At 71.8% G+C, this 57,671-nt stretch carries 47 protein-coding genes and 4 pseudogenes (2 of these 51 running past the window's edge); 18 read left to right on the plus strand and 33 right to left on the minus strand.

All coding sequences use genetic code 11. The features are described from left to right. The 7 genes from ACFHW1_RS08500 to ACFHW1_RS08530 all read right to left on the minus strand — a co-directional run. A protein-coding gene (locus tag ACFHW1_RS08500) for an FAD-dependent oxidoreductase (RefSeq protein ID WP_416553322.1) crosses the window boundary here: on the minus strand, positions 1 to 1,440 show its 5' portion. Its footprint begins 183 nt before the window's first position; only the first 1,440 of its 1,623 coding nucleotides appear in the window; the start codon lies at positions 1,438 to 1,440; its stop codon lies beyond the left edge, outside the window. Between the two features lie 19 nt (positions 1,441 to 1,459). Further along, positions 1,460 to 2,203, minus strand: coding sequence for a hypothetical protein (locus ACFHW1_RS08505; RefSeq protein ID WP_416553324.1), 744 nt, complete (start codon positions 2,201 to 2,203; stop codon positions 1,460 to 1,462). Next, positions 2,196 to 2,435, minus strand: a complete 240-nt coding sequence (locus ACFHW1_RS08510; RefSeq protein WP_123602230.1) for a 4Fe-4S dicluster domain-containing protein — start codon at positions 2,433 to 2,435, stop codon at positions 2,196 to 2,198. The genes ACFHW1_RS08505 and ACFHW1_RS08510 overlap by 8 nt, the downstream gene beginning before the upstream one ends. Before the next feature lie 2 nt (positions 2,436 to 2,437). Beyond that, complete coding sequence (locus ACFHW1_RS08515) at positions 2,438 to 4,201, minus strand: FAD-dependent oxidoreductase (RefSeq protein WP_416615193.1); 1,764 nt, start codon at positions 4,199 to 4,201, stop codon at positions 2,438 to 2,440. 102 nt (positions 4,202 to 4,303) lie between these two features. Beyond that, positions 4,304 to 5,098, minus strand: a complete 795-nt coding sequence (locus ACFHW1_RS08520) for a maleylpyruvate isomerase N-terminal domain-containing protein (protein ID WP_416553328.1) — start codon at positions 5,096 to 5,098, stop codon at positions 4,304 to 4,306. Continuing rightward, complete coding sequence (locus ACFHW1_RS08525; protein WP_416553330.1) at positions 5,095 to 5,925, minus strand: fumarylacetoacetate hydrolase family protein; 831 nt, start codon at positions 5,923 to 5,925, stop codon at positions 5,095 to 5,097. The genes ACFHW1_RS08520 and ACFHW1_RS08525 overlap by 4 nt, the downstream gene beginning before the upstream one ends. After that, entirely contained in the window at positions 5,922 to 7,013 is a 1,092-nt protein-coding gene (locus ACFHW1_RS08530) for a cupin domain-containing protein (protein ID WP_416553332.1), read from the minus strand. The genes ACFHW1_RS08525 and ACFHW1_RS08530 overlap by 4 nt, the downstream gene beginning before the upstream one ends. Positions 7,014 to 7,070: 57 nt before the next feature. On the opposite strand from ACFHW1_RS08530, the gene ACFHW1_RS08535 reads away from it, so the two are divergent. Both ACFHW1_RS08535 and ACFHW1_RS08540 read left to right on the plus strand, forming a co-directional pair. Beyond that, a complete protein-coding gene (locus tag ACFHW1_RS08535) occupies positions 7,071 to 7,835 on the plus strand; it encodes an IclR family transcriptional regulator (RefSeq protein WP_416553334.1) in 765 nt (254 codons plus the stop codon). Positions 7,836 to 8,007: 172 nt separating this feature from the next. Continuing rightward, entirely contained in the window at positions 8,008 to 9,618 is a 1,611-nt protein-coding gene (locus ACFHW1_RS08540) for an ABC transporter substrate-binding protein (protein ID WP_416567689.1), read from the plus strand. Positions 9,619 to 9,777: 159 nt separating this feature from the next. On the opposite strand, the gene ACFHW1_RS08545 is transcribed toward ACFHW1_RS08540, so the two are convergent. Further along, positions 9,778 to 10,605 carry an alpha/beta hydrolase fold domain-containing protein gene (locus tag ACFHW1_RS08545; protein ID WP_416615194.1) on the minus strand — a complete coding sequence of 276 codons (828 nt, stop codon included), beginning with the start codon at positions 10,603 to 10,605 and terminating at the stop codon, positions 9,778 to 9,780. Positions 10,606 to 10,701: 96 nt separating this feature from the next. Here ACFHW1_RS08545 and ACFHW1_RS08550 point away from each other — a divergent pair, with 96 nt between their 5' ends. The 3 genes from ACFHW1_RS08550 to ACFHW1_RS08560 are packed head-to-tail and all read left to right on the plus strand — an operon-like array spanning position 10,702 to position 14,668. Continuing rightward, positions 10,702 to 11,646 (plus strand): ABC transporter permease, encoded by a 945-nt coding sequence (locus tag ACFHW1_RS08550; RefSeq protein WP_416553340.1) that lies wholly within the window; start codon positions 10,702 to 10,704, stop codon positions 11,644 to 11,646. Continuing rightward, positions 11,643 to 12,587, plus strand: a complete 945-nt coding sequence (locus tag ACFHW1_RS08555; protein WP_416567690.1) for an ABC transporter permease — start codon at positions 11,643 to 11,645, stop codon at positions 12,585 to 12,587. The genes ACFHW1_RS08550 and ACFHW1_RS08555 overlap by 4 nt, the downstream gene beginning before the upstream one ends. Beyond that, positions 12,584 to 14,668 carry a dipeptide ABC transporter ATP-binding protein gene (locus ACFHW1_RS08560; protein ID WP_416567691.1) on the plus strand — a complete coding sequence of 695 codons (2,085 nt, stop codon included), beginning with the start codon at positions 12,584 to 12,586 and terminating at the stop codon, positions 14,666 to 14,668. Before ACFHW1_RS08555 ends, ACFHW1_RS08560 begins: the two co-directional genes overlap by 4 nt. Before the next feature lie 334 nt (positions 14,669 to 15,002). Here ACFHW1_RS08560 and ACFHW1_RS08565 read toward each other — a convergent pair whose 3' ends face one another. From ACFHW1_RS08565 to ACFHW1_RS08630, 14 genes are all read right to left on the minus strand, one after another. After that, complete coding sequence (locus ACFHW1_RS08565; protein WP_416553346.1) at positions 15,003 to 17,093, minus strand: FAD-dependent oxidoreductase; 2,091 nt, start codon at positions 17,091 to 17,093, stop codon at positions 15,003 to 15,005. Further along, the gene (locus ACFHW1_RS08570; RefSeq protein ID WP_416553348.1) at positions 17,090 to 17,857 is read right to left on the minus strand and encodes an SDR family NAD(P)-dependent oxidoreductase; all 768 of its coding nucleotides are present in this window, start codon (positions 17,855 to 17,857) and stop codon (positions 17,090 to 17,092) included. The genes ACFHW1_RS08565 and ACFHW1_RS08570 overlap by 4 nt, the downstream gene beginning before the upstream one ends. 43 nt (positions 17,858 to 17,900) lie before the next feature. Further along, entirely contained in the window at positions 17,901 to 19,373 is a 1,473-nt protein-coding gene (locus tag ACFHW1_RS08575) for an aldehyde dehydrogenase family protein (protein WP_416553350.1), read from the minus strand. 117 nt (positions 19,374 to 19,490) lie between these two features. Further along, entirely contained in the window at positions 19,491 to 20,516 is a 1,026-nt protein-coding gene (locus ACFHW1_RS08580; RefSeq protein ID WP_416553352.1) for an MBL fold metallo-hydrolase, read from the minus strand. A 118-nt stretch (positions 20,517 to 20,634) separates the two neighbouring features. Next, on the minus strand, positions 20,635 to 22,242 hold the full coding sequence (locus tag ACFHW1_RS08585) for a polyamine aminopropyltransferase (RefSeq protein ID WP_416615196.1): 1,608 nt from the start codon (positions 22,240 to 22,242) through the stop codon (positions 20,635 to 20,637). 33 nt (positions 22,243 to 22,275) lie between these two features. Then, on the minus strand, positions 22,276 to 22,701 hold the full coding sequence (locus ACFHW1_RS08590; RefSeq protein ID WP_416553356.1) for a DUF350 domain-containing protein: 426 nt from the start codon (positions 22,699 to 22,701) through the stop codon (positions 22,276 to 22,278). A 30-nt stretch (positions 22,702 to 22,731) separates the two neighbouring features. Next, positions 22,732 to 23,157 (minus strand): DUF4247 domain-containing protein, encoded by a 426-nt coding sequence (locus ACFHW1_RS08595; protein ID WP_416553358.1) that lies wholly within the window; start codon positions 23,155 to 23,157, stop codon positions 22,732 to 22,734. Then, entirely contained in the window at positions 23,154 to 23,699 is a 546-nt protein-coding gene (locus ACFHW1_RS08600) for a DUF2617 family protein (RefSeq protein WP_416553360.1), read from the minus strand. The genes ACFHW1_RS08595 and ACFHW1_RS08600 overlap by 4 nt, the downstream gene beginning before the upstream one ends. Before the next feature lies 1 nt (position 23,700). Next, entirely contained in the window at positions 23,701 to 24,366 is a 666-nt protein-coding gene (locus ACFHW1_RS08605) for a DUF4178 domain-containing protein (RefSeq protein WP_416553455.1), read from the minus strand. 111 nt (positions 24,367 to 24,477) lie between these two features. Beyond that, entirely contained in the window at positions 24,478 to 25,125 is a 648-nt protein-coding gene (locus ACFHW1_RS08610) for a dienelactone hydrolase family protein (RefSeq protein WP_416553362.1), read from the minus strand. Between the two features lie 98 nt (positions 25,126 to 25,223). Beyond that, positions 25,224 to 27,395 (minus strand): aminodeoxychorismate synthase component I, encoded by a 2,172-nt coding sequence (pabB, locus tag ACFHW1_RS08615; RefSeq protein WP_416553363.1) that lies wholly within the window; start codon positions 27,393 to 27,395, stop codon positions 25,224 to 25,226. 106 nt (positions 27,396 to 27,501) lie between these two features. After that, positions 27,502 to 27,756, minus strand: a complete 255-nt coding sequence (locus ACFHW1_RS08620; RefSeq protein ID WP_416615198.1) for a hypothetical protein — start codon at positions 27,754 to 27,756, stop codon at positions 27,502 to 27,504. Between the two features lie 160 nt (positions 27,757 to 27,916). Beyond that, a complete protein-coding gene (locus ACFHW1_RS08625; RefSeq protein WP_416615199.1) occupies positions 27,917 to 28,039 on the minus strand; it encodes a hypothetical protein in 123 nt (40 codons plus the stop codon). After that, positions 28,015 to 28,173, minus strand: a complete 159-nt coding sequence (locus tag ACFHW1_RS08630) for a hypothetical protein (protein WP_416615201.1) — start codon at positions 28,171 to 28,173, stop codon at positions 28,015 to 28,017. The genes ACFHW1_RS08625 and ACFHW1_RS08630 overlap by 25 nt, the downstream gene beginning before the upstream one ends. Before the next feature lie 110 nt (positions 28,174 to 28,283). On the opposite strand from ACFHW1_RS08630, the pseudogene ACFHW1_RS08635 reads away from it, so the two are divergent. Continuing rightward, a pseudogene (locus ACFHW1_RS08635) lies at positions 28,284 to 28,436 on the plus strand (low temperature requirement protein A); the annotation flags it as partial. Between the two features lie 138 nt (positions 28,437 to 28,574). Here ACFHW1_RS08635 and ACFHW1_RS08640 read toward each other — a convergent pair. Then, entirely contained in the window at positions 28,575 to 29,774 is a 1,200-nt protein-coding gene (locus tag ACFHW1_RS08640; RefSeq protein ID WP_416567693.1) for a helix-turn-helix domain-containing protein, read from the minus strand. A 203-nt stretch (positions 29,775 to 29,977) separates the two neighbouring features. Here ACFHW1_RS08640 and ACFHW1_RS08645 point away from each other — a divergent pair, with 203 nt between their 5' ends. From ACFHW1_RS08645 to ACFHW1_RS08660, 4 genes and pseudogenes are all read left to right on the plus strand, one after another. Further along, positions 29,978 to 32,242 carry an aminotransferase class III-fold pyridoxal phosphate-dependent enzyme gene (locus ACFHW1_RS08645; protein ID WP_416615203.1) on the plus strand — a complete coding sequence of 755 codons (2,265 nt, stop codon included), beginning with the start codon at positions 29,978 to 29,980 and terminating at the stop codon, positions 32,240 to 32,242. Positions 32,243 to 32,246: 4 nt separating this feature from the next. Next, the gene (locus ACFHW1_RS08650; RefSeq protein WP_416553375.1) at positions 32,247 to 33,863 is read left to right on the plus strand and encodes a xylulokinase; all 1,617 of its coding nucleotides are present in this window, start codon (positions 32,247 to 32,249) and stop codon (positions 33,861 to 33,863) included. 4 nt (positions 33,864 to 33,867) lie between these two features. Next, the gene (locus ACFHW1_RS08655; RefSeq protein ID WP_416615204.1) at positions 33,868 to 35,235 is read left to right on the plus strand and encodes an NAD(P)/FAD-dependent oxidoreductase; all 1,368 of its coding nucleotides are present in this window, start codon (positions 33,868 to 33,870) and stop codon (positions 35,233 to 35,235) included. A gap of 387 nt (positions 35,236 to 35,622) precedes the next feature. Further along, positions 35,623 to 36,045, plus strand: a pseudogene (locus tag ACFHW1_RS08660) (N-acetyltransferase); the annotation flags it as partial. 3 nt (positions 36,046 to 36,048) lie between these two features. On the opposite strand, the gene ACFHW1_RS08665 reads toward ACFHW1_RS08660, so the two are convergent. Next, positions 36,049 to 37,419 (minus strand): MFS transporter, encoded by a 1,371-nt coding sequence (locus ACFHW1_RS08665; RefSeq protein ID WP_416615205.1) that lies wholly within the window; start codon positions 37,417 to 37,419, stop codon positions 36,049 to 36,051. 259 nt (positions 37,420 to 37,678) lie between these two features. Here ACFHW1_RS08665 and ACFHW1_RS08670 point away from each other — a divergent pair, with 259 nt between their 5' ends. From ACFHW1_RS08670 to ACFHW1_RS08695, 6 genes and pseudogenes are all read left to right on the plus strand, one after another. After that, positions 37,679 to 39,193: a pyridoxal phosphate-dependent decarboxylase family protein gene (locus ACFHW1_RS08670; RefSeq protein ID WP_416553381.1), complete on the plus strand. Its 1,515-nt coding sequence runs from the start codon at positions 37,679 to 37,681 to the stop codon at positions 39,191 to 39,193. Then, a complete protein-coding gene (locus ACFHW1_RS08675; RefSeq protein ID WP_416553383.1) occupies positions 39,180 to 40,541 on the plus strand; it encodes a lysine N(6)-hydroxylase/L-ornithine N(5)-oxygenase family protein in 1,362 nt (453 codons plus the stop codon). The genes ACFHW1_RS08670 and ACFHW1_RS08675 overlap by 14 nt, the downstream gene beginning before the upstream one ends. 47 nt (positions 40,542 to 40,588) lie before the next feature. After that, entirely contained in the window at positions 40,589 to 42,970 is a 2,382-nt protein-coding gene (locus tag ACFHW1_RS08680) for a GNAT family N-acetyltransferase (RefSeq protein ID WP_416567704.1), read from the plus strand. A gap of 59 nt (positions 42,971 to 43,029) precedes the next feature. Then, positions 43,030 to 45,027: pseudogene (locus ACFHW1_RS08685) on the plus strand (penicillin acylase family protein); the annotation flags it as partial. Between the two features lie 15 nt (positions 45,028 to 45,042). Beyond that, positions 45,043 to 45,657, plus strand: a complete 615-nt coding sequence (locus ACFHW1_RS08690) for a GNAT family N-acetyltransferase (RefSeq protein WP_416553459.1) — start codon at positions 45,043 to 45,045, stop codon at positions 45,655 to 45,657. Next, a complete protein-coding gene (locus ACFHW1_RS08695; RefSeq protein WP_416553385.1) occupies positions 45,654 to 46,457 on the plus strand; it encodes an FkbM family methyltransferase in 804 nt (267 codons plus the stop codon). Before ACFHW1_RS08690 ends, ACFHW1_RS08695 begins: the two co-directional genes overlap by 4 nt. On the opposite strand, the gene ACFHW1_RS08700 is transcribed toward ACFHW1_RS08695, so the two are convergent. The 3 genes from ACFHW1_RS08700 to ctaD all read right to left on the minus strand — a co-directional run bounded on the left by ACFHW1_RS08700 (position 46,446) and on the right by ctaD (position 49,964). After that, complete coding sequence (locus ACFHW1_RS08700) at positions 46,446 to 47,192, minus strand: CDP-alcohol phosphatidyltransferase family protein (protein WP_416553387.1); 747 nt, start codon at positions 47,190 to 47,192, stop codon at positions 46,446 to 46,448. The two genes, ACFHW1_RS08695 and ACFHW1_RS08700, sit on opposite strands and share 12 nt — an antisense overlap. A 160-nt stretch (positions 47,193 to 47,352) precedes the next feature. Next, positions 47,353 to 47,859 (minus strand): hypothetical protein, encoded by a 507-nt coding sequence (locus ACFHW1_RS08705; RefSeq protein ID WP_416553389.1) that lies wholly within the window; start codon positions 47,857 to 47,859, stop codon positions 47,353 to 47,355. Positions 47,860 to 47,987: 128 nt separating this feature from the next. Beyond that, positions 47,988 to 49,964, minus strand: coding sequence for a cytochrome c oxidase subunit I (gene ctaD / locus ACFHW1_RS08710; RefSeq protein WP_416567706.1), 1,977 nt, complete (start codon positions 49,962 to 49,964; stop codon positions 47,988 to 47,990). Between the two features lie 238 nt (positions 49,965 to 50,202). On the opposite strand from ctaD, the gene ACFHW1_RS08715 reads away from it, so the two are divergent. Together ACFHW1_RS08715 and ACFHW1_RS08720 are read left to right on the plus strand one after the other, a co-directional pair. After that, a complete protein-coding gene (locus tag ACFHW1_RS08715; RefSeq protein ID WP_416553391.1) occupies positions 50,203 to 50,652 on the plus strand; it encodes an amidohydrolase family protein in 450 nt (149 codons plus the stop codon). Between the two features lie 15 nt (positions 50,653 to 50,667). Further along, a pseudogene (locus ACFHW1_RS08720) lies at positions 50,668 to 51,090 on the plus strand (amidohydrolase family protein); the annotation flags it as partial. Positions 51,091 to 51,139: 49 nt separating this feature from the next. On the opposite strand, the gene ACFHW1_RS08725 reads toward ACFHW1_RS08720, so the two are convergent. The 6 genes in view from ACFHW1_RS08725 to ACFHW1_RS08750 are tightly spaced (at most 50 nt apart) and all read right to left on the minus strand, a layout consistent with a single transcriptional unit that may run on beyond the window. Further along, the gene (locus tag ACFHW1_RS08725) at positions 51,140 to 51,997 is read right to left on the minus strand and encodes an ABC transporter permease (RefSeq protein WP_416553395.1); all 858 of its coding nucleotides are present in this window, start codon (positions 51,995 to 51,997) and stop codon (positions 51,140 to 51,142) included. After that, a complete protein-coding gene (locus tag ACFHW1_RS08730) occupies positions 51,994 to 53,244 on the minus strand; it encodes an ABC transporter ATP-binding protein (protein WP_416553397.1) in 1,251 nt (416 codons plus the stop codon). The genes ACFHW1_RS08725 and ACFHW1_RS08730 overlap by 4 nt, the downstream gene beginning before the upstream one ends. An 11-nt stretch (positions 53,245 to 53,255) precedes the next feature. Beyond that, positions 53,256 to 54,263, minus strand: a complete 1,008-nt coding sequence (locus tag ACFHW1_RS08735; RefSeq protein WP_416553399.1) for an alpha/beta hydrolase family esterase — start codon at positions 54,261 to 54,263, stop codon at positions 53,256 to 53,258. A 16-nt stretch (positions 54,264 to 54,279) separates the two neighbouring features. Continuing rightward, a complete protein-coding gene (locus ACFHW1_RS08740; RefSeq protein WP_416615206.1) occupies positions 54,280 to 56,163 on the minus strand; it encodes a hypothetical protein in 1,884 nt (627 codons plus the stop codon). A 50-nt stretch (positions 56,164 to 56,213) separates the two neighbouring features. After that, entirely contained in the window at positions 56,214 to 57,176 is a 963-nt protein-coding gene (locus ACFHW1_RS08745; protein ID WP_416553402.1) for a sulfotransferase domain-containing protein, read from the minus strand. Positions 57,177 to 57,202: 26 nt separating this feature from the next. Further along, a protein-coding gene (locus ACFHW1_RS08750; protein WP_416553463.1) for an alpha/beta fold hydrolase crosses the window boundary here: on the minus strand, positions 57,203 to 57,671 show its 3' portion. 431 nt of this gene lie beyond the right edge of the window; 469 of the gene's 900 nt are visible here — the last part of the coding sequence; its start codon lies off the right edge, out of view; it ends in the stop codon at positions 57,203 to 57,205.

The raw sequence follows: 57,671 nt of genomic DNA on the forward strand, positions 1-57,671 counted from the left end.
GCCCTTGGTACCCAGACAGCCCAGGTGCAGCCGTACCGCATAATAGGGACCGTCACCGAGCGGACGCAGATTGCGGTGCGGGGTCACCGTCGGATCGCCCCGGTACCGGTCGTACACGGTCGCGCCCCGACCGAACTGCGGATCCCGGCCCTGCGCGGCGTGCCGATTGAACTCGGCGACCTGCTCGGCCAACCCGTCCGGATCGATGCCGACCGCGCCGGCCAGCTCCGCCAAGGTAGGTGCCGTCGCCATCCAACCCGGGGTCGGCGCGTCCGGGGTCGCCGTGGCGACCGAGTACGACGACCGGAACCGGTCGTCGAACACCAGCCAGCAGGGCAGGTTGGCGTACTCGTAGCGGATCGGGTCGAAGGTGGCCATCGCCTTGCCGAGGTCGTTGTAGTTCATCGCCTCGTTAGAGAACCGCCGGCCGTGCCGGTTGACGATGATCCCGCCGGGCAGCGCCCGCAGACCCGATGTGGGCCGGAACAGCGGCGCGCCGTCGTAGGTGTCGCCGGCCGCGTACACCATCGGTCCCCACCATGCCTCGTTCATGTTGCCGAGCGCGGCACCGACCTCCATCACCATCCGCAACCCGTCGCCGGCGTTCGCCGGTGGGCTGGCCGGTGCGTCCATCGGTACGCCGAGGAACTGCCCGACCATCGCCGGGTCCCACTCGAACCCGCCGGAGGCGAGCACCACACCCCGCTGCGCGACGATCTCCACCTCGCCGTCGCCGGTGGCCACGGTGATCCCGTCGACCCGTCCGCCGGCGCGCCGCAGCCGAACCGCCCGGGTGTCGGTGTGCACCGTGGCACCGAGCCGCAGGCAGCCGTACAGCAGCTCACCGACCAGTGCGGCGCCCATGCCGACCACGCCCTTCGCGGTGCGTTCGGCGATCAGCGCCCAGTCCCACCGGTCCAGGGTGTCCATCCCCCACTGGTCCAGTTCGAGCTTGGTCACCGGCACCGTCGAATGCGTCGGCCGCAGCTTGCCGCGCAGCTCACCGAGGACGGTCGCGTCGAACAGGTCGCTCTGCAGGGTGCGCCCGCCCGGATGCGCCCCGGGCAACTCCGGCTGGTAGTCCGGGTGCTCCAGGTTCGGAGTGAAGCGCAGCCCGGTGCGCGCCACCACCAGGTCCAGCATCGGGTTGACCTGGTCGACGAAGGCCTCGATGACCCGATCCGGGACCCGGTCCAGGGCGAGCCGTCGCAGGTAGGTCAGCGCGTCGTCGCGGCTGTCCGGCACGCCCGCCTCGGCCAGCCAGCGGTTCGCCGGCGCCCAGATGGAGCCGCCGGAAACCACGGTCGTGCCGCCGATCACCGGCGCCTTCTCCAGGATGGTGACCTGCAGGCCGGCCGCAGCGGCGGTCAACGCGGCGGTCAACCCGGCGGCGCCGGTGCCGACCACCACCACATCGGTACGGCGTGGCAACTCGTGCATGGCTCGTTTGCTCCCCTCGTCAGGCGCTGGCCCGCCGGGCTTCGAGTGCCTGGCGGATGTTGCGCAGGAAGTCCTCGGCGGTCGGCTCCACCATCGGCCCCATCAACAGCTCGACCATCGGGGCCATCGGCCCGCCCGGGGTGAGCTGCAGATGGAAACGCAGCCGGGACCGGCCGGTCCGCGGCGATGTCGGCGGACCCGGCTCCTGGTCGACCGCAGCGGCCTCGGTAGCAGCGGCCGGCTGACCGTCCGCTGCCGCCGGACCGGCCGGTGGGTGGGTCGCCCGGCGGCGGTTCAACCAGCGCAGCAGCCGGCCGGCCACGGCGAACCTGATCCGGCGCAGCAGTCCGGGACGGGTCTGCTCGTCACCGGGCTCGGGACGTCGCTGCCGTCCCGAGGCCGGGGAACCGTCGGCCGGGGAACCGTCAGCCGGCCCGGCCGCAGTGGCGTCGCCCGGCACCGACGGCACGTCGATCGGCTCGATGTCGAAGCTGCCCTGCCCGGTGATCCGTTCGGTCAGCCCGGTGATGGTGAACTCCGCCCGCCGGCCCGGCTCCCAGACGGTGATGTCGGCCTGCAGGTCCACCTCGCGGGCAAGGACCCCGACGTCACCGCGCAGCGTCCAGATCGACCGCCGGTCGTCGACCAGGTCCAGCTTCTGGAAACCGACCAGGAAGTGCGCCCAGTTCGGGATCACCTCGACGAACGACCACACCTCGTCGACGCCGACGTCGATGTCCAGGGTGTAGCTCGCCTCAATCATGGTCGGGCCGGCCCGGCAGGATGGAGATCGGCTGCTGCCGCATGCTCCAGGTGAACTCGATGTCGATCGCGCCGGCCGGACACTCCACTCGGCAGACGTCGCAGTAGCTGCACTCGTCCGGGTAGCGGACCATCTCCGCCACGCCCCGGTCGATGTGCAGGATGTCGCCCGGACAGACGTCCTGGCAGATCCCGCAGAGCGTACAGAGGTTCTCGTTGATCCGTGGTGCCATGCCTATCCCACCTTTCCGGCGAGCCGTGCTCCCCGCTCACCGACCAGTTCCACGACCGACCGGTTCTCCAGTTGCGCCGCACGCCAGGACGGGGTCGGCACGGTGTGCTCCAGCACCGGCTGCTCGCCGTCGTGTCCGGCCAGAATCGACACGCCGAGCCACCGCTGGTCGTCGGCGCTGGGCCGGTCGGTGCGGTAGTGGCCCATCAGGAAGCTGAACCGGCTCTCGTCGCGCTCCAGCGCGACAGCGGTCATCATCTCGTCGAACAGCCGCAGGTCGAACGCCTCGTGGGCGCGCATCAGCTCGTGGCCGTTGCCGGCGTGGACCTCGCCGGCCGCCGCCGCGTACCCGCGCAGGTACTCGGCGGCCTGCCGCAGCCCGATCTCGTTGCGGTCCATCCCGACGTACTTGGTCATCAGGTCCTGCAGCTGGTGCTCGTACTCACGCCAGCCGATCCCGTTGGTCCGATTCAGCGGTGCCAGGGTCCGCCGACGTTCGGCGGCCACCGCCGAGGCGTCCAGCACCGGCGCGGCGGCGGACCGGGCGAACTCGGCGGCGGTCCGGCCGATGACGTACCCGCTGGCCAGCGAGCCGGCCAGGGCGTACGCCGGGGTGGCCAGGTCACCGGCGGCGAACAGGCCGGGGACCCGGGTCTGCCCGTCCGCGCCGACCACCACGCCCTTGGGCGACCCGGTGGCCGACCAGGCGCCGTTGAACAGCTCGAACTCGACCGGGTGCCGGGACAGGTCGATGCCGGACTGCTCCAGGAACTCCAGGAACAGCGGCGCATCGTAGGAGATGTAGTCGCTGATCGCGGCGATCTCGGCGGGCGGCAGATGGGTGCAGTCGATGTACACCGGGCCACGGCCGGCGAGCACCTCACCGGCCGCCTTGCCGACGATGCCGAACCCGAACCGCCGCTCCCCCTCGACGTCCGGCAGGTCGGCGATGAGCTGACCATTGCCGTTGACCAGCCGGCCACCGGCCTCCAGCAGGTTGCCCATCGCGCCGGTGGCGAAGCCGCGCGGGAAGAGGAAGGTCCCGAGGAACTCGATGTTGGCGGCCACCGCGCCGGCCCGGGCGGCGAGCGCGAACCCGGTGGTGGCGTGGTAGGGCCGGTGGTAGGTGTGGAACGCGTCGCGCCGGGGCGAGTTGAAGATGACCCGTTCGGCGTTACCGGTGGCGACGATCACCGCGCCGGCGCGGAAGGTCAGGAATTCGCAGGACCGGATGTCGAAGCCGGTCGCGCCGACCGCGCGGCCGGTGTCGTCGAGCTGCACGCTGGTGGCGTGCACCCCACCGATGATCCGGACCCGGTCGGTGGCCGCCGCCCGCTCGGCCAGCCGGGGCTTGATGTCGGCGCCGTCGAACTTGAGCACGATCGGACCGGGCGTCCACATCCGGCCGACCCGCTCGTAGTCGCCGTCGGCGTTGCGTAGCGGCACGCCGGACTCCTCCAGGAACCGGCAGACGGCCGGCAGCGGTTCGATGCCCAGCGGCCGGGCCACCTCCATGTCGACCAGCCCTAGGGCGATGTCGCAGTACCACTCGGCGAAGACCTCCGGGGTGTCCCAGGGCTCGCCCAGATCCAGGTAGGTGGTGAGAAAGGCCAGTCCCCGGCCGGCGTCGCCGGAGCGGCGTACCGACCTGGTCTTGTCGACCAGGACCACCGAGGCGCCCGCCTCCGCGGCCCGCACGGCCGCCACGCAGCCGGCGATTCCCCCACCGATGACGAGTACGTCGGACTCGATCACGTTGCCGTCCACCGGTGCCTCCCTCCTATCGTCGGTGACTCGCCGTAACCGGCGGCCACCAGAAATCGATCATGTCATCGCGCCTGGTCAGCGGGGTCCGACGAGCGGACCGGGTCATATCCACGGCGGCGGTGGCGCGACCACGGCCCCGGCCGGGTGGACCGTCAAACGGTCCGCCGGCACTCGCCCGATCAGCCAGCCGAGCAGCTGCCAACCGGCTCCGGACAGCTCCACCGGCCGGACCGGTGCGGTATCACCGGACCCGGCCGCACCGCGGGTCGCCACGCTCCCCGTACCGCTGGTCGCCACGGTTCCCGGACCGGTCCGCCAGACCCGCGACCGGTCGGTCGCCCGCAGTTCGACCGTCGAACCGGCGTCACGGCTGGTAAAGGTGGCGGTCACCTCGTCCAGCAGCGCGTCGGTGAGCGGACCGGGCAGATCGGCCAGGGTGCCGCCGAGGTCGAGGTCGGCCTGGTGCACCCAGACCTCCCGGACCCGCAGCCAGAGCACCTGGTCGGCGGGGACCTCGCGGCCCTGACCGGTACGGACGGTGGCCGACCAGGCGTCGTCGGGCATGGCCCGGACGGCGTCGGCGAGCCGACCCGCCGCACCGGCCAGGTCGGCGCGCAGCTCGTCGGCGCCGCGCCCGGCGCCGGCGTCGATGTCCGCGCCGCGCTGGGCGGCGCTGGCGTACATCGGGGTCGGCACCCCGGTCCGCGCCCAGGTCAACAGGTTCACCAGGGCGTCGGCGTTGCGGGCCAGGTGGGTGACCAGGTGGGCGCGGGTCCAGCCGGGCAGCCGGCTCGGCGCCGCCGCGTCGGCGTCGGTGAGCTGGTCGACCAGTTCCCGGCACCGCTGTTCCCCGGCGGTCAGCCAGCCCATGGTGGCGTCGGACCCCGCGCCGGTCACGGTTGCTCCGCGCAGCAGGTGTTGCGGCACTCGCCGACCCCACCGATCCGGGTGACCAGCACGTCACCGTCGGCCAGGTACCGGGGTGGTTTACGGGCGTGACCCACGCCGCCGGGTGTCCCGGTGGCGATCACGTCGCCGGGCCGCAGGGTGCAGATGGTGGACAGGTACGCCACCAGTGCGGGCGGGTCGAAGACCAGCTCGGTGCTGTCGGAGCTCTGCACCACCTCGCCGTTGACCAGGCATTCGACGCTGAGCCCGGCGTCGAGGTCGAGGTCGTCCGGGGTGACCAGACAGGGTCCGAGCGGGGTGGTCGCCTCGAACGTCTTGCCGGCCAACCACTGCGGGGTGCGGTACTGCCAGTCCCGGGCGGTGACGTCGTTGAGCACGGTGTAGCCGGCGATCGCGGCGGCGGCCTGCCCGGGGTCGGCGTGCCGGACCGTGGTGCCGACGACGACCGCGAGTTCGGCCTCCCAGTCCATCGCGGTCGAGGCGGCCGGCAGTACGACCGGGTCGGTGGCCCCGATCAGCGCCGGTGGGTACTTGGCGAAGATCGTCGGATGTTCCGGGAGCTGCCGGCCCATCTCCAGGATGTGCCGGCGGTAGTTCAGCCCGACGCAGATGATCTTCTCCGGTCGGCTGACCAGCGGAGCGTGGTCGAGTCCGTCGACCGGGTGCCGGGTGCCGTCGGCGGCGGCGGCGCGCTGCGCCCAACCGGGGTCAGTGAGCAGTTCACCGAGGTCGACGGCGCCGACCTCGACCGCCGCGTCGGCGTCGACCCGGACCGCGGCGGTCCGGTCGCCGGTACGGATGGTGGCCAGTCTCATGCCAACTCACCCACCTGGTGCCGGGCCAGGTGCAGGGCCTGGTAGCTGGGTGCGTCGCTGAACCGGAACAGGTCGGCGCCGTGCGGTGACCGCAGGCTCACCGGGCACCACGACGGTACGGCGAACAGGTCCCCGGTGCCGACCTGGTGTTCCCGGCCGTCGAGCAGCACAATGGCCTGGCCGCTGAACACCTGCCACACCGACGAGCCGACCTCCCGGCGGGTCGCGGTAGATGCACCGGCGGCCAGCCGGTGCATCTCCAGGCGCAGCGTCGCCAGGGCGTCGCGGCCGGTGGTGGGGTTGACGAACCGTACCGCCGCGTGGCCGGGCTCGACCAGCGCCGGGTGCCCTTCGTCGGCGAGCTCCAGCTGCGCGGTGAGCGCGGCGTCGGTGTGCGTCCAGCGGTACGCCGGCAGCGGCGAGTGGACGGTGTCCGCGTCGGCCGACAGCGGGCGCAGCCCGGGGTGGGCCCAGAGCCGTTCTCCCCGTGAGGAGGCCGGGGTCGACGTGTCGGTGAGCTGGTCCGGGCCGAACTCGAAGAACCCGGCGTCGAGTTGGGCGTTCAGCGGAATGTCCAGTCCGTCCAGCCAGACCATCGCGGTGTCGGCGGTGTTGTGGTGTTCGTGCCAGGCCCAGCCCGGGGTCAGCAGCAGGTCACCCCGGCGCATCGCGACCGGGTCGCCGTCGACGACCGTCCAGACGCCTTCCCCGTCGAGCACGAAGCGGAACGCGTTCTGGCTGTGCCGGTGGGCCGGGGCGACCTCGCGGGGCCCGAGGTACTGCACCGCTGCCCAGAGGGTGGCGGTGGCGAACGGGTCGCCGGGCAGGCCGGGGTTGGCCAGGGCGATGGCCCGTCGTTCGCCGCCGCGCCCGACCGGGACGAGGTCACCGGCGCGGGCGGCGAGCGGCAGCAGCCGGTCCCACGGCCAGACGTGGGGCACCGCCCGGGGCGTCGGGGCGACCGGCATCAGACCGTCCCGCACGGTCCACAGCGGTTTGAGTCCAGCGGCGTCGAAGTCGGTGTAGAGCTGCTGCAGAGCGCGGTCCTGCACCGTGCCGGCAGCGGCCTCGGAGTCCAGGTCAACCATGTCGCCAGGTTAGGAACCTTCTTTACGACGGAATGATCACGTGGTCATAATTCTCTGGTGCAGAACGCCGTGCCGTACCCCATCGAGTCCGTCGACAACGCCCTGCGCCTGATCCTGCTGCTGCGGGAGCGGTCCCGGCTCGGGGTGGCCGAGGCCGCCCGCCACCTCGGGGTGGCGCCGTCCACCGCGCACCGGCTGCTCGGCATGTTGAAGCACCACGGCTTCGCCGTCCAGGACGGCCGCAGGGCGTACCTGCCCGGCCCGGTCTTCGCCGACCTGGGGCTGCTCGCCGGCCGGTCCGGCCCGGACCTGCGGACCGTGGTGCGGCCGCATCTGGAGCGGCTCAGCGGTGAGCTGCAGGAGACGGTGCACCTGGCGGTCCTGCAGGGCACCGCGGTCCGGTTCCTCGACGGAGTGGAGGCCACCCACGGTCTGCGCGTCGGTTCCCGGGCCGGGATGTCGATGCCGGCACACTGCACCTCCGGCGGCAAGGTGCTGCTCGCCCAGCTCAGTCCGGCGGAGCTGGAGGTGCTCTATCCCCGAGGGCTGCCGGCGGTGTACGGCCCTGCGGTCGAGGATCTAGCCACCCTGCGTCGCCAATTGGCCACCGCACGTCGCCTCGGCTACGCGGTCAACCGCGAGGAGAGCGAGCGGGGCATCACCGGGATCGGGGTCTGCCTGCGCGACTCGACGGGCCGGGTGCGCGGCGCGTTGGCGGCCGGGATGCCCACCGCGCGCTGCCCGAACACCCGGATTCCCGAGGTCGCGGCGGCGCTGCGGACCGCCGCCGGGCTGATCGCCGACGAGCTGGGCGGGCACTGACCCCGGCACCGGGCTGCAACATCGGCGCAACATGCCGTTGACGAAGCAAGCGCTTTGTTGGTAGCTTCCTCGCCTACTCTCGCCGGCGCCGTGCCGCACCGCTGGTAGAGCAACTGCCGCCTACTGAAGGTGGGACCGAAAAGTGAGATCCCTACACCGCACACTCGCGCCGATGCTGGCGTTGTCCCTGCTGCCGCTCGCCGCTTGCAGCACCAGTTCCGACACCGACTCCGACACCACCGACGACAACGGCACCGCCGCGCCCGGCTGCCCGCCGGCGACGTCCACCACGGTGGCCCACGACCCGACCGCGGTTCTGAAGTACGGCAGCGTGCCGGCCAGCTCCCTGGACCCGATCCGGATGGTCGAGGCCAACGAGATCACCGTGCTACAGACGATCTTCGACCCGCTGGTCAAGCTCGACGCCAACGACCAGCCCATCCCTGGACTGGCCACCGAGTGGAGCGTCGTCGAGGACAACGTCATGGAGTTCAAGCTCCGCGACGGCGTCGTCTTCTCCGACGGCACCCCGTTCGACGCCGAGGCGGTGCGCTTCAACATCGACCGGGCGATGAACGACGAGGAGTCGAACATCAAGGGCGACCTGGCCAACGTCCAGGCCGTCGAAGTGGTCGACGACCTCACCGTGCGGTTCGATCTGGATCCGCCGAACCCGGCCGCCTTCCCGATCGTGCTGTCCGACCGGCCCGGGCTGATGGCCTCGCCCACCGCCGTACAGGCCGCCGGCTCCTCTACGGCGTTCAGCGACGCCCCGGTCGGCGCCGGGCCGTACGCCGTCGAAGGCCCCTGGTACGCCCGGGAGAAAGTCAGTGTCCGGGCCTGGGACGGCTACTGGAACGCGCAGGAGCGGCTGCTCGGCGGGATCGACTTCATCGAGACCTCCACCGACGCCAGCCTCGGCGCGCTGCAGGCCGGTGACCTGGACGTGCAGTACATCGAGGACGACAAGGTCGCCGCGGCCTGCGCCGACGACCGGCTGCGGGTGATGTCCTCGTCGACCAACGAGGTCCGCGCGTTGCTGATCAACCAGGCGATGGAGCCGTTCGACGATGTGCGGGTCCGGCAGGCCCTGCGGTACGCCCTGAACCGCGAGGCGATCACCGAGGCGCTGACCGACGGCCGGTCCGAGGCGGCCACCCAGTGGTTCCCGGAGGGTTCGGTGCCGTACTCGCCCGAGTTGGCCGATGCCTATCCGTACGACCCGGACCGGGCCCGGGAGTTGCTGGCCGAGGCCGGCTATCCGGACGGGGTGACCTTCACCGCCGAGATCGGTGGCACCTTCACCGCGTACGTCCGGATGGGTGAGCTGGTGCAGGCACAGCTGGAACAGGCCGGGTTCACCATGGACCTGCAGCTGATCGACCCGGCGCAGATGCTGGCCCGGCTGTACGGCACCGCCGACTCGCCGCCGCAGATCGCCGCCGCGCCGCTGGCCATGGCACCGGCCCGGTCACCGTCCAGCCGGTTCCGGGAACGGTTCTTCCAGGACGGCCGGTACAACCCGTCCGGCGAGACCATCCCCGGTCTGCGGGACCTGGTCGTCCAGGCGGACGCCGCAGTCGACCCCGACGAGCGGGCCGACCTGCTGCGCCAGGCGGCCACCCTGGTCTCCGAGGAGGCCGCCGCCGGGGTGCCGTTGTTCTTCGTCGCCGGGCACACCGCGATGGGTGCCCACGTCGGCGGGGTGCAGCGCGGCTCCACCCGGTCGAACATGATTTTCGACGGGTTGTACATCACCGAGGGCCGGGTGCCGGTCGGCTGACCACCCGGACCGCCCCGCGGGCGGACGTACCAGCGGCGCCGTGGGATCCGTCGGACCGATCCCACGGCGCCGTGGCGTGCCGGGTGCCGCCGGCCGGCCAGCAGGAACCACCCCGCCCGGCGGTGTGCGGATGTGGGTGGATCGAGAGACGGTGGTCGGTCAGGCCAGCGCGCCGCCGTCGGCGTGCAGCACGCTGCCGGCGACGAACGACGTGTCCAGCGAGGCCAGAAGCGCAATGGTACGGGCGATCTCAGCCGGTTCGGCCCGACGGCCGGGCGGCAGCGCCGGGGCAGAGCACGTTGATCCGTACGCCGACCGGGCCCGTACTCGGCGGCCGCCGAGCGCATCAGTGCGGGCATCGCGGCCTGGGCGAGCAGGAACGGCGCCCGCAGGTTGGCGTCGCGCACCCGGTCCCAGTCGGCGACGGTGGCCGCCGCTGCGGGCTCGGCCCAGGTCGGCGAGGAGCGACCCGGGGCTCAGCCGTGCGGCACCGCCCGCAGCACGGCGAACGCCTGCGCGGTCGCGGTCCGGCCGGTGTCCAACTAGTGCCACTGGGTGAAGAAGCCGTGCACCACACCGGGATGGCTGGCCAGGGTCACCGCGACCCCGGCGGCGCGCGGCCGGGCCGTGTACGCCTCGTTCTCTCGCTGCGCAGCGGGCGGTGCGCAGCGGGCGGTGCGCGGCGGCGGTGTCGGCGGTCCAGGCGGTCGCGGCGTAGGCGTCCTCGGCGACGGCCGGGAAGCCGTGTTCGGGGGCGAGCCGGTAGTCGACCGACACCACCGCCGGCTGCGGCCGCTCGGTCGGTGCCGGGTGGTAGACCCGTACCCGACGACCAGCACGTCGTACCGGTCCGCCGGACCGGCGGGGTCGTCGACCATGGTGTCCGTCGTCATCCCGGTCGACGCTAGCCGACAAAGCGTTCTGTTCGTCAACGCGACCCACCGCGATCGCATACGAGTGGGCGGACAGCCGGCACCACCCGCGCACCGCCGAGGATTGACGAACAAGCGCTCGTTAGGTAAGTTGCCCGGACAGTCAGATGCTGGTCAGCCAGCGTTCCGGCGGCCAAAGGATCACCCACGAATGGTCACCCTCGTCCTCCGGCGCCTCCTGTCGGCGATCCCGCTCCTGCTGATCGTCTCGCTGGGCGCGTTCTCCCTGGTCGCGTTGCTCCCCGGTGACCAGGCGATGGCGATCGCCGGCGAACACGCCACCCCGGAGCAGCTGGCCGCGCTGCGCCAGCAGCTACGCCTCGACGACCCCTTCCTGGTCCGCTACGCGCACTGGCTCGGCGGCATCCTGCAGGGCGACCTGGGTGACTCGCTGGTCACCGGCCGGGCGATCAGCGACGAGATCCTGCGCCGCGCGCCGCTGACCGCAAGCATCGCCCTGGGCACCCTCGTCGTCGTGCTGCTGATCGGCGTACCGACCGGCATCCTGCAGGGCGTCTACGCCGGCCGTGCCGTCGACCGGATCGGCCTGCTCGGCAGCGCCGCCGGCCTGGCCGTGCCGAACTTCTGGCTGGCGACCATGCTGATCACCATCTTCGCGGTGCAGCTGCGCTGGCTGCCGGCCACCGGCTACACCCCGCTCAGTGAGGGTGTACTGCCCTGGGCACAGCACCTGATCATGCCGTCGATCACCCTCGGCGTGTTCACCGCCGCCGAAATGGCCCGCCAACTGCGCACCGGCTTCCTCCACGCGTACGCCCAGCCCTACATCCGGACCGCCTGGTCCAAGGGATTGCCGGCGCGCACGGTCATCGGCAAGCACGCGCTGAAGAACGCGGCGGCTCCGGCGATCACCGTGCTCGGCATCCGCCTCGGGCACCTGCTGTCCGGCGCGGTGATCGTCGAGTCCATCTTCGGCATGCCGGGGCTCGGCAAGTTCGCCATCGACGCCATCCTCAACCGGGACTTCACCGTCGTACAGGCCGTCGTCCTGGTCTCCGCGGTGGTCGTGCTCACCGCGAACCTGCTCGTCGACATCGCCTACGGCCTCCTCAACCCGAAGGTGCGGATCTCGTGAGCCGACCAGTGAGCACCGACGACACCGCGTCCACCGCCAACCCCGCCGAGCCCGGCACCGGGCCGGAACCGGGCGGGCTCGACCGCCGCGACCGCGGCGACGCTCTCGTCGCCCGGATCCGCAGCCAGCCGATGACCGTGGTCGCCCTCGGCTACCTGGTGCTGCTCAGCCTGTTGGCGGTCGCCGCGCCGCTGGTCAGCCCGTACGATCCGTACGCCACCGACTTCCGGGCGATCCTCGACCCGCCGTCGGCCGTGCACTGGCTCGGCACCGACGACCTCGGTCGGGACATGCTCAGCCGGCTGCTGTACGCCTCCCGATCCTCCCTGCTGGCCTGTCTGCAGGCGGTCGGGCTCGGCCTGCTCGGCGGGGTCCTGCTCGGAGTGACCGCCGGCTACTTCGGTGGTTGGGTGGACCGGCTGGTGATGACGCTGATCGACGCCGTGCTCAGCGTGCCCGGCCTGCTGCTGGCGATGTCCATCGTCGGCGTGCTCGGGCCCGGACTGCGCAACGCCATGTTCGCCCTCGCGGTCATCTTCGTGCCGATCTTCGCCCGGTTGAGCCGCATCCAGGCGCTGGCGGTACGCGAGGAGACCTACCTGGAGGCGGCCCGGTCGATCGGAGTGTCCCACCTGCGGTCGGTGCTGCGGCACGTGCTGCCCAACATCGCGGGTCCGCTGGTCGTCCAGGTCTTCATCACGATGGCCGTGGCGATCGTCGCCGAAGGCGCGATGAGCTACCTCGGACTCAGCATCCAGCCGCCGGAGGCGAGCTGGGGCAACCTGCTGCAACGGGCCTTCTCGTCGGTCGCCTCGGCACCTTGGTTGATCTTCATTCCCGGCCTGACCATCACCCTGACGGTCGTCGCCTTCCAGGTGCTCGGCGACGGACTCAGTCAGGCCCTGTCCGGTGGACACCAGCAGAAAGCAGGCAACCGATGACTGCCGCGAGCACCACGACCCGACCGCTGCTGGAGGTCGACGGCCTGACCGTCAGCGTGGGGTCCGGACGGGACACCGTGCACCTGGTCGAACAGGTCGATCTGACCGTCGCCGCTGGCGAGACCCTCGGCCTGGTCGGCGAGAGCGGCTCGGGTAAGAGCATCACCTGTCTCGCCCTGGCCGGGCTGCTGCCGCCCGGCGCCCGGATCACCGGCGGTTCGATCCGCTTCGCCGGCCAGGAACTCACCGGCCGCTCCCCCGCCGAGCTGACCCGGTTCCGCGGCAACCGGGTCGGCATGGTCTTCCAAGAGGCGTTGAGCAGCCTGAACCCGGCGTTCACCGTCGGCAACCAGATCGTCGAGAGCCTGCTGCGACACACCAGAATGAACCGCCGGCAGGCCCGGGCCCGCGCGGTGGAGCTGCTCGACCTGGTCCGGATCCCGGACCCGCAGCAGCGGGTGGCCAGCTATCCGCACGAGCTGTCCGGCGGGATGGCCCAACGGGCGCTGATCGCGACGGCCATCGCCGGCGAACCGGAGCTGCTGATCGCCGACGAACCGACGACCGCCCTGGACGTGACGGTCCAGCTGCAGATCCTGCAGCTGCTCGGCGATCTGCGTGACGCACTGGGGATGTCGTTGCTGCTGGTGTCGCACGATCTCGGCGTCATCGCCACGATGGCGCACCGGCTCAGCGTCATGTACGCCGGTCAGGTCGTCGAGTCGGGTCCGGTCCGCGACGTCTTCGCCGCGCCACGGCATCCGTACACCTCGGCGCTGATCTCGTCCAGCGCGGAGGTCGCCGCGAAGGCCACCCGGCTGCCGGTCATCCCCGGCCAGGTGCCGCGCCCGGGCCACTTCCCCGCCGCCGGCTGCCGGTTCGCCAACCGGTGCGCCCACGCCCGGCCACAGTGGACCCGTTCCGACCCGCCGTGGACGGTGCTGGACGGCGGCGACCGGGGTACCCGGTGCGGCCGGCACGCCGAGCTGGAGCTGCCCGGCACCGGCCCGACACGCGCCCCCGGTTCCACGAACCCGGCGGGCGAGGACGTGGCCGCGACCGAGGCAACCGTCGAGGATGCCGACACCGGTGGTCCGACCGACGGCGGGGACCGGGACGGGGCCGTGCTTCGGCTGCGCGGCCTCGGCAAACAGTTTCCGGTCCGGCGCGGGGTGCTCGGCCTGCGCCGGGTGGTGGTACACGCGGTCGACGGCGTCGACCTGACGGTGGCCCGTGGCCGGACCCTCGGCCTGGTCGGCGAGAGCGGCTCCGGCAAGTCGACCGTCGGCCGGCTCGCCCTGCGGCTGATCGAACCCAGCAGCGGGGAGGTCTCCTTCCTCGGTCGGGACCTCGCCGCGATGCGCCGGGGCGAGCTGCGGTCACACCGACGCGGCATGCAGATGGTGTTTCAGGACCCGTACGCCTCGCTGGACCCGTCGATGACGGTCGGGCAGAGCATCGCCGAACCGCTGGTGGTGCACTCCCGGCTCACCCCGGCCGAGCGCCGCCGCCGGATCGGCCAGCTGCTGGAACGGGTCGGCCTGGACCCGGCACTGGCCCGCCGGTCGCCGCGGGCGCTCTCCGGCGGCCAACGACAGCGGATCTCGTTCGCCCGCGCGCTGGCGCTCGAACCCCAGCTGATCATCTGTGACGAGCCGGTGAGCGCGCTGGACGTCTCCACCCGGTCGCAGATCGTCAACCTGGTACAGGACATCCAGGACGCCGAGGGCATCGCCTTCCTGTTCATCGCCCACGACCTCGCGCTGGTCCACCACGTCAGCCACGAGCTGGCGGTGATGTACCTGGGGCGGGTGGTGGAGAGCGGTCCCGCCAGTCGGGTGTACGCCAGCCCTGCCCACCCGTACACCCGGGCGCTGCTGGCCTCGATGCTGACCCCGGCCAGTCACGGGCTCGCCGACCGGAGCACCCCGGCCGGGGAGATTCCCAGCCCGATCGACCCGCCGTCGGGTTGCCGGTTCCGCACCCGCTGCCCGCACGCGATGCCGGTGTGCGCAGCGGAGACCCCACAGCCGGTGCCGGTCGTCGGCGGCGGCTGGTCCGCCTGTCACCGCACCGAGTGATCCGGCTGCCGGTTCCGGACCGCCGTGCAGCCCGCCCATGGTCGCACCGGCCGGCCCGGCTGATGATCCACCCGGCGGCACCGCCCGGCAGGTCCAGCCCGACCTGCCAGGCCGCACCGGGCGCGGGCCGCAGCCGTCGAGCCCGGGCCGGCTGACGCAGTGTGCCGCCGGCGACGGTGAACTCGTCGGCGAGCCCGCGCAGGAAGGTCCAGACGCCGAAGGTGGCGTACCGCCGGCCGGGCTCGGTGCGGTGCACCGGGGCGAACAGCCGCGCCCGGTGCGCGGCGTCGCCGTCGGTGACCAGCCGGCCAGGCCGGCGCCGACCACCAGCACGTCAGCTGACGGTTCGGGGCCATCGCCGGTCGGCGGCGGACAGTGCATATCCGAACCGGGCTCCTTCCAGCACGGCGTGCGTCAGCCGACGTGGCGCCAACGCGTCGCCGACCACCTGACATTCGAGGTCCGCCGGCAGCGCGGCGCGCAGCCCGTCGTTCGCGGTACGACCGTGCGCGACAATCACCGCACCGGCGTCGAGGATCGACCGGTGCCCGGTGAACAACTGCTCCACCTCGACGGCCCCGCCGGACCACCGGTGCACCCGGGTCATCGGGGCGAACCCCACCGCCCGGCCGTACAACCGACGCAGCACCGCCGGTCTGGTCCGCTGATCCAGATCGGGTCCGATGTCGACACATTCGGTGCACACCCGGACCGGCCAGCCCTCCCCGGCCAGCAGGTCGGCGGCGAGCAGCGGCTCGAGATGCCGCTCGGCACCGCCGACCACCAGCACCGGTGTGCCCGGCGGCGGTCGACGACCGACCAACAGATCCATCGTGGTCAGTACTGGTTGGTCGGTAGGGAAGCCGGCCGGGCCCGACCGGCCGCCGGTGGCCAGCACCACCAGGTCCGCGTCGAGCAGGTCGGGGTGGTCGGCGGTGGCGGTGGTGCCGGTACGCAGGACCACCCGCCCGCCGGCGGGAGACGGCCGGTCCAGCAGCGGGGCCAGCCGCCGCTCGAGCCGGTGCAGCAGCGGTGCCCAGTCGGCGAGCAGTGGCGTACCGACCAGGTGACGCAGTGCCCCGCCGACCATGTCGGCGGCTTCGATCAGGGTCACCTCGGCTCCGGCCGCCGCGGCACCGACCGCCACCTCCACCCCGGCCGGCCCGGCACCGACGACGGCGATCCGTCGGCGGGCAGGACGGTGTCGGACGAGAGCCGGACCGGCCGGTGCTTCGGCGGGCAGCGGGTCGAACTCGGCTTCCCGGCCGGCAGCCGGATTCGCCGGGCAGGAAAACGGCACCCGTACGCACTCGTTGCAGGCGACGCAGCGGACGATGCCGGCGTCGTCCCCACTGACCGCGCGCCGGGGGAAGGTGGGGTCCGCGATCAGCGCCCGGGCCAGTCCCACCAGGTCGGCCGCGCGGTCGGCGACCAGGCCACGGGCGATCGCCGGGTCGGTGATCCGGCCGGAGACCAGGACCGGCACGTCGACCACGGCGCGGACCTGCCGGGCGGTCGGCGCCGCCGGCGCCGGTGTCACCAGCCAGGATCCGGTGTACGCGGTGGCCGGCCGGCCGTCGCGCAGGCCGTCGTGGTTGCCGAGCGACAGGTTGACGTAGTCGACGAGATCGGCGATCCCGGTGGCGATTGTGGTCACCCCGGCGGCGTCGATCCCGCCCGGCACCTCCTCGCCGGCGGTGAGTCGGACACCGAGCAGCGACCGGTCCCCCAGCTCGGCGCGCACCGCGCGCAGGATCCGGCGGATCAGCCGCAGCCGGCCGGCTGGGGAACCGCCGTACCGGTCGGTGCGCCGGTTGTAGTGCGGGGACAGGAACCGGTTCAGCAGGTACCCGTGGCCGGCGTGCAGTTCGACGCCGTCGAACCCGGCAGCGACGATCGCCGTGGCGGTGGCGAGGTAGCCGGTCACCAGGTCGTCGATCTCGGCCACGGTGAGCGCGTGCGGGACGACTCCGGTGTCGTCGCCCCGTACCTGCGACGGGGCAAGGGCCGGTTGGAAGTTGTCCCAGCCGCGCTCCGCGCCCGGGTGATGGATCTGGCCGACGGCGAGCGCCCCGCCGCGGTGCGCCGCGTCCGCCAGCCCGACCAGGTGCTCGTGCGCCGCCGCGAGCAGCACCTGGCGGTGCCGGGGGTCGCGGACGTGGAACGAGACCGCGTCGGGGTCGACGTAGCCGTCCGGGTCACCGGGGCATGCCTCCAGCGGGTAGACCGGGTTGGCGTACACCCCCTGGCCGGCCGGCAGCACGATCATCGCCACCCCGCCGGCGGCGCGCTCGGCGACGTAGCGCCGAAGCCGCCGGGGTGGCAGCCGGCCGAGGTGCGGGGTCATCACCATCCGGTTGCGCAGCCGGTGCCGGCCGACGGTCAGCGGTGTGGCCAGCGGGTCACCGCCCGGCCGGCCGGTCACGCCGGCAGCAGCGTCTGCAGCGCGACTCCCAGCCCGCCGTCGACGGCGATCACCTGGCCGGTGACGTAGCGGGCGGCGTCGCCGAGCAGGAAGACCACGACCGGGGCGATGTCCGTTGCGGAGCCGGTGCGACCGAGTGGTACGGCGGCACCGCGGCGCAGCGCGGCCTGCGGGTCGCGGCTGCTGGCCGAGAAGTTGGTGCCGCTGACGATGCCCGGTGCGACCGCGTTCGCCCGGATGCCGTCCGGACCCCATTCCAGCGCCATCTGCCGGGTCAGGGCGATCACCGCTGCCTTGGCGGCGTTGTAGGCGCCGGCGCCGGGTGCGACGTGGATGCCGCACAGCGACGAGATGTTGACGATCGCGCCGCCCGACGTCATCGCGGGCAGGGCGGCCTGGCTGCAGTAGAGCGCGCTGGCGCAGTCGATCCGCATGATCGCGTCCCAGTCGTCCGGGCTGACCGACCGCAGTGCTCCGCCGCGTACCACGCCGACGTTGTTGACCAGGCCGGTGAGCCGGCCGAGCCGGTCGACGGCGGCGGCCACGACGGCCGCGGCGGACCGTGGGTCTGCCACGTCCCCGGCGACGGGGTAGGCGGTGCCGCCGGCGGCGACGACCGTGTCGGCGGTGGTCTGGGCGGCGGCCGGGTCGAGATCGTTGACGGCGACCGCCGCGCCGGCCGCCGCGATCTGCCGGGCGGTCTCCGCCCCGATCCCCGATCCGGCACCGGTGACCAGCACCGCTCCGTCCGCCTGTGTTGTCATCCCGACCTCTTTTCTCCGCCGCCCGACGGTCCGCCGGACAAGCTCATTCGTCGATCGCCAGCAGTACGTTCTTGACCCGACTGAACTCCAGCAGTCCGGCGAGCCCGCCGACCTTGCCGTAGCCGCTCTGTTTCACCCCGCCGAACGGCGCGAACGGCCCGGCGGGCGCGCCGGCCCCGTTGACCCCGACGTTGCCGACGACCAGCGCCGAGGCGACCCGCATCGCCCGGTCGACGTCGCGGGTGTGCACGTAGCCGGCGAGCCCGTATCGGCTGGTGTTGGCCGCCTCGACCGCCTCGGCTTCGCCGGCGAACCGGCAGACCGACAGCACCGGGCCGAAGATCTCCTCGGTGGCGAGTTCGCTGTGCGGGTCGACGTCGGAGAAGACGGTCGGGGCGACGTAGTAGCCGTCGGCCAGCTCACCGCCGAGCCGGTGCCCGCCGAGCACCAGGTCACCGGTGTTGTTCTCCCGGGCCCGGTCGATAATCCCGACGACCCGCTCGCAGGCGGCCGCGTCGATCAGCGGCCCCATCTGGGCGGCCGGGTCGAACGGGTCGCCGACGGTGACCGCCCGCAGGCCGTCCAGCAGCCGGCCGAGCACCTCGTCGTACACGTCGTCATGAACGAACATCCGGGTCGGGATGGTGCAGCCCTGGCCGCTGTTGGCGGTGATCAGCAGCGCGAATCGGCAGGCCCGGTCGAGATCGGCGTCCGGGAAGACCAGCGACGCGCTCTTGCCGCCGAGCTCCAGCAGCAAGGGCTTGAGCGTCGGGGCGGCCGCCGCCTGGATCCGGCTAGCCGTCGCCGGACCGCCGACGAATCCGATCTTGTCGACCTCGGGGTGGCGGACCAGGGCGTCGCCGACCGCCGGGCCGCCGGGCAGGACGTTGACCACCCCGGGCGGCAGTCCGGCCTCGGCGCAGAGTCGACCGAACCGCAACGCCGCGAACGGGGCCTGCTCCGGCGGTTTGACGATGACCGTGCATCCGGCGGCCAGTGCCGGGGCGACGGTGGTCTGGATGTTGGCCAGCGGATGGTTCCAGGTGAGGATCACGCCGACCACGCCGACCGGTTCCAGCAGGGTCAGGTCCAACGCTCCGGGCATCCGCAGCGCGTCGCCGGCGGCCTTGTCCAGCCAGCCTGCGTAGTAGTCGAAGAAGGTCTGACCGGTGGTGTAGCGGCCGTACGACAGGGCCGCCGGAGTGCCGACCTCGAGCGCGTTGATCGCGGCGAGGTCGGCGGCGTTGGCCCGGATCAGGTCGCCGAGGCGGGACAGTACCTGGCGACGCCGGTCGGTGGGCCAGCTGCGCCAGCCGGGGGCGGCGGCCCGGGCGGCGGCGACCGCCTCGTCGACCTCGACGGTCCCGGCCAGGGCGAAGCTCTGCTGAACGCGGCCGGTGCCCGGGTCGACGTGGTCGCGTCGACCGCCGGTGCCGGTATCGCGCCACCGTCCGTCGATCAGAATGCCGGGGCGTAGCAGGCCGGCCGGGTCCGCCGGTCGGTTGATCACCGTCATCGACGGCCGCCGGGGGCCGGGATCGGTGTCGGGTCGACTGACAGCATCACGATCACCTCACAAGCGCTTGCTTGGTGGCCGACATTACCGCATCCCGCACCGTCGCGAAACCCGTGGTCAGGCCACCGGCCGGTACGCCGTCACGCCGTCCGCCCGGTGCGACACCACCCGACCCTGCTCGACCAGCAGGTCCAGATGCAGCGCCGTCTCGTTGACCGCCAGCATCCGGTGGTACGGCGGCAGATCGTCGAGCTTGCGGCGACGTCGCGTCCAGGGCAGGGTCCGCGCCACCTGATACGCGGTCCGCGCTCCGGCACCGACCGCGGCCGCCATTTCGGCCAACCGGTCCCGGTGATGGGCCAGCAGTTCGTCCACCCGTCGATGGACGCTGTCGCCCACCGGCCCGTGCGCCGGCAGCAGCAGCGCGTCCGGCAACGCACGTACCGCCCGCAGCGACTCCAGGTACCGGCCCAATGGGCGGTGCGCCGCCACCGCCTCGAAGCCGACCGACGGGGTGATGCCCGGCAACACGTGGTCACCGGCGAAGAGCAGCCCGGCCTGCGGGTCACGGAAGACGTAGTGCCCGGCGGTATGGCCCGGAGTCGGCAACGCCCGCAACCGGCGGCCGGACAACGCCACCTCGCGCTCACCGGACAGCCACTCGTCCGGCGGTTGCCAGTCGAGTTCCGGCTGCTCCGCGTCGGCGGTCAGCCGCTGCACCTGGTCGGCGAGGTCGGCGGCACCGGCGGCGCGCAGCTGGGCCAGTGGGGCGGCGTACGGCTCGTCGGTGCCGGCCGCCATGAACTCCAGGCTGGGCCGCTCGCCCACCCCGAGCACAATCGGCACCCCGGTTTCCTGCCGGATCGCAACCGCCTGCGAATAGTGGTCCTGGTGGATGTGGGTGACCAGGAAACGGCGGATCGCGGCGAGGTCGTGCCCACGGTCACCGAGCGCCGCCTCGAGGGCCTTGCGGGCGGCCGGCACCGCCCAACCGGCGTCGACGAGCACCAGCCCGGCGGCGTCCTCGATCGCGTAGACGTTGACCGCCCGCAGCGCGTCGTCGGGCATCGGCAGCGGAATCCGGTACACCCCGTCCGCGACCGGGTGCGCCCCGGGCGTCATCCAGTCCGACACCGCCGCCATCGGGCACCCCCTCGTGCTGGCCAACCGGCCACCGACCATACCGGTCGCTTGCTTGGTTGCCGGTGGTCCCGCTCACCCGTCAACGGTGATCGTCCACACATGGCGCGGGTACGGCGGGTCAGTAGCCGCGCCACGCCGCCCGGCTGTAGGTGAGCACCCGGGGGTCCAGCAGCGTCGACGCTTCGACCGGCACCGGACCCCGGTCCGGTGGAAAGACCTGCGCCGCCCGCAGCACCTCGGGCGCCAGGAAGCGCAGCGCGGGCGCCTCCGCCGGCACCTGCGGCGTCGGCACCGGGCCGGCTCCCTCGCCGTCGGCGACCGCGAGCAGGAAACCCCAGTCGCCGAACGACGGAACATCGACGTGGTACGGCCGGGTCGTCCAGCCCGACTGCCGCACCGACGCCTCGATGCACCAGAAGGCACGTGGCGCGAAGTACGGGGACCCGGCCTGCACCACCATCCTGCCCTGCGGACCGAGGGCCTGCCGCAGGAGCGAGTAGAACTCCACCGAGTAGAGCTTCGCCGTCGCGGTCTGGTCCGGGTCCGGCAGATCGACGACGACCGCGTCGAAAACGCCTGGTGCTCCGCGCAGCCAGGCGAACGCGTCGGCGTGCACCAGGCGTACCCGCGGATCGTCGAAGGCCGCATTGTTGAGCGCCCGAATGTCCGGCTCGGCCCGGGCCAACGCGACCACCGCCGGGTCCAGCTCGACAACCGTCACCGAGGTGACGTCCGGGTAGCGCAGCACCTCGCGCAGCGCCAACCCGTCCCCCCCGCCGAGCAGCAGCACCCGGTCCCGCCGACCGGCCAGCACCGGATGGACCAACGCCTCGTGATAGCGGTACTCGTCCACCGAGCTGAACTGCAGATCGCCGTCGAGGTACAGCCGCAGGTCGAAGCCATCGACGACCGGCGACACCGCCCGGGTAAGGACAATCTCCTGGTATCGGCTGCGTTCGGCGTGCACCACCGGATCCCGGTAGAGCTGCTGCCGCGCGGTCACCTCGAAGTCCGCCGCCACCAGGTAGGCACCGGCCAGCGTCGCCATCACCACCGTGGCGGCGAGCGCGACCCCGGCCCGGCCCCGCCGGCCGAGATCGCCCCGGAAAACCGTGCCGACCAGCAGAATTCCGGCCAGCGCGTTCACCGCGCCGACCAGCAACGCCCCCCGCAGTTGGCCGAAGAACGGGATCAGCAGGAACGGAAAGGCCAGGCCGCCGAGCAGGGCACCGACGTAGTCGGCCGCGAACAGGTCGGCGACCGCGCTGCCGGCCGCCTGCGCCCGGATCCGCTGCAGCAGCACCATCAGCAGCGGAATCTCCGCCCCGATCAGCAGCCCCAGCACGAACGCGGTCGTCACCAGCGCGGGCGCATAGAGGTCCAGCCAGGCGAAGGCGGCGTACAGGCCCAGTACCGACAACCCGCCGAGCAGCGCCAGGGTGAGCTCGACCGCAGCGAAGGCCACCACCGCGCGGTGCTGCAGCGGCTTGGCTGCCAACGCGCCGACGCCCATCGCGAAGACCATCACGCCCAGCACGATCGACGCCTGGCCGACGGTGTCACCGATCAGGTAGCTACCCAGGGCGACCAGCGCCAACTCGTACACCAGGCCGCAGGCCGCACAGACGAAGACCGCAGCCAACACCGCCGGCCGGGCCAGCCGGGCGTACCGGCGGCCGGTGCCGGCACCGTCGTCAACCGGTGCCGGCACCACGACCGCCGACATCAACCGACCACCGACGACAGCTGATCGCCGACATCAGCTGATCGCCGCCGCCACGATGGCGCCGGTGGCAAGGTGAATGGTCGCGCTGACCCAGACCGCCGGGTGCGGCTCCCGATCCACCAGGGTGTCCCCGAGGCGGCCCGGGGTGACCGCGTCCAGCAGCACGAACGACACCGCCATCACCAGCAGGCCGAGCAGCCCGTACCCGGCGGTGCCGACCAGGCCGGTGACGAAACTGTTTTCCCCGGCGGCGATCGCCGCCACGACGATGGTGCCCACCGCGAACAGGTTCGAGGCGAGCAGCACGGTCGCGTTGCGGTTGCGCTGCGCCCAGATGAGCTCGTGCAGCTTGCCCGGGGTGACCAGGTCGACCAGCAGGTAGCCGAGCGCCATCAGGACCAGACCCACCCCGGCGTACGCCAGGGTGAGCAGCAGATCGACGAACAAATCGCGGAACATGTGCCAACTCCAGGTGGTGGGATGGGGTGGTTACTTGCCGGTGCCGGGACCGCCGCCCCGGATCGTGCTGCCGCGTTGCCACTTCCACGAGTTGCCGACGACGGAGCGGTACCGGGGGTACGCGGTCGTCATGCGTTCCAGCAGGATCAGCGAGCCGGCGGCGATCGGCAGGATGACCACCGAGTCGTCGCCGTAGCGCAGGTAGTAGCGGTCACCGACGGTGTACTCGTCGGCCGGGCTGAACGCCCGGGTGAGCTGCTGCGCCACCTGGCGCGGTGGCAGATCGGAGCGGTACCCCTCGGCGTCGGAGCCGATGTCGTCGACCACCGAGCGGGCATAGCTGCGCTCGACGTAGCCGCGGGCGGAGAAAGTGCCGACGGCCAGCCCGCAGCACGACACGATCACGCCCACCAGAGCGAGGACCACGCCACCGACAATCCACTTGCGGGAAGTCACCGTACTGTCACCACCGTCTCGGTCTCGACCAACTCGGCTGTCTGCGGGTACGCATGCCAGGTGCGCCAACTGATCCGCGCACCATCGATCCGGGTGTGCAGCGCGGTGAGGGCGTCCGGGCTGCCCGGGAAGACGCCGACCAGGGCGTGCGGATCACCGGTCAGCTGCCGGCGGAGGCGGTCGGCCCGCCCGGCGAACTCGCCGGCCGACAGCCGAAGCGCTCGCGCGGAGAACCGGTAACCGTCATCCGCGTCCACCACCGCCGGCAGATCAGGCGGGTGACCGGGCAGGCAGGCGAGCGTCTCGACCAGGTCATGGCCAGCGGTACGCAGCACGACCTGATGCGAGGCCCCGAGCAATCGCAGGCGCAGCAGCCCTGCCGGCTGCGAAGCGGACGGCCGCGAACCGGAGCGGGCGCCGCCGCCAGCGCCCGGCAGGGGCAGCTCGAGCACGTGCAGGGCGGGTCGCTCGGCCAGATCGAGCGCAAAGCTGAGCTCCGCCGCGCTGGTGTCGACGTACGGTGCGTCCAGGGCGACCAGCATGTCAGACCTTCCCGACGGTCGGTGCCTGACCAGCGGACGGGTAGATCATCACCTCGGCGCGGTGCAGCACCTCGCCGAAGCCGACCTCCCAGCGGCCCGAGTCACCGAAGCCTTCGAAGGACAGCCGGGCGTTGTCCGGGGCGGTGTAGTCGAAGTAGCGCACGTAGCCGCTGGGGATCAGCCCGGTCGCCCCGGTGCTGGTGAACCGGGCCTGGCCGGACTCGTCGAGCCGGTATCGGCGCCCAGCGACGTCCACCACCGCCGGGCCGGGCTGCAGGTGTTGCAGGTCAGGACCGGCCGCCCGCCACAGCACCAGTTCCAGGTCGGGATCGGACTCGACGGAGAGCCACAGCTTGTCGCCCCGCGCGTCGTCGAGGAAGTGCTCGCTCCAGGTCCAGCTGCCCTCGGCGAAGTGCAGGCTGCCGCGGACCGCGTACGACTGTGCCCGGATCTCCACGATGTCACCGGGGCCGACGCGACGCGGATCGCCACGCAACGCGTCGGTGTCACCGGTGTGGAACGGGTCGACCGGTCCCCCACCGGACCTCTTCCGAGAGCCACCGGCTCGGGTCCGGGTCTGCCACACGGCGATCGCCGCCATCACCACACCAGCCGTCGCGATCAGGCATCCCAGCCCGGTGACCAGGTAAGCAATGGTCCCGTTCATCATCGCCGCGTCCTCCGTACATCGCACCGGCCGACGACCGTAACAAGTGCGCGCACGTCACTCGCAGCTAGCGCGACTAAGTGACGGGTCAGCGACCGAACGCAGCGACTCTCACCGCAGATGTGTGTCGAACCAGCCGGCGGCGTCGGCGGCGACTCGGTCCAGCGCACCCGGCTCGGCGAACAGGTGACCGGCGCCCGGCACCACTCGCAGTTCGTGCGGTGCCCGCAGGTCGGCCGCAGCCGCCGCGTTGAGCTCGGCGACCTGCGGATCAAGCTCCCCAACCAGCAGCAGGGTCGGTGCCCGTACCTCGGCCAGGTCATTGCCGGCCAGTTCGGGCCGGCCGCCCCGCGACACCACGGCACCGACCCGTTCCGGCCGGGAGGCGGCGGTACTCAGCGCCGCCGCCGCGCCGGTACTGGCGCCGCACAGTCCCACCGGCAGGCCGTCGAGTTCCGGCTGCTCGACGGCCCAGTCCACCACCGCGGTCAACCGCCGGCTGAGCAGGGCGATGTCGAAGCGCAGGTGGGCGGTGGCCGCGTCGATCTGCTCCTCCTCCTTGGTCAGCAGATCGGCCAGGACGGTCGCGAGGCCGGTCGCGTGCAGCCGGCCGGCCACCGTCCGGTTGCGTGGACTGAGCCGGGAGCTGCCGCTGCCGTGGGCGAACAGCACCACCGCCCGGGTACGGGCGGGCACCACCACGTCCGCGTCGAGCGCGACGTCACCGGCGGGGACGCGGGTCGCAGTGTCCTGAGCCACCGGCGCCGGGTACCCGGCCGACGACCGATCATGCCTGCGACCTGACGCTCGACTGTGCGCCCGGATCGCCCCTGCCTGCCGGGATCCGGCTCACCCGGTCACCGGACCGACCTGGTGACCGACCGGTACGCGACGAGCAGTGCCCGCGCCTTGAGCATCGTCTCGTCGTACTCGTCGGCCGGGTCGGAGGCCAGCACGATGGCACCGCCGGTGCCGACGGTAAATCCGTCGCCGGTCAGCACCGCAGTACGGATCACGATGCTTAGATCGGCACCGCCGCCGAGGCCGAAGTAGCCGAGAGCACCGGAGTAAATTCCCCGGGCCCGCTGCTCCAACCGGTCGATGATCTCCATTGTGCGCAGCTTCGGCGCACCGGTCATCGACCCGCCGGGGAAACTCGACCGTACGCAGTCGACCGCGCCTACCGACGGACGCAGCCGCCCTTCGACGGTGGACACCAGCTGGTGCAGTGTGGGATAGGTCTCGGTGGCCAGGAACCGGGGGACGCGCACCGAACCGACCTCGCAGACCCGGCCGAGATCGTTGCGGAGCAGGTCGACGATCATCAGGTTCTCGGCTCGGGTCTTGGGTGAGCTGGCCAGCGTACGACGTAGATGGTCGTCCTCGTCGGCGTCGTTCGCGCGGGCCGAGGTGCCCTTCACCGGGCTACTGTCGACCCGGCCGTCCGGGCGGATGCGCAGGAACCGCTCCGGGGAGGAGCTGGCCACGGCGACGTCATCCAGCCGCAGGTACGCGGCGTAGGGCGCGGGGTTGATCCGACGCAGCGTCCGGTAGTAGGCCAGCGGGTCCGCGACCGGTGGCAGCCTCAGTTGGTTGGTCAGGCAGATCTCGTAGCTCTCGCCGCGGCGCAGCTGGGTGCGGGCCTCGTCGACGTCGGCGAGGTAGTGGCTGCGGTCGCGGGCGGGCGACACCCAGCGCCACAGGTCCGTCCCGGCGTCCGGTGCCGACGGCCTGTCAAACGGCCCGGGCCGCACCGACGACGGCACCGCGCGCAGCCGGGTCGCCGTCACAGCCAACCAGTCCCGGGCGGCGCGCTGCCCGACGTCGTCGATGCTCAGCGCCACCAGGTAGGTGCGCCGGCGCAAGTGGTCGACGGCGACCAGCCGGTCGGCGAAGATCCAGACCGCGTCGGGGGTGTCGGCCCGGCGGGCGGTGGTGGGCGCACAGTCGGCCTTCATCTCGTAGCCGAGATAGCCGACGTAGCCGCCGGCGAAGTCGAACGGCAGCTCGGCTGGGGGCAGCCGCCGCCGTGCCAACCGCTGGCGCAGCACGTCGAGTATGCCGCCGGTCTCCTGTTCAACTGGACGGTCCGGCCGGCGCACCTCGATCCGGCCACTGCCGATCCGGTAGCTGAGCACCTCGGCCAGCGGCCCGTCGGCGGCACCGAGGAAGGAGAACCGGGAACGCCCGGCCGCGACGTCGGCGCCGTCGAGCCAGTACGCGTACCGTGCGTCGGCGTACAGATCCTGAAAGGCCGCCTCGGTGTCGATCTCCGCGTCGAGGACCGTCACGTCGCGCCGCCAGCCGGGGCCGGAGGCCCCAGCATCGGAGGTTGCAGGATCGGGAGCCGCAGCGTCGGGAGTCGGCTGCCGGGGTGTCACCGACGCGGTGGCGGCACGGCGCGGCACGGCCGCCACCGGACGGGCGGCGGCGGTGGCAGTGACAGGCCCGGTGGCCCGGGCCAAGGCCAGGAAGTTGCCGACCAGGTGGGCACCGTGTTCGCTGGCGATCGACTCGGGATGGAACTGCACGCCCCAACGGGGCAACCGACGGTGCGTCAACGCCATCACCGTGCCATCGGCGGCCCACGCGTTCACCATGAGGTCCGCCGGCACCGGCTCAGCCACCCGCAGCGAGTGGTACCGGACCGCCGCGAAATCCTGAGGTATGCCGGCGAACAGTCCGGCACCGGTGTGTCGCACCCGGTCGATCAGACCGTGCCGGGCCCTCCGCTGGTCGACCCGCGCGCCGGCGTGCAACGCGATCGCCTGGTGACCGAGGCACACCCCGAGCACCGGCAGGTCACGACGGCGGTCGAGCAGTTCCCACCCCCAGCCGAGGTCGGTCACCCGGTGGGGCCGACCTGGGCCGGGCGAGATCACCACGCACTCCGCGGCGAGCCGGTCGACGGCGGCGAGCCGGGGGTCGTCGTTGGCCAGCACGGTCGGCTCGCTGCCGGCGACCGCCGCGAGCAGCTGGAAGAGGTTGTACGTGTAGGAATCGTAATTGTCGACCAGCAGGATCCGCACCCGCTACCTCCCACCGCGTCACGGCACCGGCCGATTGTCCACCTTCGGCCGGGAGCGTGTGGCGCGGTAGCCGACCTCCGCCGGCCCTAGCCCGGACCGGCATGGCTCACCCGTCGGCCCCCGGGGTGGTGTCACCGACCAGTCGTTCGACGGTCGCCGGCGCGTACACCTGGGCGCGGCCGACCAGCGCGACGATCAGCGGAGCGAGAACCGCAGCGAGGCCGAGGACCGCGGCCTGTTGTGCCTCGGTGAGCGGCAGACCGAACGCGGTCACCACGCCCAGCAGCGCAGTGACCGCAGCGGTGATGCCGCCCACCGACCACAGCGGTTCGGAACTGCCCGGATTGGGAGTGACGGTCACGGGAAACCTCCTGGTCGAGCGGACACCACGAAGACGCGGCACCGGGCCGGGAGGTTGACCCGGCCGGTCGACGGGGCCGGACGCCCGCCAGGCGGCTCCAGGACGGTGTCCGGCCAAGAGTCGGGGAGGATACCGAACCGAACCGCGCTTACCGGATGGGTTATCCGACGCGGGCCATTCCGCCGTAGCCGAGCTGCCGGGACGGCGTCTGTGCGTCCACGTCGAGACCCGGGTCCGGCCGCCAGTCCGCCATCAGGGTCACACCGGGCTCGACCAGCTCCATGCCGTCGAACCAGGAGTGCCACGGGTCTGATACTCCAACACTTCTTCGGCGCGGACCGCGACATCGGCGCTGACCTTGCGCCGTACCAGATGCAGCGCCGACTCCAGTCCGGAGGCGATGCCGGCAGCAGTCACCAGGATCACCGTCGTCGACCACCTGGGCGTTTCTTCACCAATCCGCCACGGCGACGGCGGCTCGGCCGCCGCTCGACGTCGATTGTCCGGTCCACGGCTTCCTGGCGCTGCTGTGGTGGGCGTGGTGTTCGCAGCTGATGCTCGCCAACCGGATCCGACTCGGCGAGGGCATCGCCCCGCTGGTGATGTTCACGGCGACGGCAGCGGTCTTCATCGCCGCGTTGACCATCCCGCAGGCGTTCAGCGACAAGCCGAGCGGCCTGCCCGGTCCGCTGCTGATGGCCGGCTGCAGTCCCGCCGGTCGCCGCGGGCGGCGGCGATGCACGTACGGTTGGCCCACGAGGCCCGCGAGTCGGCGTGGCGACAGCGCCGCTACCGCTGACCGGCAGGTGCTGCGCTGGTCAGTGCGGGTCGGCGACGGTGAGCACCAGCAGCAGCTCGAACCGGCGGTCCGGGTCATCCAAGTCGTCGCCGAGCAGCGTCCGCAGCCGCTTGAGCCGGTAGCTGACGGTCTGCGGATGGACGAACAGCTCGGCGGCGACCGCCGACCGGGACCCCCAGTGCCGCAGCCAGCTGTGCAGCGTACGCAGCAGTCCGGCGCGCTGGGTGGGCGGCAGCGCGCCGAAGGGCGCCAGCCGGCGGCCGGTCAGCACCGTCAGCGCGTCGGGGTGGCCGTGCAGCGCCAGCACGGTGAGGTGGTCCTCGACGAAGACGGCGGTGCGGTCGACGGGACCGCCCTGGTCGGCTCCACCGGTCCGGACTACGGTCGCCGCGAGTTCGGCAAGTCGTACCGCCTGGGGCACCTGCGGCCACGGCGACGCCGGGCCCACCGTGGCCCGCCAGCCCTGCAGCGCGTCGGCCAGCACCGGGCGGGTGGCCCGGGGGCCGGCGCGCAGCAGCAGTACGGCGTCGCGGCCCCGGTCGACCACGATGCCGTCGGTACCGAACCGGAACCGTGCGTCGCGGGCCTGCCGGGCCGGCAGCACGACCGGCAGCACGGTGGCCAGGTCCCGCCAGCCGGCCCGGGCGGCGGCCGCCGCCACGGTGGCGGCGCCGGCTCCGCCGACCAGCAGCAGTTCGCCCAGCTGCCGGCGGGCCCGGTCGCCCTCGCCGGACTGTTCGCGCAGCTGGCGGGCGAACCCGTCGGTGCCGGCCGCAGCCAGCTCGTCGACGAAACCGGTGACCGCGTCGGCGCAGTCGGCGAGGGCCTCGGCGTCGACCGGGCGCACTGTGGCGAGCGCCTGACCGACCTGACGCAACAACAGTCGGCCGGCCACCCGCAGGGCGGCGAGCAGTGCCTGGGGGCCACGGTCCTCCCGGGCCTCGGCCGCGCCGAGCGCGACGAAGACCTCCCGCTCCCGGGGCGGCAACGCCGGCTCGGTGGTGCCGACCAGGTCCAGAAAACGCTGGAGGGCAACGTCGACCGCGGTCCGGACATCGGCCCGGAACTTCGGGTCGTCGATCCCGACGAACTCAGGGGTCAGCTCGGTCACCGCGGCGGCCACCGTGTCGACCACCGCCGCCAGCCGGGGCCGCATCGCCGGGGCCAGCTCGGCGGGCAGCCGCTGCCAGGGGGTGACGGTCACTGGGCGGGCTCGCACCTCGCCACTCTGTCACGTGATGATAATTCAGTGAGACTGCGACCCAGGGCAACGGGTTGCTGAGGGCACACGCAGCCCGAATTTGTCACGTGGTGATAGTCCGGTCGCTGTTTTCCGCTGCCGGCGGGACGGTGTCCCAGCGCCGGCCGACGGCGAGGATAGGTTCTCGCCGCGACCCCTCCCTGGAGGACCGGAGGACCCGCATGGACCACCACACTTCCCGCCGGCACGTCGTCGACATGTGTCGAACCATGCTGGACCGGGGCTATCTGAAGGCTACCGAGGGCAACGTATCGGTCCGGGTTCCGGGGCACCGGCTGTACGCCGTCACGCCGAGCAACTACGACTACGACCGGATGCGGATCGAGGACATCTGCCTGGTCGACTTCGACGGTACGCACATACCCGACGGCACCGGTAGTGACCTCGCGCCGTCGATCGAGGCCGGGATGCACGCCAACATCTACCGGCAGCGGCCCGACGTCAACGCGATCGTGCACACCCACCAGCCGTACGCCTCGGCCCTGGCGTTCCTGCGCCGTCCGATCCCGGCGCTCACCGACGAGCAGGTGCGCTTCCTCGGCCGTCAGGTGGCGATCGTCGACTACGCCCCGTCCGGCACCGGGATGCTGGCCCGCAACGTGCAGAAGAAGGTGGCCAGCGGCGACAACGCGTTCATCATCGCCAACCATGGGGTCGTCGCGCTGGGGACCGACCCGGACCGCGCGGTGTTCAACATGGCGCTGCTGGAGAAGGTGTCGATCGCCTATCTCCTGGCGTTGACCAGCGAAGCCGGCAAGGTCTACACCATCCCGACCGCGATCCGGGAGGTCGCGTTCACCAAGCTGCGCGCCGACGAGAAGCGGATCGCCGCGCAGCTCACCGAGGCGGTCCCGCCGGTGCGGGTGCCCGCCGATGAGCAACTGCCCAGTGCGGACGCGGTGGCGGCGGCGATCGCCGCCGCCGGGCCCCCGGTCGCCGACACCACCACCGCGCAGCTCCCGGGCAGCGAGTCCGCGCGACTCGGCTACGCGATCACCGAGTACCTGGACGTCGACGACACGATGCGCCGGCTCAAGGCCCTGGTCGCCCAGCCGGTACGCGGGCTGCGCCACGACGCGATGCTCGACGTGCTCGGCTACTTCAACGACCGGTGCCGGGCCAGCAAGGAGATCACCGACCGGGCGAAGCGCCGCATCCCGGGCGGTGTGCAGCACAACCTGGCCTTCAACTACCCGTTCCCGTTGGCGGTCGACGCCGCCGACGGCGCCTACCTGACCGACCGCGACGGCAACACCTACGTCGACTTCCTGCAGGCCGGTGGCCCGACGATCCTGGGCAGCAACTACCGCCCGGTCAACGAGCAGGTCGCCGCGGTGGTCAAGGAGTCGGGGCCGGTGACCGGGCTGTTCCATGAGTACGAGCTGAAGCTCGCCGAGATCATTTTCCGGTACCTGCCGCACATCGAGATGTACCGGTCGCTCGGCTCCGGAACCGAGGCGGTGATGGCGGTGGTCCGCGGTGCCCGCGCCTTCACCGGCAAGCACATGGTGATCAAGGTCGGTGGGGCGTACCACGGCTGGTCCGACACGATGGTGTACGGGCTGCGGGTGCCCGGCACGTACCGGATGAACGCCAAGGGCATCCCGTTCGGCGCCACCGCCAACACGCGGGAGGCGTTCCCGCACGATCTCGGGGCGTTGCGCCGCAAACTGATCGAGAACCGGGTCCGCGGCGGCACCGCTGCGGTGATCGTCGAACCACTCGGCCCGGAGTCCGGCACCCGCCCCGTGCCACGTGACTTCAACGCCAGGGTCCGCGCGTTGTGCGACGAGTTCGGCGCGCTGCTGATCTTCGACGAGGTGGTCACCGGGTTCCGGGTCGGGCTCGGCGGGGCGGCCGGCTACTTCGGTGTCACCCCCGACCTGACCGTGTTCGGCAAGGCGGTCTCCGGCGGCTACCCGATGGCCGGCGGCGTCGGCGGGCGGGCCGACGTGATGGCTGTCTTCGGCGCCGGACTCGACGGGCGCGGCGGGACACACATCCAGGTCGGCGGCACCCTGTCGGCGAACCCGCTGTCCTGTGCGGCCGGCTATTTCGCGATCGCCGAGATGGCCCGGACCAACGCCCCGGTGATCGCCGGCCGGGCCGGGGACCGGCTCACCCGGGGACTGCAGCGGCTGATCGACCGGTACGGTCTGCCGTACGTGGCCTACAACCAGGGGTCGATCGTGCATCTGGAGTGCAGTGGCGTCATGCTGCTCGACATGCGCAACCCGATCAAGCTGCTCAGGGAGAACAAGTCCCGCAAGCGGCTGATGGAGCAGATGGGTGCGGCGTACACGGCGCACGGCGTCATCACCCTGGCCGGCTCCCGGATGTACACCTCGATGGCCGACACCGACGAGGTGATCGACACCGCGCTGGACCGGTTCGACCGGGTGTTCGCGCAGGTGGAAGGGGTTTGACCCGGTGCCGGCCGTCCCGCCGCAGGTCCTCGCGATCGACCTGGGCACCTCGGGGATGAAGGCCGCGCTGGTCGCCGCTGACGGTACGGTGACCGGCTGGGCGCAGCGCCCGGTGCCGCTGCTGGTGCTGCCCGGCGGCGGTGCCGAACAGGACCCGCATGCCTGGTGGACGGCGCTTGCCGAAGCGGTCGCCGACCTCGGCCAGGCCCACCCGGAGCACCTGCGCGCGGTCACCACCGTCTGCTCGTCCACCCAGGGCGAGGGGACCATCGCGGTGGACGCCGCCGGGGCGCCACTGACCCGCTGCATCACCTGGTTGGACATGCGCGGCGCGGCGCACCTGCGGCGGCAGTTCGGCGGCTTCCCGGCGTACGGCGGGATGTCGGTCCGCCGGATCGTGCGCTGGCTGCGGTTGACCGGCGGGATGCCGTCCACCACCGGCAAGGACCCGGCCGCGCACATGCTGCTGGTCCGCGACACCATGCCCGAGGTGTACGCGCGGACCGCGACCTTCCTCAACGCGCTGGACTGGATCAACCTCAAGCTCACCGGCCGTACAGTGGCTACGGTCGACTCGATCCTCACCTCGTGGGTGACGGACAACCGCCGACCCGACCGGGTCCGCTACTCTCCCGCCCTGGTCGCCGACTGCGGCATCGACGCGGACAAACTGCCGCCGATCGTGGCCTGCACCGAGGTGATCGGCACGTTGCACCCGGACGCCGCCGACCACCTCGGTCTGCCGCCGACCGTCCAGGTGGTGGCCGGGGCGATCGACACCACGGCGGCGGCGATCGGCGCCGGTACCACCGCCGACGACGACCCGCACCTGTACCTGGGCACCTCGTCGTGGATCGCGGCGCACGTGCACCGGAAGAAGACCGACCCGGTCGCGCAGATCGCCGCCGTGCCGTGCGCGATCGGCGACCGGTACCTGATGACCGCGCTGCAGGCCACCGCCGGGGCGAACCTGACCTGGCTGAAGGAGAAGATCGTCGAGTACGACGACCCGCTGGTCGGCGCCGGCCGCCTCGCCACCGACGAGACGCCGATCTTCGACGCGTTCGACGCGATCCTGCCGACCGTGCCGGCCGGCGCCAACGGGGTGCTCTACCTGCCGTGGCTGTACGGCGAACGCGCACCGGTCGACGATCCGGACCTGCGTGCCGCGTTCGTCAACATCTCGCTCGACACTAACCGGTCCGATCTGCTGCGGGCCGTCTTCGAAGGCGTCGCGTTGAACACCCGGTGGCTGTCGGCGGCGGTCGACCGGTTCCTCGGCACCCCGGTGGCCTCGTTGACCGTCACCGGTGGCGGCGCCCGGTCAACGGCCTGGTGCCAGATCTTCGCCGACGTGCTCGGCGTCGAGGTGCGTCGGGACCCGGACCCGGTCGCGGTCAACGCCCGTGGCGCCGGCTGGATCGGCGCGGTCGGCACCGGGCAGCTGACGTTCGGGCAGATCCCGGCGTTGCTGCGGACCGACCAGGTGTTCGCCCCGACGGCGGCGCACCGCGTCCGCTACGACGAACTCTTCGACGTCTACCGGGAGCTGCACCGCCGACTCGCCCCGGTGTACCGGCGGATGCCCGGTGGTGCACATCGGACCGATCAGCGAAGATAGCGGCATGGCCCGATCCGTTCCCGCCGCCCGGCACGCAGTCGTCATCGGCGGCAGTCTCGCCGGGCTGTGCGCGGCCCGTGTCCTCGCCGAGCACGTCGACCGGGTGACCGTCGTCGACCGCGACCGGTTCCCCGACACGCCGCAGGTCCGCGCCGGCGTCCCGCAGGCGCACCACCTGCACGTGCTGATCACCGCCGGGCAGCGTGCGCTCGATCAGCTCTTCCCCGGCCTGATCACCGAGCTGCACGCCGCCGGCGCGGTCCGGGTCGACGCGCCGACCGACATCCTGTACCTGGCGCCGACCGGGTGGCGGGAACGGTTCCCGGCGACCCACCAGCTGGTCGGGACCAGCCGGGAACTGCTCGACTGGACGGTCCGCCAGCGGCTGGCCGCCGATCCACGGATCCGGTTCGAGCCGGCCCACGACGTGATCGGGCTGCTCGGCGCCGACGGCCGTGACGCGGTCACCGGCGTACGGATGCGTCCCCGCGCGGCGGGCGCCGCCGACCGGAGCCTGTCGGCCGACCTGGTGGTGGACGCCAGCGGCCGCAGCTCACACGCGCCGGACTGGTTGGCCGAGCTCGGCTACGGCCGCCCCGACGAGACCCGGATCGACGCCGGACTCGGCTACGCGAGCCGGCGCTACCTGCTGCCGCCGGGGGCCAGTGCCGGGTGGAAGAACATCGTGGTGATGCCGCAACCGCCCCACTCTGGTCGGGGCGGGGTGATCTATCCGATCGAGAACGGACGGTGGATGGTGACCCTCGGCGGACTCGGCGGCGACCACCCGCCGACCGACGAGGCCGGTTTCCTGGAGTTCGCCCGTGGGCTGCGCAGCCCGCTGATCCACCAGGCGATCCGCGACGCCACTGCCGACTCGCCGATCCACGGTTTCCGCAACACCGCCAACCATCGCCGCCGGTACGAGGCGATGCCACGCTGGCCGGACGGGTTCGCGGTGGTCGGCGACGCCTCGTGCACCTTCAACCCGGTCTACGGCCAGGGGATGGCCGTGGCCGCCCGGACGGCGGTGGTGCTGGCCGAGCAGCTGCGCGACAGCGGCGGCACACTGGGCCGCGCGGCGCAGGCCCGGCTGGCCGGCTGCAGCGAGACCGCCTGGCTGATCGCCACCGGCGCCGACCTGCGGTACCCGACGACCGTCGGGCCACGGCCCCGGCGCGGCGGCAGGCTGTCCCGCTGGTACCTGGACCGGGCGGCCGACGCCGCCAACCGCGATCCGTACGTGCAGCGCGCCTTGACCGACGTGTTCCATCTGGTCGCACCGTTGTCCGCGGTGGTCCGCCCGGCCGTCGCGCTGCGGGTGCTGCGCGGTCGGCCCGGCCCGCAGCTGGTCGCACCGCCGTCGACCTGACGCTGCCGACGCGGATGAGACTCCTGCGGAGCCGGTGAGCTGTTCGCCGACGTCGACCTGTACCGGCGGTGGAGCGGGCAACTGCGCGACGGCCGGGCGCCGAGCGCCGACCCGATGTGGCAGTACCCGCCGGGCGCGGCGGCGTTGTTCGTCGCCGTCGGCTGGGCGCCGTACTGACGGTCTCCTACGCCGGGCTCCAGGTCGAGTCGGTCGCCGCCATCGTGATCGGTCTGCACCGGTTGCTGGTCGGGCACCGGGTCGTGCCGGACGCGGCCCCGGCGATGGCCGGGCACCGGCCGCCGGTCGCCGATCGCCGGGACCGTCGGCCTTGGCAGAAACCCGGGCGTCCAGTTAGGTTAGGCTCACCTCATCGATGAAGGGAGTGGGATGGGCCTCGAACGCACGACGGAGACCGGCACCGGCCGCCACCGGGTGGTGCTCACCGACCAGGTACAGATCGATGCTCTCGCGAAGGTCTACCGCCAGGTGCACGCCAAGGACCTGCACCTGACCGACCACACCGAGCCGTCGGTGGAGCAACGGCTGGAGTGGACGGCGCAGGCACCCGGATTCGCCGCCACCGTCGGCTACGTCGGCGACCAACTGGCCGGAACGGTGCTGGGCTGCCCGCTGCCACCCGAGACGCTCTGGTGGCGCGACCTACGGTCGACGGCCGACCCGGACCTTGCCCGGGAGTGGCCGGGCCGGACTTTCGCCGTCTGTGAGGCGTTCGTGCTGCCCGAGTTCCAACGTCAGCAGGTCGGCGTGGCGTTGTTCTCCCAGTTGCTGGCCAGCCGCACCGAGGAACGGGCCTCACTGGCGGTCGCCGATTCCAACTCCCGGGTGCTGCGCAGCATGCGGGTGCTGGGCTGGCAGCACGTCGGCGACCTGGTGCCCTTTCCCGGCTGGCGCCAGCACGCCATGTTCGTCCGACCGTTGCCCTGGTAATCCAGTTGGCTCCGGGCCGGTCGCCGGCCGGTACCGGCCCTGGTGGCGGACGCCGATGGCGACTCCGGCGAGGATCAGCACGATCGCGGCCACCGCGACTGCCGGGTAGCCGACCCGGGCCGCTGCCGTCAGGCCGAGCGCCGCGGCCAGGTAGGAGCAGATCAGCCCGAACGACGACAGCACCGTGAAGTCGGTACCCCCGGTGCCCGGCCGGGAGTAGTCCATGTTCACCGTGTACAGCGCGACGTTCGCCACCGTGTACGCGGCCATGAAGCAGCACAACGCGACCGTAGTGAAACCGCCGGCGGCCCGGCCGGTGAGCATCGGCAGCAGCAGCACCGTGGCGACGGCCAGCGACCCGCCACCAACCACCAGCACCCCGGCCCGGCCGATCCGGGCGACCAGGCCGCCGGCCACCAGCCCGGCGACGACGGCCGGGACGCTGGTGACGATCCCGGTCACGAAGCCGATCCGCTGCAACGACCAGCCGACGTCGACCAGGGCCGGCGACACCAGTCCGTACGCCGCGCCGGCTCCCATGTAGAGCAGCGGCACCACGCCGAGGGCCCAGCGGCGGCAGCCGGGCTGGCCCAGGACGGACAGCAGCGCGCCGTACGCCTGACGCGCCCCGGCCGGCCGGGCAATCCGCTCGGGCTCGCGGAACCGCCACACCACCAGCAGACCGATCGCGGTGAGGGCGGCGAGCAGGCCAACCGCTGCCTGCCAGCCGAACCGGTCGTAGACCACCACGCAGACGCCGCCGCCCAGAATGTTGCCGACGTAGCTCGCCGACACCTGGATCCCGTTGCCGGTGCCCCGGACCGAGTCGGCCAGCATCCGCACCGCGATCGCGTCGGCGGCGATGTCCTGGGTGGCGGAGAGGAACACGAACAGCGCGCAGATCAGCACGATCGGGCCGATCCGCCCGGTCGCCGGGTCGGCGGCGAGCAGGGCCAGCAGGGCCAGCACCATGCCGCTCTGCAGCACCAGCAGCCAGGAGCGGTAGTGGCCGCCGCGCCGTGGGCCGTACCGGTCCAGTATCGGTGCCCAGAGGAACTTGACCGGCCAGATCAGGCCGATCAGGTTCAGCAGCGCGAGAGTGTCCAGCGAGGTGCCGCCGGACCGCAGGATGCTGGCCAGCCCGACGGTGATGAACCCGAATCCCAGGTACTGGGTGATGTACAGCGCGGTCAGGATCGACATGGTCCGCCCGCGGGCGGCGACGGCAGCGGTCATCCGGCCGCCCTCCCGCCGACGCCGAGCGGCCACCCCCACCGGGTAATCCACCTGGTGGGACGCAGGTCACAAGCGTCCGCTCGGCCTCCGCTGGCGGAATGAATCCGCTGGTCACGACGCACGACAGCGGTCCCGCCGAGGGGCGTGCGACGCGCCTTGCGGCCCCGTGCCCCGCGGAGAAGGGGTCCTGCCCAGTTCCGTTTCACCGGCCCTCCCAGTAGCCTCGCCTAAGTTAGGTTAGGTTACCCTTATGGAGGCGGTGTTGGAGAGACCAATGTACCCGCATCTGTTCGGCCGGCACACCGTGGACACCTACGTGTCCAGCATCGACCGGACCGCAGCGGTCCTCGCCGACCGTGTACGGGCGGTCCGCCAGCCGTACTCCGGCGACGCCGTGGCACCACTGCAGGCCAAGGTCGACAGCGTCGACCTGGACGCACCGCTCGGCACCACCGACGCCGCACTGGACGAGGTCGCCGGCCTGTATCTGGACCACGCGGTGTGGTTCCACGAACCCACCTACCTGGCCCACTTGAACTGCCCGGTGGCGATTCCCGCACTCAACGCCGAATTGCTGCTCGCCGCCGTCAACACCTCAGTCGACACCTGGGACCAGAGCACCACCGGCACGCTGATCGAGCGACGGCTGATCGCCTGGACGGCCGAGCGGATCGGATTTGGTCCGACCGCCGACGGTGTCTTCACCAGCGGCGGCACCCAGTCGAACCTGCACGGCCTGCTACTGGCCCGGGAGGACCGCCTGGTCCGCGCCGACGCCGACCGGGCCACGATGCTGCCCCGGCTGCGGGTCCTGGCCACGGCGGAGAGCCACTTCAGCGTCAGCAAGTCCGCCGGTCTACTCGGACTCGCCGCCGACGCGGTCGTTCCGGTAGCCACCGACGGCACCGGCCGGATGGACCCGGTGGCGCTCGACGCCGAGATCAATCGGCTGCTCGACCAGGACCTGGTGCCGATGGCGGTCGTCGCCACCGCCGGCACCACCGACCGCGGCTGTGTCGACCCGCTCGCCGCGATCGGCACCGTCTGCCGCGACCGGGCGGTGTGGCTGCACGTCGACGCGGCGTACGGCTGCGGTCTGCTGATCTCCACCCGCCACCGGCACCTGCTCGACGGCATCGCCGCCGCCGACTCGGTCACCGTCGACTTCCACAAGAGCTTCTTCCAGCCGATCAGCTCCAGCGCCATCATCGTCCGGAACGCGCCGACCATGCGGCGGGTCGCGGTGCACGCCGACTACCTGAACCCACGAACTGCGACCGTGCCGAACCAGGTCGACAAGAGCCTGCAGACCACCCGCCGGCTGGACGCCCTGAAGTTGTGGATGACGTTGCGGGCGATCGGCGCCGACCAGCTCGGCGAGATGTTCGACCAGGTCGTCGACCTGGCCCAGCAGGCATACGGTCTGCTCCGCGAGTGCGACGACTTCGAGCTGGTCATGCGACCGGTGCTGAGCACCGTGCTGTTCCGGTACCGACCGGACTGGCTACCGGTGCAGGACTGCGACCGGCTGCTGCCCCGGCTGCGGGCTCGGCTGTTCGCCGACGGCACCGCGATCATCGCCGGCACCGTCGTCGACGGGCACTACTGGCTCAAGTTCACGCTGCTCAACCCGAACACCACCGTCGAAGACCTGCGTACCGTGATCGGGCTGATCCGCCGCACCGGCCAGGAGCTGCTCGACGCCGAATGGGATCCGGCGCTCATCGCCCCGGAGCCGGTCACCCCGGAGGTGTGCGCCAATGCGAACGTATGACTTCGTCGCCGTCGGGCTCGGGCCGTTCAACCTCGGTCTGGCCTGCCTGACCGCGCCGGTCGACGACCTGGACGGGGTGTTCCTGGAGCAGCGCGACGAGTTCGCCTGGCACCCCGGGCTGATGATCGAGGGAGTCACCATCCAGGTGCCGTTCCTGGCCGACCTGGTGACAATGGCCGACCCGACGTCGCCGTACTCGTTCCTCAACTATCTGAAGCAGACCGGCCGGCTCTACCGCTTCTACATCCGGGAGAACTTCTACCCGCTGCGTGTCGAGTACGACGCGTACTGCCGCTGGGCGGCCGCCCAGCTCCCCAACGTCCGGTTCGGCAGCCGGGTCGACCGGGTCGAGCACGACGCCGCGACCGGCGACTACCTGGTACGGGTCGCCGAGGCCGGCACCGGGGCGACGACGACGCTGCGGACCCGGCGGCTGGTGCTCGGCATCGGTACCGTGCCGTACCGCCCGACGGTGGTCCGGGACCTGCCCGGCCCGGCCGTGCACAGCGCCGACTACCTGCCGGACAAGGCCCGGCTGCAGAGCCTCGGGTCGGTCACCGTGGTCGGCAGCGGGCAGAGCGCCGCAGAGATCTACCTCGACCTGCTGGAGGAGATCGACACCCACGGCTACCAGCTCAACTGGGTCACCCGGTCGCCCCGGTTCTTCCCGATGGAGTACGCCAAGCTCACCCTGGAGATGACCTCACCGGAGTACGTCCGCTACTTCCACGGGCTTCCGGCGGCCAGCCGGGACCGGCTCAACCGGGACCAGCGCAGCCTCTACAAGGGCATCAGCGGCGACCTGGTGGACACCATCTTCGACACGCTGTACCGCAAGGACGTCGGCGGCCCGGTGCCGACCACCCTGCTCACCGGGACCGCGCTGACCGGCGCCGACTGGGACCCCGACACCGGACGGTACCGACTCGCCCTGCACCACCAGGAGCAGGACCGCGATTTCACCATGGACACCGACGGCCTGGTGCTCGCCACCGGCTACCGGCCGGCCGTGCCGGCGTTCCTGGACCCGGTCCGCGACCGGATCCGATGGGACGAGCGGGGCCGGTTCGACGTGGCGCTCGGCTACACCGTCGACCACGGCGACCGGGAGATCTTCGTGCAGAACGCCGAGGAGCACACCCACAGCCTCACCGCACCCGACCTGGGCATGGGTCCCTACCGCAACTCGGTGATCATCGCCAACATGCTCGGCCGCGAGGTCTACCCGATCGAGCGCAAGATCGCCTTCCAGCACTTCGGCGCACCGTCGGACAGCAACACACCGTCGGCACCGGCGGCCGCGACCGGTCCGGTGGCCATGCAGCGGCAGGAGGCGCTCATCCGGTGACCGCCGCCACGACGACCACGTTCACCTTCGACGACCCGCTCGGCCGGATGACCGTCGAACCACTCGACATCGCCGGTCACGCCGACCTGCTGCACGCCTGGATCACCCACCCCCGGTCGGTGTTCTGGGGAATGCCCGACGCCGACCTCGACACCGTACGGCGCGAGTACCAGCGCATCGACGCCAACCCGCACCATCACGCGTGGCTCGGCCGACTCGACGGCGTACCGCTGTTCCTCACCGAGACCTACGAACCCGCACACAGCGAACTCGCCGACCACTACCCCGTACAGCCCGGCGACGTCGGGATGCACGTGCTGGTCGCACCGCCGGACGGCGAGCCCCGGCACGGGATGACGTCGGCGGTGATGCGGACGGTGATGGCCTTCGTCTTCGCCGACCCGGCGCACCACCGGGTTGTCGTCGAGCCCGACGTACGCAACGAGGCGATCGCCGTGAAGAATGCCGAAGCCGGCTTCGTCGTCGACCGGCTGATCCAACTGTCCGACAAGCAGGCCCGGCTCAGCTTCTGTTCCCGGTCCGCGTTCAGTGCCAGCCAACTGGGCGGTACCCGCAGTCCGCAGGGCAGCAGTCCGAGCGACGGCGCGGCGGCCGATGCCGACGGATCAGCCACGGAGAGCCCAATGACACCCCCCGCTCACCTCGCGCCGGGCCCGATCGCGGCCGCCCACCGCCAGCTGGTCGCCAAGGCCATCGCCGAGTTCAGCCACGAACGGCTGATCCAGCCCCGGCCCGACAACACGCTCCCGGCCGGCCCCGGCGGCGACGGGTACCAGCTGACGACCGGCGACCGGGTCGCGTACCGGTTCCGGGCCCGCCGGTACGCTCTCGACCACTGGCTGATCGACGCCGCGTCGCTGACCCGCGAGGTCGACGGCACCCCGGCGGAGCTGGACGCCCTCGACCTCGTCGTCGAGCTGCGAGAGACGCTGGGCATCCCGGCGAAGCTGCTCGGCACCTACCTGGAGGAGATCAGCGCCACCCTGGCCGGTGCCGCCTGGAAGCACCACCACCGGCGGGAACGCGCCGCCGACCTGGTGCACGCTGACTTCCAGACCATCGAGTCGGCGATGACCGAGGGGCACCCGCTGTTCGTCGCCAACAACGGCCGGATCGGCTTCGGCCTGGCCGACCATGAGGCGTATGCGCCGGAGGCCGGCACCCCGGTGCGGCTGGTCTGGCTGGCGGTACGCCGCGACCTGAGCACCTTCACCGCCGGGCACGGCGTCGACGAGCAGAGCCACTACCTCGACGAACTGGGTGCCGAGACGCTGCACCGGTTCGCCGACCAGCTGCACGGCCTCGGCCTCGACCCGGCCAACTACCGGTACCTGCCGGTGCATCCGTGGCAGTGGGAACACAAGGTCGGCGTCACCTTCGCCGCCGACGTGGCGTCCCGGGCAATCGTCCCGGTCGGCACGAGCCCGGACCGGTACCGGGCGCAGCAGTCGATCCGTACCTTCTTCAACATCGACCACCCGCACCGGCACTACGTCAAGACCGCACTGTCCATCCAGAACATGGGCTTCATGCGCGGGCTGTCCCCGGCCTACATGCGGGCCACCCCGCCGGTCAACGACTGGGTCGCCGACTTGGTCGCCGACGACGACACACTGCGTGACTGCGGGTTCGGGGTGCTGCGGGAGCTGGCCTCGGTCGGCTACACCGGGGACGCGTACCACCGCAGCGGGGCACCGGTCTCGGCGTACCAGCGGATGCTCGCCGCGTTGTGGCGGGAAAGCCCGGTGCCCCGGATAGCGCCCGGGCAGCGGCTGGCCACCATGGCCAGCCTGCTGCACCGCGACCGCGACGGCGCGCACCTGGCCACCGCCCTGATCGCGGCGTCCGGCCTGCCGGCCGCCGACTGGCTGGCCCGGTACCTGCGGGCCTATCTGCGCCCGCTGCTGCACTGCCTGCTCGGCCACGACCTGGCGTTCATGCCGCACGGGGAGAACCTGATCCTCGTGCTGGCGGACCACGTACCGGTCCGGGTGTTCATGAAGGACATCGGCGAGGAGGTCGTCGCCATGCACGACCGGGAGCTGCCGGCCACGGTCGAACGGATCCGGATGCCGGTCGACGACGACTTCCGGGTCCTGGCCGTGTTCACCGACGTCTTCGACGGGTTTCTGCGCTTCCTCGCCGCGATCCTGGACGCCGACGGCGTGCTGCCGGCGGACCGGTTCTGGCAACTGGTCGCCGAGTGCGTCCGTCAGCACGGCGACGACCACCCGCAGCTGCGGGACCGGTTGAACTTCTTCGCGCCCACCTTCCGGCACTCCTGCCTGAATCGGTTGCAGCTACGCAACACGCTGCAGATGGTCGACCTGACCGACCAGGCCGGGTCGTTGATCTTCGTCGGTACACAGGACAACCCGATCGCCGCCGTCGCGGCGCCGGCCCCGTGACGGCTCCATCCGGCGCCGGCCCCGGGACGACCCGGTACGGCACCGGCCGGTCCGGACGGGTGCACCGGGACGGGTACGGCATACCGCATCTGTGGGCGACCGACGTCGACGACCTCGCCTACCTGCAGGGGCACACCGCCGCCACCGACCGGGCCTGGCAGATCGAGGTCGAGCGGTGGCGCTCGGAGGGCGCGCTGGCCAGCCGGCTCGGCCCGGCCGAGGTCGGCTGGGACCGGTTCGCCCGCCGGGTCCGCCTCGACGACACCGCCGAACGCTGCTTCCAGCGGCTGGACCCGGCGACCCGCCGCTGGGTGGGCGCGTACGTCGACGGCGTCAACGACGGGCTCGCCGAGGGCTCGGGCGCGGCACCAGAGTTCGCCGCTACCGGCATCACCGCCGGCATCTGGCGGCCATGGACCCCGCTCGGCGTATTCCTGGTGCAGCACGTGCTGTTCGGCACCTTCGGCAACAAGCTGTGGCGGGCGCACGTCACCGCCACCCTCGGTCCGGCCGCGGTCGACCTGTTCGCCATGGAGCCGCCCGCGTCGTCAGGTAGCAACGCCTGGGCGGTGACCGGACAGCGCAGCGGCACCGGATCCCCGGTCATCGCCGGCGACCCGCACCGGATCCTGGAGCTGCCCAACGTCTACCAGCAGGTGCAGCTGACCTGCCCCGAGTTCGACGTCTTCGGGTTCGCCTTCCCCGGCATACCGGGGCTGCCGCACTTCGGCCACGCCGGCGAGGTCGCCTGGGCGATCACCAACGCCATGGCTGACTACCAGGACCTGTACCGCGAACAGCTGCGCCGGGTTGACGGACGGGTGCTGGTCCGCCAGGTCGACGGCTGGGCCCCGGTGCCGGCGCACACCGAACTGATCGAGGTACGCGACGCCGACCCGGTGCCGGTCGAGGTAGTCGAGACCCCGCGCGGGCCGGTGATCGATGTGGACTCACGCACCGGTGAGGCGATCAGCCTGCGGACACCGAGCCGGGTCGGCGGGGCGCTGGGCTTCGACGCGCTGCTGCCGCTGCTGCGGGCCCGCCGGGTCGGCGACGTCGAACGGGCACTGCGGCACTGGGTGGAGCCGGTCAACAGTGTGCTGGTCGCCGACCGCTCCGGCGCGGTGCGCCGGCTGGTCGCCGGCCGGGTGCCGGTGCGCGACGACCGGTGCCGACAGGTCCCGGTGCCCGGCTGGGAGCCCCGGTACGCCTGGCGACCCGGCTACGCCGCCCTGGCCGCCGCTGAGGTGTCCGAGGTGGTGGTCAACGCCAACGACCGGCGCGGCGGCGACACCGCGGACCTCGGCGTCGACTTCGCCCCACCGCACCGGGCCCGGCGGATCCGCCAGCTGCTCGACGACGGGGCCGCACCCGAGTCGGTGCACATGGACGCCCTGGTACCGACGGCCGGGCTGCGCCGGCTGCTGCGCGGCCTCGACCTGACCGACCAGCCCGGGCCGGTCCGACAGCTACACGAGAAGCTGCTCGACTGGGACGGTCGGATGGCGGCCGACAGCGCCGACGCCGGGCTGTTCGCCGCCTGGCGGGCCGCGTTGGTCCACCGGCTGTCCGCCGACCCCTGCCTGCGGCCGCTGCACGCCGAACCCGGCTTCGACGAACTGTTCGCCCCGTGGACCGACCCGGTGGGCCGAATCGGGCTGGCGCTGGACCGGCTGGTCGACGGGCTGCCCCGGCTGGGTGGCGACCCCGGCCGCTGCGCGGTGGCCGCGCTGGTCGAGGTGGCCGACGGACCGCCGCCGGGTCGGTGGGGCGACCGGCACCTGCTGCACCCGGTACGGGTGCTGCCCGGCCCCGCCGACCCGGCCACCGACGCGCTCGGCGGCCCGGTCCCGCTCGACGGCGATACCGGCAGCGTCCTGGCCACCTCCAGCGTGCCCGGGGTCTCCGACGTGTGCTGGCGCGGGCCGGTGGCCCGCTACGTGTGGGACCTCGCCGACCCGTCGGCGAGCCGCTGGGTGGTGCCGTTCGGTGTCTCGGGACGGCCCGGTGACCGGCACTTCGCCGACCAGCTGCCACGGTGGGCGGCAGGTCACCTGGTCCCGGTCGCGCCGGTGCGGTGGACCACCGGCGCCGGCGGGACGACACGGTCGAGCGTTTACGTCGAACAGCTGCCCGGCATCGGCCGGTTCAGCCTGGTGGTGCTGGACCCCACCGAGGACCTCGACCTGCTGTACGGCTGGGTCACTGAGCCACGTGCCCGGTTCTGGGGGATGACCGGGCACACCCGGGAACAGGTGGGCGACATCTACCGGTTCCTCGACGGTCTGGACTCGCACCACGCGTACCTGATGACCGTCGACGACGAGCCGGTCGGCATCTTCCAGACCTACCTGCCGGCCGAGGACCCGCTCGGCGAGCACTACCCGGTGCGCGACGGTGACATCGGGATCCATCTGTTCCTCGCTCCGGCCCGGCGGCCGGTCGCCGGGTTCACCGGCGCGGTGGTGGACGCGTTCACCCGCTACCTGTTCGCCGATCCGGGCCGGCGACGGATCGTCATCGAGCCGGACGTTCACAACGACCGGGCGCTGCGCCGCTGGAAGCGGCTGGGCTTCGAGTTCGACGTGGAGCTGGTGTTGGCCGACAAGCGTGCTCAGCTGGCGTTCCTGACCCGGGAGGCGTACGCCGCCAGGCAAGCACACTGGCGGCGTACCATCGGCCGGTGACCGCCGCTGACCAGCCACGTACCGATGTGCCGTCCCGGGTGCTGGCCGCCGATCCACAGCTCGCCGGGTTGCGCCGGTCGCTGGAGTACTACTACGGCGATCCGGACCGGGACGCCGCGATGGACCTGCTCTACCGGCGGTTCATCGCGCCGGGCGATCTGGTCTTCGACATCGGTGCGCACGTCGGCGACCGGGTCGGCAGCTTCCGGCGGTTGGGCGCGCGGGTGGTGGCGGTGGAGCCGCAGCCGTTGTGTGCCCGCGCGGTACGGCTGGTCTACGCGGACGATCCGGCGGTGACCGTCCTGCCGGCGGCGTGCGGTGACACCGCCGGAGCGGTAAGGATGTACATCAACTCGGCCAACCCCACGGTCTCCACCGCGTCGGCCGACTTCGTGGGTGCCGCCGACGGTGCCGCCGGCTGGTCGGACCAGGTCTGGGACGGCGAGATCGAGGTGCCGGCGACGACCCTCGACCAACTGGTCGCCGAGTACGGCCGGCCGACGTTCGTCAAGATCGACGTCGAGGGGTTCGAGGAGACCGTGCTCGTCGGATTGTCCAGGCCGCTGCCGGCGCTGTCCTTCGAGTTCACCACGATCCAGCGGGACACGGCGCTGCGCTGTCTGCGGCGGTTGGCCGGGCTCGGCGACTACCGGTTCGACGTCGCGTTGGGTGAGAGCCAGCGGCTGACCTTCGGACGGTGGGTGTCGGAAGCGGAGATGGCCGATCATGTTCGGTCGCTGCCGCACGCGGCCAACTCGGGCGACGTCTACGCGGTGCTGCCGGGCGGGTCAGCCGGCTAGCGCCTGCCACCGGTCGACCTGCGGTTCGCGGCCGCGCCACAGCCAGTGCACGTCCCGCCCGAACGACCAGAGCAGCGCGGCCAGCACGCCGGCGACCAACGCGGTGACCAGCGCCGGCGGCGCGATCCCGGCGGCGGCCAGCACGAGCACGGCACCCTGGGTGGCGGCCACCGTCTTTCGGCTGAACCGGGGCGGCAGCGGTGCCCGCAGCCAGGGCAGCAACCGGGTGGCGGCACCGAACAGGTAGCGGAACACCCCGATCGCCAGCACCCACCAGCCGACCGACGCGGCCACGAACACGCTGAGCACCAGGACCAGCGCCGAGTCAGTCTCCATGTCGAACCGGGCACCGAGCCGCGAACAGGTGCCGGTACGGCGGGCCACCTGGCCGTCGACGCCGTCGAGCACCAGGGCCACTGCGGCCAGGGTCACCAGCAGCGCGACCGGGGCCGGACCGACGAACGAGTCGGCCACCAGCGCGGTCACCGCGCCGACCAGGGTGCACCGGGCCAGGGTGACGCTGTCCGCCGGACCCCAGCCGGCCACCTCGGGCTGCTGCATCGCCCGGATGAGCAGCGCCCAGGTCACCAGGCCGTAGACCAGTCCGGCCGACCAGCCGGCCACACCGAGGCCACTGGTCGCCGCCAGGATCAGCAGGGCCGTGATCTGGGCGAGCAGCCCGATACTCGGCGCGTGTACCGACCGAACAGTTTCACTACGTGCACTTACCGTCACTTTTCCTCCGTCACCGAATAGCCACCGGCGTAGCACGCCCCGGTGCCCATATCCCCACCAACGGCGATTCAGCGCGAAGAGTTCACTGGCCGGGCCGGAATCTTAGGTCGGCATCCGGACACCGTAACGGCCGACCCAGCCAACCAGCACCTGGTGACGATCAGTAGCCGGTCCAGACGGCTTTTGCTCCCGAATCGCCGGCCCGCACCACTAAGTAGAGACTTACCCCGGCCGCAACGACGACCAAACCCTTCATCACCAGAACCAGCACCCCGTTGCCACGCGCCCCGGCGGCGACCGCGCTGTGCGCGGCGGCGACCCGGGGACCGACCAGGTACACCAGGGCCAGGGTGGCGAGCGCCAGCACGATCGACGCGAGCAGCGTCAGGTTCCCCAACTGTTCGTGCTCCTCGATCACCGGCCGGAAGCTCTCGGTGATCCGACCGGCCGTGTCCATCCGGTTGAGGAACGCGTCGCCGGACAGCTTGGTGACCAGCGCGGCGATCGGCGTCACAATGGCCAGCACGGTCAGCACCCACCGGGTGTGCGCCCGGATGAACGGGACCAGGGCGTACCCGACCGCCAGCAGCGCCAGCAGCGGGACGAAGACCACCGCCGCGTGCAGCAGCAGTGGATGGGCGGGGATTCCCGCGACTTCCTCGAACATGTCTACGCCTCCTCGGCTGTTCCACGGCAGTCATGGCGACCAGAAATCGGAGGCTAACGCACCAGGAACCGGTACGGCAGCAGCCGCCCGGCGGTCGCCGGGCGGCTGCTGCCGTACCGCGGAGTCGGTCAGGAATTTTCGTCCTCGTCCGCGGACGGAAGCCGCCACCGTCGTTCCTGCGGACCACGTTCGGCGCCGAGGGTGTTCTCCGGTTCGGTGGTGTGCTCGAAACTGGGCCGACGGACCTGTTCCGGCCGGGGCACCTGGACGGCCCGGGCACCGGACACCGGGTCCGGTACGAAGGTGGCGACGTCGGTCGGACCCTGCGCCGGACCACGCGGGACGATCCGGTGGGCGGCCGGATCCCGGTGCAGTTCGTCGACCAGGTGCTGCGGCGGCTCGGTGTCCCGCTGCGGCAGGTCGCGACCGAGATCCGCGACGAACAGACCGTACTTGGCCTCGAAGGCCGGGCGTTCGGACCTGATCCGGGGCAACCGGTCGAAGTTGCGCAGCGGCGGCGGGCAGGTGGTCGCCCATTCGAGCGAGTTGCCGAACCCCCACGGGTCGTGCACGCTCACCTGCTCGCCGAACCGGTACGACTTCCACACGTTCCAGATGAAGAACAGCGTGGACGCCCCGAGGATGAACGATCCGATGGTGGCGATGGCGTTCAGGACGGTGAAGCCGTCGGTCGGCAGGTAGTCGGCGTACCTGCGAGGAAAGCCCTCACTGCCGAGCCAGTGCTGGACCAGAAAAGTGGCGTGGAAGCCGATGAACATCGTCCAGAAATGCGCCTTGCCGAGCCCTTCGTCGAGCAGTCGTCCGGTCATCTTCGGGAACCAGAAATAGATTCCGGCGAACGCCGCGAATACGATCGTACCGAACAGAACGTAGTGGAAGTGGGCCACGACGAAGTAGGTGTCGGTGACGTGGAAGTCGATCGGTGGACTGGCCAGCAGCACCCCGGTCAGCCCGCCGAGCAGGAAGGTCACCAGGAACCCGACGGCGAAAAGCATCGGCGTCTCGAAGGTCAACTGCCCCTTCCACATGGTGCCGATCCAGTTGAAGAACTTGATCCCGGTAGGGACCGCGATCAGGAAGCTGAGCATGGCGAAGAACGGCAGCAGCACCTGCCCGGTGCCGAACATGTGGTGCGCCCAGACGCTCATCGACAACGCGGCGATCGCGATCGTCGCAGCCACCAGGCCCTTGTAGCCGAAGATCGGCTTGCGGGCGAAGGCCGGAATGACCTCGCTGATGATGCCGAAGAACGGCAGGGCGACGATGTACACCTCGGGATGGCCGAAGAACCAGAACAGATGCTGCCACAGCATCGGGCCGCCGGTCTGCGGTGCGTACACGTGTGCGCCGAGCAGCCGGTCCGCCAGCAACGCCAGCAGCGCCGCCGCCAGCAGCGGGAACACCAGGACCACCAGCAGGGCGGTGATCAGAATGTTCCAGGTGAAGATCGGCATCCGGAACATCGTCATTCCCGGCGCGCGCAGGGTGATGATGGTGGCGATCAGGTTGACCGAGCCGAGGATGGTGCCGAGGCCGGAGACGACCAGACCGACGATCCACATGTTGGCGCCGACGCCCGGGGTGTGCTCCATCCGGCTCAACGGGGTGTAGGCGAACCAGCCGAAGTCGGGAGCGCCGCCGGGCGTCAGGAATCCCCCCATGACCAGCAGCCCACCGAGCAGATAGAGCCAGTACGCCAGCGCGTTGAGCCGGGGAAACGACACGTCCGGGGCACCGATCTGCAACGGCACCAGGTAGTTGGCGAACCCGAACACCAGCGGGGTGGCGAACAGCAGCATCATGATGGTGCCGTGCATGGTGAACAGTTGGTTGTACTGCTCGGGCGAGAGGAACTGCATGCCGGGCCGGGCCAACTCGGCCCGCATCAGCAGGGCCATGACGCCGCCCGCCACGAAGTAGCCGAAGGACGTGCCGAGGTACAACAGCCCGATCTGCTTGGCGTCGGTGGTCCGCAGCAGCCGGGTCAGCGAGTTGCCCGGTACCGCGGGGCGGACCGGGCCGGGGGTGGCACCGTCGGCTCCCAGCGCCACCGGGCGCGGCAGGGCCGTCTGTGCCGTACCCACCGTCGTGGTCTGCTCCGTCATGGCCGCCTCCCGCCCAGCGCGTCAACCGACGGTAACTTGATAAATCGTCGGTTGAGGCGGTAAATCCGGATCAGTCGAGTCAAAGCCTGGCCGACTTCTCGCCCGGGACCCGGGCCGGCTGCCGTAGCGCGCCACGGCAGCCGGACGGACAGCTCTTTGCCCGTAGGTCCGGTTGCGACAGGATGGTCCTGTCCACCGACCGTCCGGCAGGAGCGGCATGCCATCGACGATGATCGACCAGTCGGGTGACCCGCCGGTCACGGTCATCGACTCCCACCTGCACCTGTGGGACCCACGGCTGCTTGACTACCCGTGGCTGGCACAGGTCCCCCGGCTACGGCACAGCTACCTGCCAGCGGACCTCTCGACCGCCACCGCCGGGCTCGGATCGGGCGGCTTCCACCTCGAAGCGGTGGTGTTCGTCGAAGCCGGCCGGGCCGACACGGACGCCGACGCCGAGGTCGACTGGGTCGAACAGCTCGCTGCCGGAGGGCCGATGCTCCGGGCGGTGGTGGCCCACGTGCCGCTGGAGCGGGACGCCGGCGCAAGGATCGCCGCGCTGCGCCGCCATCGGCTGTTCACCGGGGTACGTCGCAACCTCCAGGACGAGGCCGACGGCTTCACCACCACCGACGATGTCACCGCCGGAGTCCGGCTGCTGGGCTAGGCCGGGCTCAGCTTCGACCTCTGCGTGCGACACCACCAACTGCCCGAGGTGACGGCCCTGGCGGCCCGGGCGCCCGAGGTCACCTTCGTCCTGGACCATCTCGGTAAACCACCGGTGGCCGTCGGCGGCAGCGCGCGATGGCACGACGACCCAACCCGCGTCGCGCAGTTGCCGAACGTGGTCTGCAAGCTCTCCGGGCTGGCCACCGAGTCGTCCCGTGGCTAGCTCGGTCAAGACCTGTTGCCCTACCTCGAGCACACGTTGCGCCAGTTCGGGCCGGACCGGTGCCGGTTCGGCGGGGACTGGCCGGTGGCGACGCTGGCCACCGGCTACCGGCGCTGGCTCGGGGTGGTCCGGGCCGCCTGCGCCGAGCTGCCCGGACCGCATCGGCAGGCGGTCTTCGCCGGCACCGCACGGCGGGTCTACCGGATCGACTGACCGCGCGGACCGCCGGGTAGCCGGCCGCCCGCCGCCGCGCGGCGTGACGTCACCGCACGGCACGCCGGGCGAAAGCCCACAACGCGGCGGCGGTGGCCGCTACCGCGACCCCCGACAGGACCAGCAGGCACAGACTGATCGGCAGGTGGGTCACGTGCGGCGCCATCGCCGCGCGGAGCGCCTCCGCGGCGTACGTCATCGGGTTCGCCGCGGTCGCCACCTGGAACCACGGCATCTCGGCCAGCCGCTGCCACGGATAGTGCACACACCCGGTCCAGATGATCGGGGTGACGAACAGCGAGAAGGTGGCCTGGATGCGCTGCAACGGCAGCACCGTCGCCAGGGTCATGCCCAGCGCCGCACCGACCCAGCCGGCCAGCAGCACCACCACCAGGGACAATGGCAGCGCCGACCAGCCGCCCGGTGCGGACCCGACGACCAACGCGCCGAGCGGGTAGACCACCACCGCAGCGAACAGGCCACGGAGCGTGGCGACCATCAGCTTGCCGACCGCCACCAGCGCCGTCGGCAGCGGCGACAGCAGCCGGTCCTCGATCTCCCGGGTGAAGCCGAACTCCTTGACCAGTGGTACCGCCACGCTCTGCAGCGCGGTGGTGAAGGTGGCAAGGGCGACCGTACCGGGCAGCAGGATGTCGGCGAACCCGGCACCGACGATGCCCTGCATGGTCAGCACCTGGGTAAAGATGAACAGCATGAACAGCGGGGTCATCAGCACCTGCGCGAGGACGAACCAGATGTCCTTGCCGGCGACGAACAGGTCCCGCCACAGGATCGCGCCGAAGGCCCGCGCCACCGGTGGTCGCGGTGGCGCGGGCGGTGGCGCGGGCGGTACCGACGACGCGGTGGCGTCCGACGACGGTACGGGGGTGACCTCGGCCAGGCTCAACGGATCTCCTTACCGGTCAGGCTCAGGAAGATGTCCTCCAGGCCGGGCTTGCCGATGTGCACGTCGGTCAGCTGGGCCGCGCGGCCGGTCAACACCGTCAACGCCGGACCGAGCACGGCGGCGGGGTCGGCGTCGAGGTGCAGCCGCAGCCGGATCTCGCCCGCCGGTCCGTCGGCCGCAGCCGCCGGTGCGGCGGCGAACAACGCGGCGAACCGTGGATCATTGCGGGCGGCGGCGAGCTTCGCGGCCTTCCGGGGATCGGACCTGGCGGCGGCGATCCGGGCCGCGATCCGTGGATCGGCGGCCAGCCCGGCGAGCCCCGGACCGCCACGACCCGCCGGGCCGGGGGCGGCCGCGCCGCCGGTGGTGACCTCGCCGGTACGGACCCCGTCGAGTGCGGTGAGCGCGGCGAGCAGACCAGTCGCACCGTCCCCCGGCCCGGGGCGCACGGCCAGGTCCAGCACCGCCCGGCCGGCGACCCCGCGTACCAGGTTCGCCGGGGTGTCCAGGGTGAGCAGCCGGCCGTGGTCGACGATCGCCACCCGGTCGGCCAGCTCCGCCACCTCGGTCATCTCGTGGCTGGTCAGCACGACGGTCACCCCACGCTCGCGCAGCTGCCGGATCCGGGCCCGGATCAGCAGCCGGGCCTGCGGCTCCAGCCCGTTGGTCGGTTCGTCGAGGAAGACCACCCGGGGGTCGTGCATCAGCGCCCGAGCGATCATCAGACGCTGGGACATGCCGCCGGAGAAGAAGTCGACCCGCGAGTCGGCCTGCTTGTCCAGCCCGAACTCGGTCAGCAACCGGTCGGCCCGGCGGCGCCGCTCGGCCCGGGGAACCCCGTGGTACGCGGCGTGGCTGAGCAGGTTCTGCCGGGGCGTCAACGCCCGGTCCAGGTTGTTGTACTGCGGCACCACGGCGAACCGGGTCCGGGCCGCCACCGGGTGCCGGACGACGTCGACGCCGTCCACCCGCGCCGTACCCGAGCTGGCCCGGATCGTCGTGGTGAGCACGCCCACCGTGGTCGACTTGCCGGCGCCGTTGGGCCCGAGCAGACCGAAGACCTCACCGGGTCGGACCGCGAACGACAGCGAGTCGATGGCGTTGCGGTCCTGGCCCGGGTACCGCTTGACCAGGTCGACGACCTCGACCGCCGGTCCGTAGCCGGGCGGGGTGGCCGGTGCCGGGGCGGCCGGTGCCGCGTCGGCGTCGGGACCGTCGACCAACGGGTGGGTGCCGGTACTGGACATCTCTCTCCTGCTCAGGCGGGTCTGGGATGCGAGGCGAAGAACTGCCAGCTGGTCGCGGTGGCGTCCAGTTCGGTGGCGGGCGGGTCCAGGCCGAGCAGCCGGCCCGCCGCAGTCATCTCGGAGCCGGGCCACTGGTGCCCGGCACCGTCGATGGTGATCAGGGTGACGCCGCGGCCTGCGGCGCAGTCCGCCATCGAGGTGGTGACACTCCTATCAGTGGCGGTCCGCGCGGCATCACACTCGTCGATCTGCCGCCACCGGCCGACCAGGTCCGGTACGGCGGGGCCGTCGACCTTGTCCGGCACCCGGCCGTTGCCGGCGCCGTCGCGGCGCCCCGGGCCGCCGGTGTACGGGATCGTCTCGTCGCCGGTGCCGTGGATGTGCAGCACGGAGATCGGCTCCGGGGCCGGGCAGTCACCGAGCATGGTCGTCGCCACCCCGGTCACCGCGGCGAACGTCGAACTGTCGCAGGCGATCCGATAGGCGAGCATGCCGCCGTTGGACATGCCGGCGAGGTAGTGCCGGTCGGGGTCGAAGGAAAGCCGCTGCCCGAGCGACTCCACCAGGGTGAGGACGAACCCCACATCGTCGACACCGTCGCGCGCGGAAGCACCGCAGCACTCCTCGGTCACCGCCCACGCCCGGTTACGCGAGTCCGGATAGACCACGACGAAGCCGTGCTGGTCGGCGACGGCGTTCCAGCCGTACCAGGACTCGGCCTGCCGGCCGCTGCCGAGCAGACCGTGCAGCATGACGACGACCGGGACCGGCGTCGTCTCGGCGACGTCGGCCGGGCGGTACACCCGGTAGGTCCGCTCGTAGCCGTCGACGCTGATCGACCCGGCCGACGAGCCGACCGGCGGGGTGTCGACCGGAGCGACCACCCCGCCGGCCACGGACGGCGGGGTGGTGCCCGATGTCGGCGGTGCCGGGTCCGGCGCCGACGTGCAGCCTGCGACGAGTGCCCCGAGAACTCCCGTGACGATCAGAACCGCCGACCGGCGTCGGAACCGCGACATTGCTCACCTGCTTCTCTTAGTGGTGGTGTTGTTTCGGAGTCAACTGAATCAACTCCCAGCCGCCCTCAGGGACGTCATCTGTCGGATCTGTCCGCAGATTCATCGGGTTGGCCATACCGAGGTATACCGTGGACCCGTCCACCACCATGCTACGGACGCCGTAGTTGAGGTAGTTCCCGAGACCGGCGTTGTCCACCATTTTCGCCGGCCGGTGCGGCGACTCGAAGACCCAGAGATCGGCGCCGAAGGCCAGCTCCACTTCTTCATCTTCGTCGTCACCAGCGCGAGCGGCGTCGACCGGTGGCACCGGCTCATCCTGCTGCAGCTCCTTCGCCAGGTAGCTCCAGTCCATCGTGCCGACATAGAGCCGGCCACCGGCGACGACCATCTTCCAGGTGTAGTTGAGCGTCGGGTTGTCGAACCCGGACGCCCCGTAAAGCGGGGTGTACCCGGTCGAGGTGCTGGCCCAGACGCCGGCGCCGTCGCCGGCCTGCGGGTCGTAGGCGGGTAGCGCACTGGCGCCGTACAGCAGGTCGACCCGGTCACCGCGGCCGCCACCGCGCTGGCCGTGGCCGTGATGATGGCCGTGGCCGAAGCTGCCCCGGAAGACGCCGATTGCACGCTGGGTGTTGCGCACCGAGTCCCGTATCCCCTGCTCGTCGGTCGGCGGATACACCGCCAGATGCACCGTCGTCGCTTTGAAGGGCACGTGCATGGTCCCCCAGTAGAGGTAGCCACCGTAGGACGCGAGCCCACCCAGCCCGTAGGTGCGGGCGATTACTGGATCCGGCTCGTACTCCATGACGTGCCACACCCGGGTCCACCGGTCGACGTCTCGGCTGTCCAGGCCGGGTCCGTTCGCGGACAGCTTCGGGCTCATCCAGACCCCGGCGATGTTGAGCGGAATCGGGTCCTCGTCGGTGGGTTCGTCGGCGATGCCGGCGGTCGGTGACACCGGTCCCGGTCCGAACGACTGGGTGTCCTCCGCACCCGGCCAGGTGGTGACGAAAATCCGGCCCCGGTGCACGGTCAGGTCGACCGCCTGAGCCGGCAGGTCCGCCACCGGCAGGAAGCTGAACGGGTCGGACTTGCTGCCGGTCCACCGCAACACCAGCCCGCGCTGGCCACCGTTGGGGCCTACCCCGACTCCGGCGTACATCTCGCCGTCGGCGATGACGAAGTGCCGGATGTTGCCGTACTCGGTGAAGTTTCGCGAGCCGAGATAGGCGCCGGTGTCGGCTTCGAACGCGAACAGGTTGATCGTGGCACCGAGCGCCGGACCACCAAGCAGCACCACGCCGCGGTGGTTACCGGCGGCCCGGAAGCCGACGGTCCGCAGCAGGCGGGCCTCGTCATCGGGCGAGGCGCCGCGCAGGTCGGCGGTGCGTTCGACCATGCTGCGCCGCTTCAGGTCGTAGGTGTACACCCGGGGGGCCCGGTGGTCACCGACGGTCGGCGGCAGGTCCGGGTTGGCGCGGGCGATCTGGCTCTGGCCGTACTCGCAGACCCAGTCGTCGTTGCGCGTCGGCTGTGTGTTGCGCAGGTTGTTGCCGCTGGTCAGGCAGTTGGGGTTGGCGCCGGTGCCGAACCACAACCGGTCCTTGTAGCGGGTCAGTCCCCAGACGTAGGCCTGGTTGACCTTGGGCTGCCCTGCCTCGCAGGGCGGTCCCGGCGGATAGTCGACACCGATGTCGACGAAACACTCGTCGGCCGACGCCTTGGCCAACAGGGTGCTCTGGTAGCGGGTCCCGCCGTGGTGTCCACCGTGCCTACCGTCGGTGGTGGCTGCCGACTCGGTACCGGCCACCGGTGCGGCGGCGGCCGGGCCGGCGGCCAGAAGCAGCCCGGCGAACACGGCGGCGGCGACCGACCGGCTCGCGGATGGGCACAACCTACGCATCAAACACTCTCTCCCTCTACTGTGGCTGACTGGTGCGGGATGGCTCCGGGTCACACGGCGGCGGTCTGCCGTACCGAGCCACCCTTGCCCACCCGGCCGGCGACCTGTCGGGCCCAGCCGGACGGGTCGTCGAACTCCAGGAACTCACCGAGCCGGGCCAGCTGCGGCTCCGGGTCGGCGACCAGGTCCTCGTAGGTCATCGTGAACAGGTGCGCTGGCGGATTGTCGGCGAGCGCCTGCTCGGCCTGCGCCGCCATGAACGCGCAGAGCCCGAGGTAGCGGGTGCTGTCTTCGCCCCGCTCGCGAAGCAGGTCGGCGGTGATCCGGCCAGGTAGCAGGTGCTCGAGTTCTGCCGGCACCCGCTGCTCCGGGCCCATCTGGAAGGGGTCCACGCCGCACCGGGAGACGAACTCCAGGCGCAGCTGGATGAGCTGGAACGACGAGTGCCGGCTCATCGACCGGGCGGTGTCCGCCCAGTTGCGGGTCAGGTAGACGATCCGGGTGTCCGCGAACGACCGCAGCAGGTACGGGGCGATCTGGCTGGACCCGCCGGACCGCTCCACCCAACGCCGCCGGCCGGTCAACCGGGTGAGCAGGTCCAGGAACATCCGGTGATGGTCACCGAACGGCTGCTCGGGGAAGTCCGGCACCTGGTTGGCGAGCTGGTCGAACAGACCGTCCGGGTCGTCGGTGAGCTTCGGCAGGGTGATCGCCAGCAGTTGCGGCAGCTCGGTCAGGTTGCCGGCCCATTTGCCGTCCGCCGGGTAACGCACCTCCTTCGGCGGCAGGCCGATGGCGAACAGCGTGGTCAGCTCCGGCTTCGGGCTGCTCAGCACCTGCCAGTACGCCGCCCCGGTGATCGGCTCCCCGGCCTTCGCCCATGACGGGGTGGCCATGAAGAACTCCTGGACCGACAGGGTCGCCGGCTCCTCGACGATCAGGTCGGACAGCAGGGTGGAACCACACCGCCCACTGCTGATGATGATCGCCCGTCCGGGCGCCTCGAACTGCATCGAAACCTCCTGGTGGAACGACGACGTCAACCGCGCAAGGCGGGCTGACCGGTGTCGGCGATGTGCCGGGCGAGCCAGGGCGATACCTGGCGCCGGACCTGGTCGCGGGCGGTGACCAGCACCGCGTGCCGGTGCCCAGGGACGACCACCAGCTCGGTCTGCGGCAGCAGTCGCACCAGCGCCGGAGCCAGATCGGCGGCGGACGAGTCGCTACCGAAGATTCCGAGCACCGGGCAGGTGATCGCCCGTAGCGCGGCCGGGTCGGCGGGTGTGCTGGCCGGCAGGTCCCGGCCCGCGGTAGTGGTGGCGACGAGCCGGCGGACCGCCGCGGCGTACCGGGCGCCCCGCTCACCCCCGCGGGTAGTCAGCGCCGGCGGCTCGCCGTCGCCGTCCGGCTGCGCGGCCCGCTCCAGCTGACGGCCCACCCGGGCGAGCCACTTGGCGGTGGCCGGCGCCGACTCCACCGCGACCAGCGAGGCGACCCGGTCCGGGTGG

The sequence above is a fragment of the Micromonospora sp. LOL_014 genome (genome assembly GCF_048060245.1).
In the GTDB taxonomy this organism is placed as follows: domain Bacteria; phylum Actinomycetota; class Actinomycetes; order Mycobacteriales; family Micromonosporaceae; genus Micromonospora_E.

Excerpts from the sequence above, each read along its gene's own strand:
- ACFHW1_RS08705 (WP_416553389.1), bottom strand. The coding sequence starts at position 47,859 with ATGTTCGAGGAAGTCGCGGGAATCCCCGCCCATCCACTGCTGCTGCAC.
- ACFHW1_RS08570 (WP_416553348.1), bottom strand. The coding sequence starts at position 17,857 with ATGACAACACAGGCGGACGGAGCGGTGCTGGTCACCGGTGCCGGATCG.
- ACFHW1_RS08510 (WP_123602230.1), bottom strand. The coding sequence starts at position 2,435 with ATGGCACCACGGATCAACGAGAACCTCTGTACGCTCTGCGGGATCTGC.
- ACFHW1_RS08745 (WP_416553402.1), bottom strand. The coding sequence starts at position 57,176 with ATGCAGTTCGAGGCGCCCGGACGGGCGATCATCATCAGCAGTGGGCGG.
- ACFHW1_RS08680 (WP_416567704.1), top strand. The coding sequence starts at position 40,589 with ATGACCGTCGAACCACTCGACATCGCCGGTCACGCCGACCTGCTGCAC.
- ACFHW1_RS08550 (WP_416553340.1), top strand. The coding sequence starts at position 10,702 with ATGGTCACCCTCGTCCTCCGGCGCCTCCTGTCGGCGATCCCGCTCCTG.
- ACFHW1_RS08605 (WP_416553455.1), bottom strand. The coding sequence starts at position 24,366 with ATGAACGGGACCATTGCTTACCTGGTCACCGGGCTGGGATGCCTGATC.
- ACFHW1_RS08540 (WP_416567689.1), top strand. The coding sequence starts at position 8,008 with ATGCTGGCGTTGTCCCTGCTGCCGCTCGCCGCTTGCAGCACCAGTTCC.
- ACFHW1_RS08735 (WP_416553399.1), bottom strand. The coding sequence starts at position 54,263 with ATGTCGCGGTTCCGACGCCGGTCGGCGGTTCTGATCGTCACGGGAGTT.
- ACFHW1_RS08575 (WP_416553350.1), bottom strand. The coding sequence starts at position 19,373 with ATGACGGTGATCAACCGACCGGCGGACCCGGCCGGCCTGCTACGCCCC.
- ACFHW1_RS08655 (WP_416615204.1), top strand. The coding sequence starts at position 33,868 with ATGGCCCGATCCGTTCCCGCCGCCCGGCACGCAGTCGTCATCGGCGGC.
- ACFHW1_RS08665 (WP_416615205.1), bottom strand. The coding sequence starts at position 37,419 with ATGACCGCTGCCGTCGCCGCCCGCGGGCGGACCATGTCGATCCTGACC.
- ACFHW1_RS08625 (WP_416615199.1), bottom strand. The coding sequence starts at position 28,039 with ATGGAGCTGGTCGAGCCCGGTGTGACCCTGATGGCGGACTGGCGGCCG.
- ACFHW1_RS08645 (WP_416615203.1), top strand. The coding sequence starts at position 29,978 with ATGGACCACCACACTTCCCGCCGGCACGTCGTCGACATGTGTCGAACC.
- ACFHW1_RS08715 (WP_416553391.1), top strand. The coding sequence starts at position 50,203 with ATGCCATCGACGATGATCGACCAGTCGGGTGACCCGCCGGTCACGGTC.
- ACFHW1_RS08560 (WP_416567691.1), top strand. The coding sequence starts at position 12,584 with ATGACTGCCGCGAGCACCACGACCCGACCGCTGCTGGAGGTCGACGGC.
- ACFHW1_RS08525 (WP_416553330.1), bottom strand. The coding sequence starts at position 5,925 with ATGAGACTGGCCACCATCCGTACCGGCGACCGGACCGCCGCGGTCCGG.
- ACFHW1_RS08530 (WP_416553332.1), bottom strand. The coding sequence starts at position 7,013 with ATGGTTGACCTGGACTCCGAGGCCGCTGCCGGCACGGTGCAGGACCGC.
- ACFHW1_RS08585 (WP_416615196.1), bottom strand. The coding sequence starts at position 22,242 with ATGTCGGCGGTCGTGGTGCCGGCACCGGTTGACGACGGTGCCGGCACC.
- ACFHW1_RS08740 (WP_416615206.1), bottom strand. The coding sequence starts at position 56,163 with ATGCGTAGGTTGTGCCCATCCGCGAGCCGGTCGGTCGCCGCCGCCGTG.
- ACFHW1_RS08600 (WP_416553360.1), bottom strand. The coding sequence starts at position 23,699 with ATGCTGGTCGCCCTGGACGCACCGTACGTCGACACCAGCGCGGCGGAG.
- ACFHW1_RS08505 (WP_416553324.1), bottom strand. The coding sequence starts at position 2,203 with ATGATTGAGGCGAGCTACACCCTGGACATCGACGTCGGCGTCGACGAG.
- ACFHW1_RS08675 (WP_416553383.1), top strand. The coding sequence starts at position 39,180 with ATGCGAACGTATGACTTCGTCGCCGTCGGGCTCGGGCCGTTCAACCTC.
- ACFHW1_RS08730 (WP_416553397.1), bottom strand. The coding sequence starts at position 53,244 with ATGTCCAGTACCGGCACCCACCCGTTGGTCGACGGTCCCGACGCCGAC.
- ACFHW1_RS08580 (WP_416553352.1), bottom strand. The coding sequence starts at position 20,516 with ATGGCGGCGGTGTCGGACTGGATGACGCCCGGGGCGCACCCGGTCGCG.
- ACFHW1_RS08590 (WP_416553356.1), bottom strand. The coding sequence starts at position 22,701 with ATGTTCCGCGATTTGTTCGTCGATCTGCTGCTCACCCTGGCGTACGCC.